Genomic DNA, 55,737 nt, shown 5'->3' on the forward strand with positions numbered 1-55,737 from the left:
CTTCTGCGAACTGCTGCCGCCTGAGCTTCTCTTCGTCGAAAACCCGAAGACGGGCGAAAAAATACCCGTTGTGCCTGGCGAGCTGCGGACGCGCTACGTTGAAGTTGGGCGGCACGTTGCCATCAGCCCTGGAGCGGTACCGCGATTTCTCGAACGTATGCACAAGGCTTACAACCTCCAAGGCAGGATCGAACCAATCCTAGCTGCGGCTTGCGCGCATCACCGGCTTCTCTGGGTGCACCCTTTCCTCGACGGTAACGGGCGTGTTGCCCGCCTCATGTCTTACGCCATGCTGCGCAGAACGCTCGATACACGCGGCCTCTGGTCTGTGGCGCGCGGGCTTGCACGTGAAGAGGCCGCCTACAAGGAGCACCTGGCCTCCTGCGACGGTCCTCGCCGTGGAGATCGCGACGGGCGTGGGACGCTCAGCGAAGCCGCGCTTGCTTCCTTCGCCGGCTTCTTCCTGCGCACCTGCATTGACCAGGTAGAGTTCATGGAAAGTCTTATGCGGCCTGATCGGCTGCGTGACCGTATCCTGATCTGGGCTGAAGAAGAAATCCGCGCCGGGGGGTTGCCTCCAAAATCCGATACCGTGCTGAAAGCCGTCCTCTATCAGGGACAGATTGAACGTGGAGAGGTCGAGTCCATCCTTGGCACGAGTGATCGCACCGCGCGGCGGGTGACATCTGCGCTACTTGAAGCGGGGGCTTTGTCATCGACCTCGACCCGCGCGCCGCTCAAGCTGGCGTTCCCGGCCAAGTATGCAGGTCGGTGGATGCCTGGGCTATTTCCCGAAAAAGGTGAGTGAGCATTTGCGCATCAGACGGAATGCAGCAATGACAGCTTGAGGTCAAAGCACTTGCCTTATGTCTTCTTATACATACATAAAGGTAATAACAAGACCGAGGATAGAAGCATTGCCTGCGTCATACCTTCCGCCCCCCGCAGCCAAGCGGGCGATCCGCAAGCTCGGATCCGATATCCGTGACGCACGTTTGCGCCGCGGCTTGCCGGCGTCTGTTGTCGCCGAGCGGGCGGGTATTGCGCGATCAACCTACCACAAGATCGAAAAAGGTGATGCTGGCGTGTCCATCGGCATCTATGCGGCTGTGCTGCAAGCATTGAACCTGATGGATGGATTTGCAGATCTCGCTGATGCCAGGAACGATCCCCAAGGTGCACATGCAGCTCTTGAGCGCTTGCCGAAACGCGCGGTTCTTGCGCGCAAGAAGCCTGGCTCCAAGGAGAGCAGCTAGGCCATGGCAGAACGGGTCGTCGAAATCGACATTGAGCTCGATGGAGCGATGGTGCCTGTCGGCACCATGCGTTGTGTGCCATCCCGGGCGCGCGAAACCGTCGTTTTCGAATACTCGGACGACTGGCTGAACCGGCCAGAGCGGTTTGCTATTGATCAGGGCGTGCCTCTCTCGCCCGGACCGTTTGTGCCTTCAGGCAACGGAGAGATGTTTCCAGCCCTTGGCGACAGTGCCCCAGACAACTGGGGTCGTGCCTTGATGCGGCGTCGGGAACGGCGCCGCTCTGTGCGGGAGGAACGTCCGGTTCGAACCTTGTTCGAGACGGATTATCTTATGGGTGTCTCCGATGTCAGCCGCATCGGAGCCTTGCGGCTGCGATGGCGTGGCGATGCCGCCTATGCAGCACCCATCCAAGATGGCGTTCCGGGGTATATCGCGCTCCAGCGTCTTCTCGACGCAGTAGGGCGTTTCGAAGCTGGCGAGGAACGAGACGAGGACCTCGATCTCATTTTTGCGCCCGGAGCATCGCTTGGCGGCGCACGCCCGAAGTGCTCGGTCTATGATGTGCAGGGCAAGCTCTCGATCGCCAAGTTTCCCAAGGCTGACGATGATTACAGCAAGGAACGCTGGGAGGAAGTCGCCGCGCGATTGGCAGATCGGGCCGGCCTGACCATGGCTGACCACTCTCTGGCAAACATCGGTGACCAGCCGGTCTATCTGAGCGCCCGGTTTGACCGACGCGCAGCAGGCGAACGCATCCCGTATATGTCAGCCATGACCATGACCCAGAACCGGGATGGCGTATCTGGCAGCTATCTCGAGATCGTAGACGCGATCACAAGGACGGGCAGCCAGGCTGCCAGGGATCGTGAAGAACTCTATCGCCGCCTTGTCTTCACTGTTCTGGTGTCGAATACGGACGACCATATGCGCAATCACGGGTTTCTATGGGATGGGCCAGCTGGATGGCGGCTGTCGCCGGCGTTCGACATCAACCCGACGTCCCAGCTGGAAAAACCGCGTGTCCTGCAGACACGGATCGATTTCGACGACGGGACCTGTGACATTGACCTTGTGTTGGCCGTGGCACCTGAATTCGGCCTCCGCACTCAACACGCCCGGGAAATCGTCGCTGAAGTGGCAAAAGCGACAGCGACGTGGCGCGAAATTGCGCATCAGGTCGGGGCTCCGGCACGCGAGCTCGACTATCTGGAAAGTGCTTTCGAGCACGACGATCTGGAGAAGGCTTTGACGCTTTAATGTCTGCTTATGCAGACACTAAAATCATATAGTGTCTGCTTTCAAAGTCTCCAACATGGAAACGATGAAAAGTCATTCCAATATCTCGACCAGCCTTCCGTAGTCCCGGCTAACCTCCTGTGCCTCGTGAAAGGCGCGTTGGCGCTCGGCGTCCAAGCAGCGGAAGTATTCTTGTATGTCGGCGATGTAGCCCTCGAAATCAGAGCGGAGCAGATCGGCATATTCTCGAATGTCTTCGGACCGCTCAGGCAGGAAGGGCCGTTCCGGTGCGGTACATGCAATGGCGATTTGGCCAATCGACGCGAGTGGCACAACAAGACCAAGCAAACCGTATCGAAATGCACAAAACATGCGCAGGGCAAAACTCCTTTGCCACTTCAAATTCATGGTTTCGTGCGGTAGCTACCTATTGCAGCCAAAGACGGTTCGTCAACTCAGATAAATTGTCTTGCAGTCAATTATGTTGTCTTGTATCGCCCGTGTGGAAATGTCCCCGCGGGCCGATACTCACGATGAGGAGGGCCCAGGGGAGGTCATGATAGAAGAAGCACCGAATGTGGTCACCGAAGACGGACTGCGCGGCTTGCTCGCCGAGGGCTACCTCATTGAGGTGGTCTGCAAGGAGCGAGCGGAGAAGCGCCATAACAGCTGGTACGGCTCGTGGGTCATCCGCGCCGTCGCCACTGATGGGCGTGACGATAAAATGCTCGTCACCAGCCGAAGCGTCCTCAAGCTCCGCGACTTCAAAACCATCGTTGGCCTTGTCAGTTTCCTGGCCGACATGGGCTGTACGACCGCTAGCATCCCACTTGAAGAAGGTGGCCGCGAACGCCACGCCGCGCCTCCGGTCAAAGGCAGCTGACCGCGCGACTGCGCTCATCGTTGCTTTGGGTACAGGCGTTTGTTCCGCGCCCCCGGCCCTGGCCGACGGTTTCATCTTTTCGGTTGGCCCAGACGGCCAATTGATTTCCTCTTCTCAAGAGGCAAACGGGCGCCTTTTTCTCTTCGCAGAACCTCGCGTTCCTGACGCAACGAGCGAGACAGCGATCCCGGCTCGATCCGCCGCCCGCGCCACCCCAGAAATCCTCCATGCGATCGAGACCACGGCTCTACGGTATGCCGGGCATGGTGCGCTGCGTCGCGCCGGGCTTTCAGTAACTGATTGGGCGCTCCTTTACCGGGCCAACATCGAAGTCGAGAGCGCATACAATCCGGCTGCACGCAGCCCTGTCGGTGCCATAGGCCTCGGGCAGCTTATGCCGGATACCGCCCGCGATCTCGGCGTGGACCCACATGACATTGCGCAGAACCTCGACGGATCAGCCCGCTACTTGCTGATGATGCTCGACCAGTTCGGCGAGGGCTCTCTGGCCCTTGCGGCGTACAACGCTGGCCCTGAGGCGGTCACACGCCACGGCGGCATTCCCCCTTTTCGCGAAACCCAAGGGCATGTGGCCCGTGTGACTGCCGTGTTTGAGCGGCTCAGAGGAGATCTTTCATGACATCGAGGAAACGTCAAAGCGTGCTCCGCACGCGGGCGATCACCGCGTCCGGCGCGATGGCCCTTATCTTGCTGGCGGGTCCAGCGCTTGCACAGAGCATCGACCTCTCGCCGGTACAGACCCTGCTTCAAGGCATTGTCGATGCGATCACCGGTCCCTTGGGGATCGTGATTGGCACGCTCGCACTGATCGGGGTGTTCCTTTCCTGGCTCTTTGGCATCCTCGACTTCCGTCAGGCGCTCTGGGTCGTGGTTGCAATCGCGGCATCGCCGCAGCACCCACCATCGTCGCCGCCATCTGGACCACCTGAGCTCCGTCCATGGCTGACCAGTCCCGCGTGTTCATCGGCCTTCTCAGGCCACCCAAGCTGATGGGCTTGCCGATCATGTACGCCATGGTCTGGCTCTTCGGCTCGACGCTCCTGTTCCTCTGGGTGCAGAGCTGGGTGGTGACCGTGTTCGCGGGGCTGGCCTGGCCGGCGCTTTGGAAAGCCGCAGACTGGGATCCGAACTTCCTCGACGTCCTGGTGATCACCCTGCAGGAAACCCCGCCGACCACGAACCGCAAGCTGCACGGAGGCGACAGCTATGCCCCGTGATGGACTTGCCAATGACGTCGCAGAGGCGCTCGATCCGCTGACTGCGCTGCCCGCATGGGTCAAGGGCGAGAAGCGGCTCTCGTCGATGCTGCCCTACGTGAGCCTCGTGACCGACCGGACGATCCGGACACGCGGCAACGAACTGATGCAGTGCATCAGGCTCGAGGGGGTGAACAGCACCACGAGCGAGGACGGGCATCTCGACCGGATCGGAGGGTTGCTGGCTGGCATCGTGGCGCAGGTCGGGACCGAGTTCTCATTCTACCTGCACAAGGTCTCGAAAGCGGTCGATGTGACCCTGCCGCCCATACCGGGCGAGGGGTTTGCTGCCGCCGTCGACAAACGATGGCACGCGCATCTCGGCCGCGCGGGCTTGCGCGACAAGACGCTGACCCTGACCGTGCTGAAGCGCCCCGAGGCGACCAGCCGTCTGCCCTTCGGTCTGGGGGCGTCTCGCTCGCGACATGCGGCGGACACGACCCGCCGCTTGCGCAAGCTCGACGAGGTTGTGGGGTTTCTGCTGTCGTCCTTCGATGAGCTGAAGCCCCGCCTGCTGGCCGCAAGCACCGGCGAGCTTCTGGGCTTCCTCGGTTCACTCAACACAGGCGAGGAGCACCCGCTCTTCCCCCGGTCGCGCCTCGGTGTGATCGCCGAGGACGTAGCCAATACCCGCGTCACCTTCCGCGGCACGACCATCGCCCTCTCTGACGGCGCTGTCGGCAACAAGCTCGGCGCGATCTTTGCGGTGAAGAACTATCCCGCCAAAACTGACAGTCTGATGCTCGACGAGCTGAACCTGCCCGTCGACATGGTGGTCACCCACTCCTTTGTGCCGATCAACGCCAACATCATGGCGGGCCGGATCAAACGGCAGCTGCGCCTGATGCAAGCCGCCAATGACGGGGCCGTCAGCCTCGCTCAGGAACTGGAACTCGCCCAGGACGATCTGGAATCGAAACGCCTGATCTTCGGCGAGCACCACATGACGGTGGCGGTCTATGCGCGCAGCCAAGCCGCGCTCGACGATATCGCGGCCGAGATCCGCAACATCTCCGCGACTTCCGGCATCAACCTGATCTCCGAAGCCTTCGGGGCGCGGGCGCATTTTATGGCGCAGCATCCCGGGAACACTGGGGCGCGCAGCCGCAAGGCTGCGATCACGAACCACAACTTCGCCGATCTCGCTACCTTCCACCGCACCCCGCTCGGAAAGACTGGTAGGGAAGTGCCGTGGGGCGTGCCGATCACACTCTTCCCGACGCCCGAGCGCAGCGGTTTTCGCTTCAACTTCCACGAACAGGGCGCGCCGGATCGCGAACCCACAGGAGGCCACACGCTGATCCTGGGCCGTCCCGGCTCCGGCAAATCCGTCCTGGCGGCTTTCCTGATGACCATGGCACGGCGGGCAGGTGCGCGGGTCTTCGTATTCGACTATCGCGCGGGCATGGAGATGGCCGTCCGCGCGCTCGGCGGCAGCTATTCGACCGTGCGGGCGGGGCGCCCAACGGGCCTCAATCCGCTCCAGACCGAGATCGACGTGCGGGGCCAGGCATGGCTTGCTGATTGGCTCGCGAGCCTCTTGGAGCGGCGCGATCGACCGCTAACCCCGGTTCAGACCAACCGACTGCAGGAAGTCGTGCGCCAGAACGCGAGCGCAGGACATGCGGGCCTACGGAACTGGTCGGATTTCGCCTCGCTGCTGGTCTCGACCGATGACGAGGGCGATCTCTTCGAGCGGATGCAGGAATGGACCGCCGAGGGCCGCTACGGCTGGATCTTCGGGGCGAATGCCGAGGACAGTTTCAGCATCGATGGAGACGTCGCGGGCTTTGACCTCACCGGCATCCTCGATTCCGAGAGCGAGCGGGAACGCATGGCGGTCCTGTCCTACCTCTTCCGCCGGGTCGAGCGGGTGATCGAGGACCGCAAGCCCACCATCATCGTCATTGACGAAGCATGGAAAGCCCTCGACAACGCCTACTTTGCGGAGCGACTCAGCAACTGGCTGGTGACCGCCCGCAAGCAGAACGCCGTCGTCGTGATGATGACGCAATATGCCAGCCAGCTCGAGCGCACGCGCACCGGCAAGACCATCGTGGAAGCGGTGCCGACGCAGGTGCTCTTGCCCAACATTCGTGCTTCCGCCGCTGACTACGCGATGCTCGGCCTGACCGAGAAAGAGCTCGACGTGCTTCTGGGCGTCGGCTCGGCCTCGCGGCTCGCGCTTGTACGCGACGACCGTGGTTCCGCCGTGATCGATGCCGATCTCAGCGCGCTCGGCCCGCTCGTGACCATCCTTGGCGGAATGGAGAAGGGCGAAGCGCTTGTCGGCGCCGATTATCGCGACCGTCCTGATTTCTGGAGAGTGACATGACCCGTACCATCAGTCGCAGCGTCGTGCTGCTTGGCCTTGGCCTGACCCTGACAGCCTGTGCACAGCATAACCCCCCGCAAGCCAACTGCTTCAATTTTCGCGAGGCTCCTGCGCAGGCAGGAACCGCCACCGCCACGATCTCGACCATGGGGGCGGAGGTCACGCGCCGCGACACGGCCTGCGATTTCGTCCTCTTGGGGGCAGGCGGCTGAGCCAATGCGGACCTGGCTTCCTCTCTCGATGATCGGCTTTGCACTGGCAGGTCCCACGGCGGGGCCAGCGGTCGCCCAAGGCGTGCCGACCTTCGATCTGCGCCTCTTCGCAGAGCGGCAGGCCATCCTTGAGCAGACCAATCGGGACCTGGCACTACAGCAGGACCGGCTAAGCCGCGAGGAGGAACTGGCCGAAATCGAGCGCCAGCAACTCGCCTCCCTCGAAGGGCTGATGGATGCCATGTCGCTTGGCGCTGGAGACGTGGCCGGAACCGTGGCGGGGCTCGAGGCGGGGCAGGGGGCGGTTGACGACGTCGAAAGCGCGTCCGCCAGTCTTTATGCGCCCGAGGACACCAATCCAGCGGCTGCACGGATGTTCGGCGATGCCCGGGAGGGGATCGAGGAGCTGATCATCCGCGCAGCACGCGACACCCATAGTCTGTCCGGGGTCGGCCGCGCGGGTCTTTCGCTCGTGCAATGGCGCTGTCTCTTACAGGCGCTGATCTGGCAGGAAAGCCGTTTCCAGATTGGGGCACGCTCACCCGTGGGGGCCTTCGGACTTACCCAGATCATGCCCGGTACCGCGGGCGATCTCGGGATCTACCCGGCCTATTACGACGATCCCTATCTGCAGGTCACCGGCGGTGCGCGATACCTCGCACAAATGCTGAACATGTTCGATGGCAACATTATCCATGCGCTCGCCGCCTATAACGCCGGGCCGGGCAATGTGCAGGATTATGGCGGTGTGCCACCCTTCGCGGAAACCCAGCATTATGTCGTGGTGATCCCGCAGCAGTACAACAGCTACCTCGCGGCCGTAGGGGGCATCGACGCGCTCGGCACCATCGACCCTGTGCTGCTCGCCAACGCGAGTTTCAGCCTCTCGGCCCACGGCGCAGGGGTCTATGGCGACTATTCGCTGGTCTCGGTCCGCGCCGCCGCCCTGCGGGTTCAGGACATCATCACCCGCATTGGTGAGACCGAGGATCTCTACGAGGCCATCGCGCTCAACACCTATGCCCGGGCAGAACTTGCCCGACTGGTCGCAATCCGAACCCGGATCAAGGCCGCCCGAACCGAGCCACTCAGCGCCGAGCAGATCGCCTTGGCGGCGGCCCAGGCTGCCGAGCGGCAATTCATGGATTTCAGTCAGGAGGATTTGCGTTGAACCTGCGCCTGCCCCGCTCCCTTTTCGCCGGTAGCATCGCTCTCGCGCTTGCCCTCAATGTCACCGGACCTGTCGCGGCACAGGGTGTGCCCACGGTGGACACTCAGAACATTGCTCAGGAAATCCGCCAGCTTCAACAGATGCTGCAGGATTTCGGGATCCAGACGGATCTTCTGGACAATGCGTTGGAGCAACTGGACATGCTGCAAAGCCAACTCGATCAGCTGAACGAGATGTATGCCTCGCTCACCGGGCCGCGCAGCATCCTTGGACTTGCCATGGGCGGGGACCTCGACACCTTGCTTGAGGCCAACTTCGAAGACATCCCCGGCCTGGTCCGAGGCATCCAGGCGGGCGATTGGAGCGCTCTGATCGGGCCCAATGCCGGGCCCATGCGCACGCAGATGGAACAGGCGCTGGCAAGTGCGGGGTTCGACGAGGATTCACTCCGCGAGATCGCCACCAGCGGCAATCCGGGCGCCGAAGGCGTGGCCACGCGGGCAACCACAGGTGCTGTGATGTCGGCGGCGGCGCAGAACAGCCACGCAGAGGCGGAACAGTCTCTCGAACGGGTGGAACGTCTGGTCGAGATGATCCCGGACATGGAAGATCTCAAAGCCTCAATGGATCATAACACACGCGTCACGGCGGAACTCGCCATCGCCATGACCCGGATGTGGGAGCTGGAAGCGATCCAAACCCTAGGCGCTGGCAATGCAGGCGTGGTTGACGCCGCCACCGTTGCTGAAGAACGCCGCTACATGGACTTCACCTTGCCGGATCTTGAGCCGTGAGTGGGGTAGGAGTGATGACTGCGCGCGAGCTCGTGGAAGAGGAACTTGTCTACGGTGCCCTGCGCCGGGAACAGCTTTGGCGGATGATCGGCATTTCCGGGGCAGGCTTTGGCGTATTCGGCTGTTTGACGGCCGCGGCTGTCGCGCTGATGGTCGAGACGCCGCCTCCCGTGGTTGTGCCCTACGATCCCGCGACCGGGATGGCGCTCCCCAATGCCACGGTTGAAACCGTATCGCTCGCCGAACGGCCTGCCGTGATCGAAGCGCAAATCTACCGCTACATTCTCGACCGCGAGACCTACAACCAGCTCGACAACGATCTTCGTGTCCGCCGTGTCCTCGCACAGTCTTCCGGATCGGCCGAGGCCAACATGCGCGCGATGTGGACATCGGGGCAGGAGAGCTATCCGCCGACGCGTTACGGGGCTGCGGCCGAGATGGCCGTTGAGATCGCATCGATCACCCTTATTGGCGATAACCGCGCCCAGGTGCGGCTCAGAAAGCGCCTGACAAGCCCGCAGGGGGTACAGGATGGATCGTTCACTGCCACGTTGATGTTCGAATTCCGGCCAGAGCGGACCCGCGCGATCGACGATGTCTGGCAAAACCCTTTCGGATTCACCGTCACCCAATATGCCATCCGATCGGACCGTTCCGAATGACCCGCACTCCAATCTCTGCGCTGCTGGCCGCCAGTATTCTCGCGTTCGCGGGAACGACTGCCTTGGCCGAAACTACGCCCCGCCCAGGTTCTCATGACAATCGCGTGCGCGTCGCGACCTGGACTGAAGGCCAGGTTTACCGTGTCGTCACGACTCTGACCCGCGTCACCACAGTCGAATTCGGTGAGGGTGAAACCATCCGCTCGATCATCGCCGGCGATACGGTCGGGTTTCAATTCGACGGTGTCCCGGGTGGCCGTGCCTTCGCCATCAAGCCGACAGCATCTGGCGTCGCCACCAACATCACCGTCTACACCAACCGCCGCTCCTACTACTTCCATGTCGTCGAAGCCCGGGAGACGCCGCATTATGTCGTGCAGTTCCGCTATCCTGAAAACCGCGTACAACCCACCAGGGCGGTTGCGGCCGATGCGCCGAACGCGAACTATGCGGTCAGTGCCCGAGAAGAGTTCACGCCGACGGCCATCTGGGATGATGGTACCTTCACGTATTTCCGGTTTGCACGGAACGCGCCGGTGCCTGCCATCTTCCGATATTCGAACGGAAGGGAACGCGCGGTGAACAGCCACACCTCAAGTGACGGCGTCATCCGCGTGTCTGGCGTCAACCGACAATGGGTCCTTCGCCTTGGCGAAGATGTGGTTTGCGTCCAGGACGCAGGGCAGGCCACATCATGACCGAAGGTACGGAAGACCTCGCCGCGCGCCTCGCGGCTCTCGAAGGTTCGACAGGCAAAGCGAAGGCAAACAAGCGGCATGCACCACTTGCCGCGATCCTTGGAGTCGTCGGCATCGCGGCAGCAGGTGGTCTGGCGTGGGCTGCCCTACAGCCGTCGGCAGAAGCACCAATGGCGACCGCCGCGCCGGAAGAGTTCCAGAGCAGCGGCCCCGGATTCGGAGATCTGGCGCCGATTTCTGCCCCGGAGCCTAGCCAAGCCCCGCCTGCGGACACAGGTCCGAGCGAGTCGGAACTCGCGCTGATGGAAAGCCTTGCGACATTGAGAGCGGAACTCGAGGACCTACGCGCACGGCCAGCCGAGGTCGCGGACAGCGGGGCGGAGCAGGCGATTGCGGACCTGTCGGCGCAAATTGCCACCTTACAGGAAGCATCCGCCGAGGCTCAGCGTGCCCTCGAGCGGCAGCTGACCGAGCGGGATCGCGAATTGAATCAGCTCCGCATGGACTTGGAGCTAGCACGGCTTGTACCACCAGAGCCGACCTCATTGGGACCAAGTGAAGAAGAATTGCGGCTGGCCGAACTCGAAAGGCGGCGCGCAGCCGAAGCCGAGGCCCGCGCAGAGCGTATCGCGTCTCCTATGATCGCGTTCTCCGGGATGGGCGCGGGTGCGGATAGGGAGAACACGCTGGAAGCCGCACGTCTGAATGCAGATGAAGCCTTTGTTCGTTCGGGCGCACAACCTGCGCAGGTGACACGTGCCGAAGTGATCGCGAACCCATCGAACACGGTTGTTCAGGGCACCATGATTCAGGCTGTGACAGAGACGGCCCTCGACAGCACACTGCCCGGCGCGATCCGCGCCATCGTCTCGGAAGACGTCCATTCTTTCGATGGAACGCGTATCCTGATCCCGCGCGGCGCGCGGCTGATCGGGCGCTACCGCTCCGATGTCGCACTTGCCCAATCGCGCGTCATGGTGGCATGGGACCGGATCATCTTGCCCGATAATCAGACCGTGCAGATCAGCGCCTTCGGTGGAGACGAACTCGGCCGTACTGGCACCACCGGGTTTGTCGATACCCGTTTCGCGCAACGCTTCGGCTCCGCCGCGCTGATCTCCTTGATCGGCGCCCTGCCTGCGGCTGCAGCGGGTCAAATCGACAGCGAGGCGGCGGCCGATGTTGCGAGTGATGTCGGCACGGATCTGCGCGATAGCACGCAAAGCGTGATGCAGGACTATCTGGCGATCCGGCCAGTGATACATGTCGATCAGGGTACACGGATCACGGTCATGGTCGATCGTGATCTCGAGATTTTCTGACATGGCTGCAAGTTATCTGGAAGCGTCGCTCGACCGTTTCGGCCCCGAGGTCCTGCGCGACAACACGATCGAGATCTGCATCAATCCCGACGGACAAGTCTGGGGCGAATTCCAGGGCGATCACTTCATGCGAGGTCTCGGCAGCCCGCTGAGCCAGACCGAGATCAAGGACCTCGGCAACCAGATCGCCTCAGCAGCCTCGACCACGCTCAGCACCAAGAAGCCCATCGTCTCTGTCTCGATCCTGTATCGAGATCGCCCGATCCGTGCGCAGGTGATCCAGCCGCCGGCAGTCGAGGGCGGTTTCTCGATTTCTCTTAGGTTCTTTTCCTCCCTGCCGCTTGAGAAGATCAAACTCGGATTCCTTTTCGGCAAGGAACGCAGCCTTGAGGGTCTGCGCCAGAAACGGAACGGCGCGCTGCGCGATGTGGTGAGGTCCGGCGACATCGACGCCGCGCTGCGGTTTTGCGTCGAGAACAAGCTCAACATGATCGTCTCGGGCGGTACATCGACCGGCAAGACGGTCGCGGCGCGCAAGATCCTTTCGCTGATCCCGCCCGAAGAGCGGATCATCACCATCGAGGAGGCGGCCGAGCTGCGCCCCGAGCAGCCCAATGCCGTGACGTTGATCGCGGACCGGGATACGGATGCCCGCAGTGCCGATGTGCTCTTGGCCTCAACACTTCGCATGCGACCCGACCGGATCGTCTTGGGCGAAGTCCGCGGGCGCGAGGCGATGACGTTTCTCGAGGCAATCAACACCGGCCACGGTGGATCGCTGACTACGCTCCATGCCGAGACCCCACAACTTGCTGTTCGCCGCCTCGCCATCGCTGCCCTGAAAACCGATGTGCCGATGACCTATGCCGACATGATCGATTATATTGAGGGCTCGATCGACGTGATCATTCAGGCAGGCCGCCATGAAGGCGCGCGCGGAATCACCGAGTTCTTTCTCCCGGGCCAAACCACAGATTTGAACCTCGACACGGTCGACGGCAGAGGCAACAAGAGCCCCTCCGTTGCCGCACAGTAAAAAAAGGAACCCCCCAGATGCGAAAACCAATTCTCGCAGTCATGCTTGCCGCCTTGGCGGGCCCCGTTGTGGCGCAGACTTCGCCGCAGGTCTCAAACGATCTCACAGTCGATATGTCGCCGCAACAATACCGGATCTGCAACAAACGTCCGGAGCGCCCGACCTGGATGGACGAAATCGACCCGCGGGACGCCTACAAGGCTCGAACCATGATGCGGCTCTATGAATTGCGTTCTTGGCAGGCGATCAAGTCATCAGGCGATTGTGGCTGTGAAATCCGCTTCCCACCATGGGATGCTGCCTCGGCGGAATATGAAGAACGTTTTGCGACAAGTACTCAGGCGGAACATACTCAAGCTCGGTTAGCCCTCAGGGACCAACAAAACCAGATCGCCCGTGAAGTGCAGGATATCTGCGAAGCGCAAGGGACCTGGTAGTGGGTGTCGTCAGTTGGATGGTTGGAACCGCAGACGCGTTCCTTGTCGATGCGGCCGAGTCCCAGTTCGGGGCTGTGGCAAGCAATGTCGGCGCGATCGTCCTGCTGATGGCCACTCTTTCGCTGATCGGCGTCTGCATTAATATGGCCTTCCAATTCCGCAGCATGGATGGGGCCAGCTTCTTTTGGTACCTGATCAAGCTGATGTTGATAGGGCTCTTCGCCTTCAACTGGGCCAACTTCAACGCGGTCGCGAATGCCATCATCGGCGGGCTCGACTATGTCGCTGGAGCCCTGATTTCCTCGGTCGGCGGCGGAGGGGCGGGGGCCACATACTTCGCGGCCGAGTTCGATGATCTCATTACAGAGTTCAGCCAATACTTGAACGCCATCGGCAGCAACCTGAACTGGATGACAGGTGCGATCTTGGGCGGCATAGGGCTCGTTCTGTTGAGCCTTCTTGGCTTCATGACCGGCATCGTACTCATTTTCGCCAAGATGATGCTGACACTCATGCTTGGCCTCGCTCCGATCATGATCGCTCTGTCGCTCTTCGATGCGACCAAAGACTTTTTCCATAGGTGGGTCTCGACGACGGTCAGCTATGCCTTCTACCCCATTGTCATCGCAGCCATGTTCTCGACCGTCGTCGGCATGGCGAATTCGCTTCTCGCCCAGATCGGCGATCCGAATTCGGCAACCAACATCGGATCGCTCGTGCCGTTCTTCGTCATGGTTTTTCTGGCCAAAGGATTTGTAGCAGCAACACCCCTGATCGTTCGCGGCATCTCGGGAAACCTAATGGTGGCGGCGGCACCGGCGATTGTCAGCGGGTCCGCAGGGGTACTGCGAGGGCTGGCTAACACATCTGGTGTCCAGGGCAGGGCGCGGATAGGGGCGCTCACGACGGGTGAGGCGATTGGACGTGGAACTGTACACGCTCCGGCTGCGGTAAAGAGCGCCGCGGCGACGGCGAGCGCGCAGGTGGTCAGAATGGCGGAACGGGCAAGACGTTTGCGAGAGTAGAAAGGAGAAAGCAGCCTTTCGCCGCACTGTGCATGAACTCACACAATGCGGACAAAGTGAGCTTTCGCTGCACGCGCTCCAATGGCCGCTTTGCAACAGCTGTTCGTCAGGCATTCGCAACTCGGGTAGAGACCTTCAACAGCTTTCGGAAACGGGAACACTCAAAATGGTCTACGACGGGACAGTTCGCGACATGACGCAGCATTTTGGCGAGATTGACCAATCGCTCGGCCTGCTCTTCTAGATCGCCTGCTTTGTCGACCAGCGCGTTGCGCGGAATCACTCGTGTCCCGGGTCGGCCCAATACCGACCCTATCTCGTCAAGTGTGAACCCTGCTGACTTGGCGAGACAGATCAGCGCCAGTTCCTCTAGGACTGCCGGCTCGTATTGGCGCCGTAGCCCGTTGCGGGCTACAGCCCCGATCAGCTTCTTTTTTTCGTAGTACCGCAGGCCGGACGCACTGACGCCGGACCGATCCGACACCTCGGCAATGTCCAGAAGTCTTTCCATTCAGACACCTATTGACTTAAACTTGACTTCAAGTTGTAGAGTGCCTGCTCCGCTTTTCAATGGAGTTGCTCGGATGAATGAAGTTTCCATTTCCGATAATAGAAACAAGCCGTTGGTGGTCCTGTCTGGTCCAGGTCTTTCAATTGTTGTGGCATCGCTCGGCACGAGCATGGTTGCCGTGACACTGCCGGAACTGTCGGAATACTTTCAAGGTCAGGACCTTAGCCCGACACTGGTGGTATCGGTCTACATCCTGGCAACCACCGCGCTCATCATCCCGGTGGGGCGGGCAGGCGATCTCTTCGGCAAGCGCACCGTGCTTTTCTGCAGCCTGTGCCTCTACATCCTAGGCGCATTCCTTGCCTTTGAAGCCCCAACATTGCCCATGCTGATAGCCGGCCGCTTCATTCAGGGCACAGGCGCTGCCGGAATGATGGCTATGCCCTTGGCAATGGTCCGCGATCTTGTGCCATCGGGACAGGTCGGAAGATGGATGGGAGCGATAGGAACGATGTCTGCCATCGGTACCGCCGCAGGCCCCGCAGTCGGTGGGGCTATCGTAGCCGCATTCGGCTGGCGCGCCGTTTACCTGATGCAGATACCGTTGGCCTTGGCCGCGCTGGCCCTCTGCCTGCTCTTTATTCAGAACCAGAAACCTGAGACCCGGCGCCAAGGCATCGACTTTCCCGGTGCAGGCGCCCTTGTCCTTTTCCTTATGGCCGTGACCTTTCTAGTATCTCATATGGCCAATGGCCTTGATGGCGCCACCGTACTGCTGGCAGCTATTGCATGTGGCGCTATCGTCGCGTTTTTCCTGATCGAGAAGCGGACCACCTCTCCAATCATCCCACTCGATCTTCTGCGCTCGGGGCACTTGCAGGTCAGCCTCGCCATGAATGGCATCGTCTCCCTCGTCATGATGGGTATACTGGTGGTGGGACCGTTCTTCCTGACCGGAGGGCTAGGGCTGACGACGGCCCAGATGGGTCTGACCATGTCAGTGGGCCCGATCTCATCGGCGCTCAGCGGCATTCCGGCCGGGCGACTGACAGAACGGATCGGAGCAGGTCGCGCGGTGCTTGTCGGCGCGTCGGCGATGGTCATAGCAACGGCAATGATGGCTGGCCTCCCCTACGTATTCGGGCTTGGCGGATTCATCCTCGCCTTCATGCTGCTTGCTCCAGGCTACCAGGTTTTCCTGGCCGCACTGAATACGTCGGTGATGGAACGGGCTTCGGAGCAGAACCGGGGCGTCACCTCGGGTGTCCTCAGCCTGAGCCGCAACTTTGGTTTCATCCTGGGCGCGGGTGCTGTCAGTGCCATCTTCTGGTCCTTTGTGCGGGCCGACATCGGTACCGTTGAAGGTGGCCAACAGACGGCCCTTGCCATGGCCGGAACATTTGCGTTCTGCTGCGCCCTGACCCTTGGGGTGGCGGTTCTGGCAAGCCGCTTGCACCGAGACCGAAACAACATTCCTCAATATGAAAACGGACATTCGTAGAGGTCGCAGCATCGGTCACAACGGGCTCGCAGTCAGATTTCGCGGCGCGCGGCGTCAACACAGGCTATTGATGTGGGGATGTCGGCACATCCGAAAAACCACCTATATCTCAGCTGCGTAGTCCGCTGGTCAAACGGCCGGTTCGAGAACGCCTCCATCGCCGGTGATGCTGCATTGGTATCGGGCGGCAGTGAGCCCAACCCGGTCATTGTGATTTTGTGCTGCGCGCGCTCGCAGCGTGAAAAATGCGGCGGGAGCGAAAACTGCCGTGCCGTCGCGCGGCGAGAGAACCGGTCATTGGTGCGGTCCGCAGCATGGTTCAAGTGTCGAATTTACGGGTCGCGGGACTCTTTGGACTTTCACCACAGCCGTACCAAAGTCCGCATTCCCAGATACTCTGCGCTCCATTTATCTCGGTATTGGCATTGCAACACGGAAAGCTTTGGAAAAAAACTCTCGCCTAATAGCCACGCCGATCATCAACGCGAGGCAGGGAAACAGTAGCCAGGCGGAGAACAGCCAAGGCAAAGAAGCAAACCCAAAATAATAGGCCCGAACGCCCCCTTGGAAATGACCGGACGCCAACGCACTCATCTCGGCAAGATGCGTACTTACGTATTCTGCTTCGATACTACCCCGTTCCGCTGGCTCCGGTGCAGCTCCGACCATCAGCAAGGTATTTGCGTGCAACCTCATGGCCCAACCAAACTTGAAGAACGCAACGACGGCCATGGCGAGGAGGGCACAGAGCTTCATGATGACAGTTTCCTCTGTGACGGTCTCGACATGGGGAAGTGCATTCAGCTTTTGAACAATGGTGCTGCTGGACCCAATAAGGGCGAGCAGACCACTGATCACAAAGACGGTTGTTGTGGCAAAGAAAGAAACATTTGCTATCAGCCCCCTTACGAGGCTGACATCGGTAATTCGTTCATCACGCCACATCATTTGGCGCGCCCAGATCTTTCGCCATTCCAACATCCGCGAGGAAATATTGGCGCCTAGAATGAACGCACTGATGGGCCCGTAGAGCGTAAAGCTGAAGCCAAGCGTCGCCAAAGCAACCAGATCTAACCAACCGACCTCCGCCAGAAAACTGTTCATTGCATTAGGTTTCCGCCGATACGGTGTCTGCCCAGTGGGCCATTATCTCGGTCGTTCCAAAGTTTGTTGACTTGTTTCGCTCAACAACCGACGGACAGGCAAAGTTATAAGGATACGTGGTACGCGGTGCAGCGGTTACACTTGGAAGCTTCAGTTTCAGAGCATCAAGGATTGAGTCTGGGAGCGTGTTGTCCGCGATTGTCGTTTCGGCAAGGCTGACGTCAATTCTTGGTTCATGCATTGCCGTGTCGGCGTCCATTCCATAGTCCAACAAGTAGGACGTTAGCTGGGCAACAGCGGGCATGATCTTGCGCCCGCCAGCAGCACCCAAACCAAACCGGGCTCCGTCCGCGCGCTCAAGCAGTGTCGGACACATATTTGCGAGGCAGCGTTTGCTTGCGCCTATTGAGTTTGGCTTTCCGGGTTCTGGATCGAACCACATGATCCCGTTGTTCATAAGTATGCCGCTTCCCGGCAACGTCATGCGCGAACCAAAGATCGAAAGAAGAGTCTGTGTGACAGCCACCATTGTTCCGTCTTCGTCCACCACATTGAAATGGGTTGTGCAGCTTGGGACAAGTTCATTCGCAACGTCACCCATTGTCGCGAAGCGCTCCTGGTTGGCTTGTCGGATGGCTCGATCAAAGGTGACAAGGTCTTCCGCTGTTGGCTTCGAACCTCCCGGGGTCCAGCCTTCGAGCAATTGGAGCACCCGCACCAAGGTTGGGCCCGCAGTCATCTCAGGTGTTCCGAATACGCGATGGCCTTTATAGTCGAATTCTGAAGCTGGGACGATCGTTGCTTCATAGTTTTGGAAATCCTCCAGCAGGTGACGTCCGCCTGCAGATTGCAGATCTTTCACGATGTTCCGCGCAATGTCTCCCCGATAAAAGGCCGCTGCCCCATGCGAAGCGATGGAGGCCAAAGTTGTTGCGAGTGCACTTTGATCGCACCGTGTCTGTCCAAGCGCCGTCCATGCAGACGCTTTCGGAAAGCCATCGTCATCCAAATAGGTTTTGCGGGATGCTGGGAACTTGGCCAGCCCCTTGGCGGCACCTGCTAGGATCAGCTGAGCATACCAATCGACCAACAGACCCTCTTCCGCTTCGATGACCGCAGGCGCGACAAGGTCGGCCCATGGCATTGATCCAAAAGCCTCATGGGCTTTGGCCATACCAGCCACTTGTCCGGGGATAGCGACTGATCTCGCACCAAAGACGTTGGCATCGTCCTTGACGACTGGCCAAGGAAAGAGATCGCCCGCCGTGCCGTCCATAACCGGATAGTCCTCGACCTTCAGCCCTGACGGTGCCCGCATACCAAAGTCGACCACCTGCGCGCCTTTGTCATTAGCTCGGCGGATGATCATATAGCCCCCGCCGCCAATTCCGCTCATCCATGGTTCGACCACGCCGAGCGCGAAGGACGTGGCGATCGCAGCGTCGATGGCATTTCCACCTTTTCGCAGAATCTCCGCGCCGATTTCCGAGGCGATGCGGTTTTGCGATGCAACAAGACCCTTCTCAGTTTTGATCGCAGGTTTGCGTACTTGCAAAGACTGACTTGCTGCGCGGCTCATGCTTTCGCCTCCTTACGATCCTTCAAAGTTCTGCGTGCAATGAACGCGATCGAAAGGACCGTCAGAACGAGAAACAGAATAGAGATTGGGGTTGAAATAAAGACAGACCAGTCACCCGAAGAGATCGTTAGTGCCTGCCTGACAGATTGCTCACCAATAGGTTCCAGCACAAAGCCGATCATCATAGGGGCGAGCGGGAAGGCAAGCTTGCGCATGCCGTATCCGAGAAAGCCGAACCCCAACATGATCCAGAGGTCCGTCGGACTGGAATTGAAGCCGAAAACACCTAGCAAACAAAGTATCGCGATGATCGGGTACAAGACGTATCGCGGGATCACAACAATGCGCGAGAAGAGCCTGATCGCAGCCAAACCGATCACAGGAAGCATTAATGCAGCAAGCAAAAGCGCAATGAAGATCGCATAAACGAGGTCGAGGTTTTCGGCAAAGAGCTGTGGCCCAGGGGCCAACCCGTGGATCAGGAAGGCACCAAGCAGAACGGCAGTTACAACATCGCCAGGAACACCCAAGGCCATAAGGGGGATCAAAGCTCCGCCAGCGGTCGCATTGTTTGCTGATTCAGCGGCTGCGACGCCGTCGAGCGATCCCTTCCCAAATTTTTCAGGAGTTTTAGAGGCACGCTTTGCTTCCGAATAGGACAGAAATGCCGAGGGTGTCGCACCAAGGCCCGGAATAGACCCCAGCACGATGCCGATAGCCGAACCACGCAGGATCGTAGGGAGTTTTTCGCGTATCTTTGCCCAACTCACTTTGGCTTTGGGCACGATGACCTTTGAGATCGAGGAGGCTGACGCTTCGGCTTGAATGAACAACTCTGAAACTGCGAAGAGGCCAATCAACATCGCCATGAGCGATATGCCGTTCAACATGGTGAGCTCGCCAAAGGTAAAGCGCGGTGTCGCCATCATCGGATCAAGACCAACTGTTCCAAAGATGAAGCCGACAGCAGCGGCGATTAGCCCTTTGATCATCGAGTCGCCTGAGACACCGGCAACAATCGTCAGCGAGAACAAGACCAGCATGGCGAATTCCGGTGGGCCAAACTTGGTGGCAAGCTGAGCGAGAAGAATAGCACCGAAGATGAGAGCTACAGTCGAGATCACATCGCCGATAACTGATGACCATAAGGCCATCCCCATGGCTTCGCCGCCACGGCCCTGTTTGGTCAAGGGATAACCGTCAAGGACCGTGGCGGCAGCCGCGGGAGTACCTGGTGTGTTGATGAGAATTGCGGGAATGCACCCGCTGAAAAGTGCGCCCTTATACGTTCCGAGGAGAAGCGCAAAGGCGGTGATAGGCTCAAATGCGTAGGTCAGCGGGATGATCAATGCGATGCCCATTGTCCCGGTCAGACCGGGAACTGCACCCATGAAGACGCCAAAGGCTACTCCGGCAAAGATTGCCACGAAGTTTTGGACCGACAGCAGCATGTCCAGGGCGGAGAAAAGTTCTGTTAGCATCGATGCACCTCAGACAAGTGGAAGGTTCAAACCGAGGCTGAACACGGCGTACAATGCGCCGGTAGCAACAGCTGCGGTAAGGATAATCATGAGCGGGTTCCGCGCGCCGAACAGGAACATCAGAACGGCGATGAGTGGCGGTGCAGCGTAGAAGTATCCGACCCACTGAAAGAGTAGAATAAACCCAGCCATTGCGGCAGCGATCAGCAGCGCGACGAATGTTGTTCCCGATGGGTCGGTTTGATCTTCCGCGTCGCTAGCGGTTTCTTCCGAGGCGCGTGTCACCACTGTGATAAAAATCAACGCCGCCCCACCAATCCCTATGAGAATTGTGCCAAGCCTCGGAAAGAACTGGGGCGACATAGCGCCGCTTTCGTTTCCTTCTACGAAATTCGGTATCAGGTAAAAATAGAGGACTGCTGATGCGCCAACCAGCACTAGTCCTGAGATTATGTCTGAAGTTGTTCGAGCCATGTCCCACCTCCCATGGAAAAAGAAGACCCGCCGCCAAATGCAGCGGGTCCTCAGACTGTCACGTTGCTATTTGCCAAGTCCGGCGGCGCGAATGATCTCGCCCTGGATCTCGTAGTTTTCGCGGACATTCTGCTCGAAATCGGCGCTGTTCCGATAGGTCATCTTCATCGCCAGTTTGTCGATGATGGCTTGCAGTTCCTCGCTCTGAGTTGCTTTTTGAATTGCCGCATCGAGTTTAGCGACCACATCTTCCGGCACGCCATCTGCAGCCGCGATTCCCAGGATTGATGGTGCTGCGATATCATAACCAAGGTCTTTCAAAGTTGGCACGTCCGGAAACTGGTCCATGCGCGAATCTGTGATGATGGCAAGCAATTTGAAATCGCCAGATTGTACTTGGGGGAGCCATTCGGTTGCCCCGGCCATCACGTCGACGTGATTTCCAAGCAACGCTGTCACTGACGCCGCTCCGCCTTTGAAAGGAACTGCCTTCCAGTCCAGCCCTTCTTCCGAAGCGAGGCGCTCCATTGTCAGGTGCTGAGGAGTGCCGGTGCCCGCGATCGCATAGCTGATTTCGCCAGGATTTTCCTTCGCGAAGGCAACCAATTCTTCAAAGGTCTGATACGGCGCATCCGCAGGCACCACGATACCGAGGTTCCAAGCCCCATACTGTGCGATGAAGGTGAAGTCCGAAAGAGTATCGTAGGGCAGATCCTGACGGTGCGGGGAAAGAACAGCCGCCCCTGTCGTGAAGGTAAACACGTTGTAGCCGTCCGGACGCTGCGCGGCTGCAAGGCCTGCTGCAACTGAACCGCCGCCACCGGGCTTGTTGATCACTGTCACCGAAGTGCCGAGTTCTTCTTCGAGCAAGGTTGCCAGAACGCGCGCTGTAGAGTCGGTCGTCCCCCCTGCACCATAGCCAACTGTTAGATTGATATTCTTCGATGGCCAATCATCTGCAAACGCTGGCGCAGACAGCGCAAGCAAGCCCAGGGCCGCGGATTTCAACAAGTTCTTCATAGGGTCCTCCTATTTTATCGAATATCGATTTTTATGTTCGATATAAAATTTAAAAAACATTTTTACCTACAGTCAACCGAATTTTCCGAATGCATGATTGCGAAAACCGACTGTTCCATGATCTACTCGAGCGTAAGTTAGGAGATCATACCCAATGAGTTCGAACGCGCTGCAGAAAGCCCTCGAAGTTCTTGAAGCATTCCAGAAATCCCCGGATTCTCTGTCAGTTAAGGACGTCGCGGCACTCAATCACGAAACGCAGAGTTCGGTGCAGAGAAGTATCTATACCCTTGAAACATTAGGGTATCTTGAACGAGAAGAAGCCGGAAAGAGGTACGTTCCGGGGCGCGCCTGTCTGCGACCAGTCTATGGATACCTACGCAACAACCGATTTCTTGAGACAGCTACGCCATATCTGATTGATCTGTCCGAACGGTTCGCCACGAGAGCGGACTTGACCGTCCTGGATGGCACAGAAATCGTCTACCTTTCGCGCATTCCAAGCCGAGACGAATTGCTGAACCTCTCTCCCCTCGGCCGACGATGGCCCGCAATTCAAACCGCGTCGGGGAGAGCGATTCTTGCCGCTATGGACGACGAAGAGCGGGAGAAGGTGATCGCTTGCTCCAAGATCCGCCAGATCACCCCACGCTCGTTGACCACCAAGGAACAAATTTACACAGCCATCAATAAAACCCGTGAAGTCGGATACGCTTATCAGAGCGAAGAAGTCCTAATGGGGGCTGCATCCGTAGGTGCCGCCGTTGTTGGGTCGAAGGGCAAAGTGCAGGGTGCAATCATTGTTGGGGGACCAACAGAAACCTTCAACGACCCGGACAAAAGGCACGCCCTCGGAAACGCGGTCAAACAAGCAGCGCAAGCTATTGGAGCCTATGTTTGATGCAAAAGCAGCAGATGAAACCAAACCCAAAGGAAGATCCTAGGTTTCTTAGTTCGGTCGAACGCGGATTTCAGGTATTGGACGCCTTGTCAGAGAGCACGGGACCAATGTCTCTTACCGAAATCTCTAAGAATACTGGCCTCACAGTTCCTACTCTGCAGCGACTGACTGCTACACTTGTCAAAGCAGGATACCTTGAGAAAGAAGCGAACTCCAAACGGTACGGAACGACGGTCAAGACAGTGGATCTGCTCTTCAGCTATCTTTCTCGAAACCAATTCGCCAAACGGGCATGGCCACATTTGGTGAAGCTGCGGGAAGACCTTGGACTGGACGTTTCGCTTTCCGTTCCAGCCGGTGACACAATGATTTACGTTCATCGCCTTCCTGGATACTCGGGTAACTTTGAAAACACCCTTCCTGGGCGGAAAGTCCCCATTCATCTGTCGGCTAGCGGCCGTTGCATAATGTCTTTGCAAGATGATGAACAAGTACGCCTGCTCTTGAACGTGACGAACCTGACTGCGGTTACTCCCTGGTCAAAGACCAACCCCGAAGAAATCTTGGTAGAGATTTCCAAGTGCCGGGAATTGGGTTTTGCGGTTGTGAAGCAAGAAACGTCAGCGGGAACAATTACGTTGGCAAGTCCGGTAACTAAAGGGTCGGATGCAATCGCTGGTGTTTCCGTACATTCACCTATCGCTGGCCAGGATGAGAGTGAATTCATCGCCAAAACGCTGCAGTCAGTCGTGGCTGTGTCGAGAGCGCTCAGCATGTAGCTGGCATAGAATAGCCGGGATGTGCAGGAAGGGCGGGCGGGGTCCGGCCCTCAGACCTCTTGCCGCAAGATGGGCCACCTAGGCTTGACCGCTTTTCAAAATCAAAGCTAGGCCGACATTCGTCCAGTCCGCAGCATTAGTCAGATAGGGCTCTTCGCTGCCGAATGCCCATGCAGAAAATCCCAACTTGCTGCCGGAACGAAACCAGCCACCCACAAATTCCAGCAAGTCGTTGATCCTGTGTCGTTTCATACAATGCGCGGTCATTGGCATTTCAAGAGCAGTGGTTCGCGCCGAAAGCCGCGAATTCGGGCAGCGAGCCCGACCCGGCCATTTTGTTTTTATGCTGCGTGCGCTCGCAGCGGGAGAAATGCGGCATGAGTGAAAAACTTCATGCTGTCGCGCAGCAGAACAAACGGCCATTCGTGCAGGTGGCAGCATCGATCAAGCGGCGAACTTACAGGTCGCGGGACTGGGCCGACATTGCCCATCCGAGTGTTTGCTGACGCAGCATATGCTCGCGGGTGCGGCACGCTCATCGTTGTGTTACAGCCTATGCCGCCACACCGGACATTCAAAGCAAGCCTGCGGCGTGAAATTCAAACCATCCCTGCGCTACATCCGGTTTCGCCGATCGAGGTGCGCAACTGGCGGTCTAACCGAGGCGAATAAGGTCCGCGGCCTTTTCGGCGATCATGATCGTCGGAGAGTTAGTGTTACCTGACGTGATAGCGGGCATCACGGAAGCATCGACCACGCGAAGCCCCTCAACACCATTCACACGCAATTCGGGGTCTACAACAGCTTCTTCCCCTGGACCCATGTGGCAGGTGCTCACCGGATGGAAAATGGTTGTGCCGATATCCCCCGCTACTTTGGCCAGATCAATATCGGATTGATAGGCACTTCCCGGCTTGATTTCGGATGGGGAATACTTGTTCATGGCGGTCTGCCCGGCTATTTCGCGCGCCAGACGAATGGCGCGAACCGCCACCTGGCGGTCCCCTTCGGTGCTGAGGTAATTGGGGTCGATCGTAGGATGGCTTTTGGGATCACGGGATGAGATGTGAACAGAGCCACGACTTTGCGGCCTCAACGGCACAACGCTGGCGGTAAATGCCGGGAACGGATGCAGCGGGTCGCCGAATTTCTCAAGCGACAGGGGCTGAACGTGGAATTCAAGATCGGCGGTTTCAACCTCGGGGCCGGACTTGGCGAAGATACCAAGCTGGCTGGGCGCCATGGACATCGGACCCGAGCGCTTGAGGGCATACTCCAGCGCAATCCCCATACGGCCCAGCAGCGACCCCGCGCGCTGGTTCAGCGTCTTTACGCCTTCAACACGGAATGCGGTGCGCAATTGCAGGTGATCCTGCAGGTTTTCCCCAACAGCATCGCAGTGATGAAGAACATCTATGCCGTGTTCGCGCATATGACCCGGGTTGCCGATACCGGACAGTTCCAACAATTGCGGAGACCCGATAGCACCCGCTGACAGGATCACTTCGCCTTTGGTCTGATAGAGAACGCGCTTTCCTTTCGCGTCCGCCTCGACACCGCAGGCGCGCTTGCCGTCGAACAGGACCCGATGCACCTGGGCGTTGGTCACGATCTTCAGATTGGCCCGGCTTTTCACAGGCCGCAGGAACCCTTTCGAGGTATTCCAGCGCCAGCCTTTCTTCTGGTTCACGCGGAAATAGGCAGAGCCCGCGTTGTCGCCGCGATTGAAGTCCTCCACTTTTGCGATGCCTGCCTGCTCGGCCGCATCCCGGTAAGCGTCGAGAATTTCCCAGGTCAGGCGCTGTTCCTCGACCCGCCATTCGCCGCCCGCGCCATGCATGTCATCAGCACCCGCGTAGTAGTCTTCGGACTTTTTGAAATAGGGCAGAACATCATCCCAACCCCAGCCGGTATTCCCCATCTGGCGCCAGTTGTCGTAGTCCTGAGACTGACCGCGCATATAGATCATGCCGTTGATCGAAGAGCACCCGCCCAGAACGCGGCCACGCGGATAACTCAGGGCGCGTCCATTCAGACCGGCCTGCTCATTCGTCTGGAAACCCCAATCCGTTCTGGGATTGCCCATGCAGTAAAGATACCCAACGGGGATATGGATCCAGATGTAATTGTCCTTGCCGCCCGCTTCTAGCAGGAGCACGCGGGTTTTTGGGTTTTCTGACAACCGATTGGCCAACACGCATCCGGCAGAACCACCCCCAACGATGATATAGTCAAAATCTCCGGTTTCCTGGGTCATTGCATCGCCTTTCATGCGGCAGGTTGCCGGCGTAAAGAGTTGTTGAGGATGGTTTCGGCAGTGTTGTTCGTCCATCGCGGCATATGGTCCTTATCGACAAGAACCGCACGCACACCCTCTGCCAGATCGGGGTGCCGTATTGCCCGGCGCATCGCCTCGTATTCCTGGGTCAGGCACCACTTCAGAGACTGTTCGGCTCCGTTTTTCAGCAGTGTCATCGTCTCAAGAAGGCTTCGCGCGGATGCCTTTCCGAGCGCTTTCAAAGCGGCTTTTGTTTCGGCCCCCTGATACCGCTTGAGACATTCGGTTATGCTGCACAGGGTCGGCTGATCAAAACACGATGTGGCACCTGCCAGCATCAGAATGCTGGGTTGATACCCAAGTGATGCGCAGTGAAAAGATAACAAGTTTTCGACGGGACGATCCGAATGGCACAATTCATCGAACAATACCGGTAGCGATTCGCACACAGTCATATGGGTCGAAATCCCCAACCCATGCGCATCGAAGCCACGCACCCTGGCACCGGTCAGCCCCATCCAGTACCCCGCGTGGTGTGGCATGCGCGGCAGAAAATAGCTGCCACCGACATCAGGGAAAAAGCCAATTGCTGTTTCGGGCATTGCGAATGTCGCGCGTTCGGTTGCGATACGGTGGCTGCCTTGCATCGCCAATCCCATTCCACCACCCATACAGACCCCATCAATCAATGGGATGAATGGTTTGGAAGTGCCGGCAATCCGCTCGATCAGCGCGTATTCCTCTTTGAAGAACTGTTCGGCCTCTTCGAAGTTTTCCGCAACACTCAAGTCACGAATGCGCCGCATATCTCCGCCAGCGCAAAAGGCCTGTTCGTTGTCGGACCGCAACACCACAAGCCTGACGCTATCGTCTGCCTCAAACACGTCCAGAGCATCCGAGATGCCGCGGATCATCTCCAGGTTCAACGCATTCATTGCTTTGGGTCGATCAAGACCGATGATGCCTGCGCGACCACGTTTTTCCGTCGTGACGAAAGTCATATCATTCTCCGCCAAAATCAGCGATTGCGGAAAACCGGGGCGCGTTTGGCGATGAAGGCTGCCATGCCCTCTTTCTGCCCTTCGGTCGCAAAGGCGGCCTGAAACAGGCGACGTTCATGCAGGACGCCTTCGGACAGGGCGGTTTCAAAGGCCCGGTTCACGGCTTCCTTTGCCATGGCGACCGCCGGAGCGTTCAGCCCGGCAATCTGATGTGCCGCCTCCAGCGCGGTCTGCAACAGCTCTTCGGTCGGAACAACGCGCGCGACGACGCCGGCGCTTTTCGCCTCTTGCGCATCAATGGTGCGGCCGGTCAGGATCAGGTCCATGGCCAGCGATTTGCCGATGGATTTCGTCAGCCGCTGCGAGCCGCCGATGCCGGGGAGAATCCCCAGTTTGATTTCGGGCATGCCGAATTGCGCGTCCTCAGAGGCAATGATCGTGTCGCATAGCAGTGCCAGTTCGAACCCGCCCCCCAGGGCGAATCCGCTGACCGCAGCAATGACAGGCTTTTTGATGAACCGCATCTGATCCCACTCGGCAAAGATGTCATCGCCCAGCAGATCAACCAGCGTCTTTTCGGCCATCTCTTCGATATCCGCACCGGCGGCAAAGGCGCGCGGGCTTCCGGTAATGACAACCGCGCCAATCCGGTCATCTGCATCAAATTCCTTGAGCGTTGCCATGACTTCAGATGCCAGTTTGAGGTTCAGCGCATTCAACGACTTGGGGCGATTGAGGGTGATCAGCCCGACACGTTCGCGGCGCTCGACGATGATCTCTTCGAGAATGGTGCGCGCTGGTTTATCCTTCGCCGCGTCTTTGGATTTCACCGGCGCGGCAGTGTTCTTTTCTTTGGCTGTCATGAAAACTCTCCCAAAATTTGTCTTCAGCGCATAAGGCCGAAATCAGTCCAGCTAGTCGCCTTGATATCGGCCTCACCGTCAGGGGACGTCCGGGCTGAGATGGTGTGGTCATAGGCTTCCGCACCGGCCATGACCTCGGCCAGGATGGCCTCGCGGTGCTGGTTCAGCGCCGGGGCAACCTGCGAGGATTGCGGGTCAATGTCGTGATAGGCAGACAGCTTGACCGGGTTGCCCGCCGTGCGGAACGGTTTGCCGCCCCGCCCCTCGACCTGAACGATCATGTTGCGCGACAGAAGCTGCGGATGATCCAGCAGGCGGTCAATCGTGTTGATCGGCCCGCAGGGAACGCCGGCCTCGTTCAGCAGGTCAAGCCAGTGTTGAACCGGCATCGTGCTGGTGACCGCATCAATCGCTGCAACCATCCTGGGCCGGTTCTGCACCCGCAGGTCATTGGTGGAAAAGGCCGGGTCCAGCGCCAGTTCGGGGGCGCCCAATGCGTCCGCCATCAGCAAAAACAGCTGGTCATTTCCCGCCGCGATGACAAAGCGTTCGTCCTTGGCCTGAAACGTCTCGAACGGCGCCAGAGACGGGTGGCAATCCCCGGTGCGGGTCGGAACCTTGCCCTCGACATCATAGCGCGCCAGCGCCGTTTCCATCAGCGCCGCCTGACAGTCGAGCATGCCGATATCAACGCGCTCGCCCTGAGCATTCTTGGTGCGTTTATACAGCGCCGCAAGAATGCCGATCACCCCGAACAGCGCCGCGCCCAGATCCCCAAAACTGGTGCCGACGCGGGCGGGCTGTTCACCGGGCCAGCCGGTCAGGCTCATCACGCCGCCCATGGCCTGCACCACCATGTCATAGCCCGGCAAATCCGACATCGGCCCGGAATGGCCAAAGCCCGAGATCGAGGCGTAGATCAGATGGGGGTGGGTCTTGGCCAAACGCTCAGGCCCATAGCCCAGCCTGTCCATCACGCCGGGGCGGAAATTCTCAACCAACACATCCGACGTGTCCAGCAACCGTTCCAGCAAATCTCGGTCGCGGGGCGATTTTATATCCAGAACGATGCTTTCCTTGCCGCGGTTAAAGCACATGAAATAGGCACTTTCCGCATCCACAAAAGGCGGGAAGGCCCGCGTGTCATCGCCGGTGCCGAATTTTTCAACCTTGATCACCCGCGCGCCCAGATCGGCCAGCACCATGGTGCAATAGGGTCCCGCCAGAACGCGCGAGAAATCAAGAACGGTGATGCCTGAAAGCGGCCCCCCTTCCAGTTTTTCAGCTTGAGCGTTTTGCATGATACCCCCGCTTCCCTGCAATCAACGCGCCACAGGCATGGCAAATTCTGCACCCTTCGAGATGCTTTCCGGCCAGCGCTGCATGATAGATTTCTGTTTGGTGTAGAAGCGCACGCCTTCCTCGCCATAGGCGTGCATGTCGCCAAAGAGGCTTTTCTTCCAGCCGCCGAATCCGTGCCAGGCCATCGGCACCGGGATCGGAACATTGACCCCGACCATACCCACTTGGACCTTACGGCCGAACTCGCGCGCGACATTGCCGTCGCGGGTGAACAGGCTGACGCCATTGCCGAACTCGTGATCGTTGATCAGCTGAACGCCCTCGGCAAAATCCCTGACCCGGACACAGGCCAGAACCGGCCCGAAAATCTCTTCTCGGTAGATCGTCATGTCGGGGGTGACATTGTCGAACAGCGTGCCGCCCAGCCAATAGCCTCCCTCGTGCCCTTCGACGGTATAGCCGCGCCCGTCGACAACCAGATCGGCCCCCTCTGCGGCCCCCTTGGCGATATATTGCGAAATGCGCTCATGCGCGGCCTTCGTCACGACCGGCCCCATTTCGGCGTCAAGCTCGACCCCGTTCTTGACCTTGAGGGTGCTCAGCCGCTCCTTGAGCATTGGCACGATCTTGTCGGCAACATCCCCCACCAGTGTCGCCACGGATATGGCCATGCAGCGTTCCCCGGCTGATCCATAGGCCGCGCCCATCAGGGCATCGACGGCCTTGTCCAGATCGGCATCGGGCATGACCAGCATGTGGTTCTTCGCCCCGCCCAGGGCCTGTACCCGTTTGCCGTGCCGCGCGCCGGTCTCGTAGATATAATTGGCGATGGGGGTAGAGCCGACAAAAGACACAGCCTTGACGTCCGGATGCTCCAACAGGGCATCAACGGCCACCTTGTCGCCCTGCACCACGTTGAAGACCCCATCGGGGAAACCGGCCTCTTTCATTAATTTTGCGTATAGCAGAGACGGCGTCGGATCGGTGGGCGAGGGTTTTAGAACAAACGTGTTGCCCGCAGCAATCGCCACCGGAAACATCCACATCGGCACCATGACCGGAAAATTGAATGGCGTCACACCTGCCACAACGCCCAGCGGCTGACGCAGGGTCCAGTTGTCTATACCGGTCGACACCTGATCGGTGAAATCGCCCTTCAGCAACTGCGGGATGCCGCAGGCAAACTCGACGATGTCAATGCCGCGCTCAACCTCACCACGCGCATCGGTAAAGACCTTGCCATGCTCGGCAGTGATCGCATGTGCAAGCTTGTCCTTGTTTTCCTGAACCAGATTGAGGAACCGGTTCATCAGCCGCGCTCGGCGAATGGCGGGCATTTCTGACCAGGCCGGAAAGGCTGCCTGCGCAGCGGCCACAGCGGTGTCCACGTCCTGAACGCTTGCCAAATCGACCCGTCCAGTTAGCGCGCCAGTCGCAGGATTGAACACGTCCTGTACGTTTTTACGCGTACCCGCAAAAGTTTTACCATTCATGTAATGGCCGATTTCAGTGGGTGTCATTTCAAGCTCCTGAACACTTTCGGCTTGTTTACAAAGGGAGACAGGAAAAAATCCAATGACTAATGACGCAAAGTATTATAATTGAAATTAATATGAGGCCGATCAACGATATCCGAATCCTCAATGCCTTTGTCGCCGTCGCACGGGAAGGCAACGTTTCGCGCGCGGCAGAAAAACTGCACCTCACGCAACCCGCGGTCAGCCTGCAGCTCAAACGCCTTGCCGAAGATACCGGACTGACACTGTTCAACCGCACCGCAAAAGGGGTCGAGTTGACACGGGATGGTGCCGCGCTTGTCGCAAAGGCCGAGAAGGTCCAGTCGGCACTAGGCGAATTCGGGCAAACAGCGCGCAGGATCAACGGTGACGTGCGCGGCACGTTGCGGCTTGGTACGATCGTTGACCCCGATTTTATCCGTCTGGGTCAATTCCTTGCCGCGCTGGTCGGTGGCTTTCCGGAACTTCAGACCAAACTTGTGCATGGCATGAGCGGCGAGGTCATCACGCGTATACTGAACAACGAGGCCGACGTCGGGTTCTTCCTTGGTGATCTGGAAGAATACGAGCCGGTCGACCACGGCAGCAGAACCGGCTTTTTCCATCAAAAAGAACTGACCCAATTCACCTACCGCATCATCGCGCCTGCCGGTTGGGGGAATCGGGTTTTGGGCAAGGACTGGCGCGCGCTGGCGGCGCTTCCCTGGATCGGAACGCCACCTGAGTCGGTCCATTGCCGGTTGCTAAAGAAGGTTTTTGCCGACAAAATCGTTGAACCCAATCAAGTGTGTCTCGTAGATCAGGAACCGTCGATGCTCGCAATGGTGCGGTCCGGTGTTGGGCTTAGCCTATGCCGCGAGTCGATCGCGCTGGAGGAAATGCAGTCACGGGCCATCGTTGTTTCTGACCAGGTCGCAATCAAGACATCCCTGCGCTTTGTGTCACTTGGGTCGCGCCGGGAGGACCCCAACGTCATGGCGGCTTTCGACGCGCTGGATGCGGTCTGGGGCACCAGCTGAACCCATGCGGGCCACGCCGAACCTGTCAGCGCGGCCCAATTGGTTATTCTGCGACTTCAAAATCAAAGCCGTCAGAGGCGAACATGAAGAACTCGCATGGCTCTTCAGACACGCAGGCCGTGGCATGTTTGGCCCCGGCGGCAACGGACCAGAATGACCCCGGGCCCATGACCGGCGGGTTTTCTTCGCCGTCAAAGGGGTTGGTCATCCTGCCCGAAATCACAATCGCCTCATAGGCGTGACTGTGCGTATGCATCGGAGTGATGAAATCGCCTGGAAAGCGGCCAAACGTACCTTGCGGCCCCTTTTGCAGGTCCCCCGTCACAACCGCAAACTGGATCGGGTCGGAGACGGTGAAAAACGCGCGCTGATCCTCTGGGACAATTTTATTTTCAACAGCACCTTCAGCCTGCGCGATACTGGCTAGTGACACAATGCAGAACAGGGCAGCCAGGGGAGTTCGGATCATATTTGGGCTCCTTTCAAGAGCATCGTTAGTTTCAGTGCGGCCAAGTTGCAGCGCAGTACCTGGATTGAGAATTGCAATAGGTCCAAATCTATATGCGCAAAATCCAGGCTTCTGGATTTCGCGCGTATTCAGTGGCAGACTTCCCGCATGGAAGATGCAATCAGCCCCGTTCTGCGCCTCGTTGGCGTCCAAAGCGCCGTGTATTTTCAGCGCGAATTCAGTGCGCCCTGGGGCATGGATGTCCGCGACACGGGATATGCCCAGTTTCATCTGATCGTCCAGGGCAAAGCCGTTCTGATTGATGACGACAACAATTTGCTCGAGCTCGGCACCGGTGACATCGTGGTCTACCCGACCGGTGCCGCACACCGGATTGCCAATTGTGCCGACACCCCGGCTGAGCCCGGGCAAAAGGTCGTGCAGGCGATCATGACCGGCAAACAGGTCTTTTCCGGTGACGGCACTGCAACCCGCCTGATCTGCGGTCATTTTGACTTTGACCTGGCCACGCGCCACCCGCTTTTGTCAGAGCTTCCCGAGTGCATCCTGCTTAAGGCAAGCGATGTATTCGGCCAGCAGCCGCTTGGCACTCTGCTTTCGGCGCTGATCTCGGAAAGCAAAAGTTCCGAGCTTGGGTCTTCCGTGGTCGCCGAAAAGCTGGCGGATACGATCTTTGTGGCGATCCTGCGCGCCTATGCCGTGCAATCCAAAAACGCGACCCGGTTTCTAGCCGCCTTGAAAGACCCAAGGCTCGCCCGATGCGTCGCTTTGATCCACCAGTCTTTCCCAAATGTGCCGTCCTTGTACGAACTGGCGCAAGTCGCGGGTATGTCACGGTCCAGCATCGCGTTTCATTTCCGCCGGGCCTTTGGTTTTGCACCCGGCGCCTACGCTACCAAATGGCGCTTGCTGCAAGCCGCAAAACGCCTGCGAAACAGCGACGACAACATCGAAACCGTGGCATCCTATTGCGGCTATGAATCGCCAGCGTCCTTTTCTCGCGCTTTCCGGAACCTGCACGGACAATCCGCCAGCAACTACAGGAAAGCAGCACGCTGAGATTTTTCGAGGTAGTTGCGTTCCAAAAATGTATACCCAGTTCAGCCTTGCAGGCATGCCTGATTTCTGAAAGCAATGTGTTCGCTTGGAGTGCAGCGACGAAATCTGTCTCCTAACGTTAATCCGCTGCGCGAACTGGCTATTGCCGGTATCAACTTTGCCTCAGGAATTCTCGACGGCCGCTCTCTCAACGCTTGCGCGAAGGAAGCCATTCTGCGCTGCCGAAAAACTGTCTCTGCATGCGCTTGCAGCGCGAATTCCAAAGGGCTGAAATGGGCTCGAAATCAAATTTCGCCGCTTGCAGTACGAACGGCGTCTGCCAAATGCGCGAATGTCTCGGGATTGGCCGACACGCTTACAAATCAAGCGCTTGGCCTTTTTGGAGAATAGCCGCTTTTATGCGACCCGGTGCCAGGGCCTTGCTGCATCGGCATCAGGCGGCTGTGAGCCCTCATTGTATATTTTCTGTACCGCGGCCAACGGCGGCTTTGGCCGTCGGCTCTTCGAGTGCACGTCACAGCACCCTTTCGAACACGTAGGCAAATGGCGATTTGGTATAGGCAATGCCTCGCCCTGATTTCATCAAGCTTTCGCGTGTAATCGTTTGCTCTTTCTTCGGCACCATGTAGCCGTCGAGGTTCTGATCAGTCACCCGGTAGCGTCCGTTTGCAGACGTGACGACCGCATTCAGCTTGAACCGTGGGTCGAGCGCTGCAAGCGCTGCGTCGCCATGGCTTGAATTCACCAGCAAATGCCCACCGATGCGCAGAAAGTGGCCGCAGGGTTCTGAGATGAACCCCGCATAGAGCGAGATCAGCAAATCAAAGCTTCCCGGCTCCAAATCCAAGGACCGATAGTCCCCATGCACGAACATGAACCGCCCACCGACGTTGCCGCCATGATCGCAAATGATCTGCCGCACTCCCTCGTTATCGGCAAAGAACGCTGCCGCCCGCTTGTCCATGTCCGCATAGGTGACGTCGTCGTAAACGAATGAGGGCGCAACATCGACGTAGTTGCCCGGATAAAGCACATGGCGAGCGGGCAGCGCGGCGTTCACCGCCTGAAACAGCCGCCAACGGTCGCCCTTGTGCTGATCATGCTTTTCCCACAGCGTCTTTGTCTTATCCTTCATTTTGAGTCCTGCGGCAGTGCCGCCCAACGTTCCATCGCAACCTCGTGGGCCATCATCTCCACGCAGAACCCGCCCTCCGAGACCGCCGCCGCTATGCCTGCAAAGCCCATCCGGGCATCCCCAACAACGTAGAGACCTGGGATATTGGTGGTGCCTGACGCAGCTGCAAGTTCAGACATGCCCCAATCATTTTCTTCTTGTGCGATAACCCCCAAACGTTCGGCAAAATCGGTCGCGGGCGACGAGAACTCCTCAACGACAAACCCGCTTTGACGCGCAATTTCGCGCCCGTCGTCCAAGACGACATGGGTGAGCGAGCCGCCTGTCGACCGCAGGTTCGCAACCTTGCCCTCTTCGATCGGAACACTCTTGGTTTGCAATTCTGCCTTTACCTTGGCGTCGAGCGAATTGCCGTTAGTGAACACGATCATATCGCGCGACCAAATCCGCATCATCGGAATAAAATGCTCGATCGCACCGTGGCCGAAAATGGCGAGCGCCTCGTCCGCATGCTCGAATCCATCGCAGAACGGGCATGGGTAAACCGATTTTCCGTAGACGTCCTCAATGCCAGGCAAGTCCAACTGGTCGAGGTTGTCCCGGTGACCCGTCGCAATCAACATGCGAGGTGCGGTCATTGTGGTGCCCTGCGCCGTCGTCGCGGAAAACCCTTCGGCTAAACGAGCGACGTCCGAAACACTGTCGGCGATGTAGTCCACGGTCGGGTATTTGCGCAGCTGATCTTTGGCCACCGCCAACAGCTCGCTCGGGTGTGCGCCATCGCGGGTTAAGAACCCATGCGAGGCAGTGGTCACAAGATTACGGGGGTTCTCGGCATTGATAAATGCGGTTTTCATGCGGGTGCGTCCGGCAATCAAAGCGGCGGATTGTCCGGCGGGCCCACCACCGATAATGATGAGGTCGTAGTGAAGGTTTGCCATGTCTCATTCCAGTCATATTGAAGGTTTCGTTGGCCTCAACATAGGCCCTCAGGCGGTGTTGCTTGAGAGCGTGGATTTGGGTACTATCGGCTGATCTTATGATTTTCGGAATTTCGTGTGACAGACTTTCAGCACCCCGAACCGCCGCATCCCTCTTGCTATGTGATCCATGAAAAGGGCGCCAGCACACACCCGACACCCGTCGCCGTGCATGCCGATCACGGGTTGATGTTTACCCGTGAGGGTTGGTTCACCATGGAGCAGAAATACGAAACGTTGTCCTTGGCAGGAAGCGTTACGATTGTTCCTGCCGGTGCGCCGCATCGGCCCCTGGCTGGCGAAAACCTTGACTATTGGCTCTTGGGATTTTCCGCAGGGGGCTTTGGGTTTGACGAGGCACAGGCCATCATGCGGCCATTTGCTGAGGTGCGCCTCGGGGCGTCCCCCGTTATCCATTTGGAAGAAGTGGCACAGACGCGTTTGCTGCGCTGGTTCGAAACCTTGGCGCAAGAAGCAGAAAACCAATCCGAGCTCACCGCAGAGGTGCAACGCAGCCTGATTACTCTCATCCTGTCAGAGGTCTCGCGGGCGATGCCAAAGGCAGATGAGGATAGGCAGCGCTCACCATTGGTCGCCACAGCACTGCGCTACATACAACGACACAGCCTTTCCCCTATCTCCCTCAGTGATGTGGCGTCGGCGGTTGGCCGCACCGCGGCTCATGTTGCGGCTGTCGTCAAATCCGAAACCGGTTTTACGGTCGGCACTTGGATCACGTCCGCCCGCGTCGCGAAGGCCGCGCAGCTTTTGCAACACTCGGACATGCCCGTGGATCAGATTGCCCCACACATCGGATGGCAGGACACGACCCATTTCATCCGTCAGTTTCGAAAAATCTATGGTATGACCCCTGCTGCTTGGCGCAAGAAGCAACGAGTGCGGGTGTAGTCGCTGGTGCTGAGTTCTCCTTTGTGGACATTGGCGCACCCGCAGCGAAAGTTCACTCTGTCCGCGACTTGTAAATTCGACGTTTGATCCTCGCTGCGGATTGCATGAATGACCGTTCCTTCCGCTGCACAGCGGCACCGTAATTTTCGCTCATGCGGCAATTTTCGCGCTGCGAGCGCGCGCAGCAAAAATTTGAGACTTCCGGTGTGGGCTCAGAGCCGTCCGATGCCACCGCAGCGCGGACCTGGCTCCGGACCGCATGAGACCGGCCTTTCAGGACAAAGGCCAAGCTCCTGATATCTTAGTGAGCCGGCCATTCCTCAGACATCCGTGCTTTGGCAGGAGACATTCGTGACGCAAGCGGCGAATTCTGACTGCGAGCCCACAGCAGAAGTCTTCAAAATATGCTGCGGGTGCACTCAGCACGAAAATCGCTGCAATCGCTCGGTCTGGTGCGCCGCGCGGCGGCAGAGGTCGCTGCCATTCGTTCATCGCGCAGCGACAAGTTCAACATCAATTAACGACTCGCGGACTAAGCTGCCTTTCGACGCGCATGCATAACCCAAGCAAAGTCAAATGGCCATTCTGTGCGTTGGACAGCAAGCGGTCGTTGGCCGCAGGACGTAAAGCAGTGAGCCCAAATGATTGCTCGCCAAATCTAAGAATAGGGATTTTTGAATTCCTCGCTTGGCATCGTGGACCATGTGATTTGATACTTGATACCAAGTTGTCCAATTAGGTAGTTTTTGCGAAGTCATCATCAGTTGATCGAGCGTGCAGCGTCACAGATTGAAAGCTGTGGCGAACGCCTCGGGCAGGGATGTTTTGAGGGACGATAGGTTTCTTTGCAAAGTGGACGCCTTGGCCGTGCCAATCAACACCGAAGCAGTCAGATCATAATGTTTGGCAAACAACAGTGCTGAGGTCGCCAAGGGCAGGCCCAGCCCCTCTGATGTGGTTTGCAAACCAGACACCTGCGCAAGGATTTCGGAACTGGCCGGCGCATAGTCGTAAGTTGCACCCTCCACTGCTCCCGTTGCCAAAATTCCGGAATTGAAGACACCTCCCAGTACAAGACTGGTTTCTGCCTCACGGCTTTTCTGTGTCAACTGTTCCTCGGCGGAGCGATCCAACAAGGTCAAACGACCCGCCAATAGGATCACGTCGAGTGGCCCGTGCTGCATCACCTCCAAGCAAACTTCATTTTCATTCACCCCAAGTCCAAAGGCGCGAATGCGCCCTTTTTCTTTCAGTTGCACAAGACGTTCGTAGCCGCTGTCCAGAAAGGCTTCTAAATGTGTGTCGTTGCGTACGCCGTGGGTGTAGCGGCCTAAGTCGTGCACAAAGGCAATATCGATCATCGTGGTGCCCAAACGTTCCAAGCTTGTTTCCAGTGAGGCTTCGATGCCGTCGCCGGAATAGTCATAACGGACGTCATTGGGCAGCGGATCGATGAAGCCATCGGCCTCAGTCATTGTGTGTCCGGGTGATAGCACGCGCCCAACTTTGGTGGAGAGAGTGTAACTGCCGCGCGGCTTGTGTCTCAGGAAATTTCCCAAACGCTGTTCTGACAGGCCCCGACCATAGTGCGGCGCAGTGTCAAAATAACGGATGCCTTCTTGCCATGCGGCGGCGATCACATCCTGCGCTTGGACATCGGATACCGCGTGATAAAGATTACCAATGCTGGCGCAGCCAAAGGAGACTTCGGTCACGGTTACGTCGGTTTTGCCGATGCGGTTGGTCTTCATGAGGAACCTATTGGTTTGATTTCGGAACAGCGTGTGCAGCTTACACCGCGGGATTGGACCACACCCGGAAAAATCCGGGTGTGGCAGGCGTTTATTCCGCCGCCATGGATGATTGAAAGCGATAGGTCACAATCGAATCTGGCTTCATTTCAATCGAAAACCCTGGATTGGTTGGAGCGCGATAAGCCCCATTTTCGACCACACAGGGGTCCACAAAATGCTCGTGCAGATGGTCAACAAACTCGATGCGCTTGCTGTCCTTCTCTCCGGTGATCGCAATATAATCGATCATTGAGAGATGTTGCACATATTCGCATAAACCCACGCCGCCAGCATGTGGCCAAACCGGCAAGCCGAACTTAGCGGCCATCAGTTGTACGGCTAGCACCTCGTTAAGCCCGCCCAAGCGGCAGCTGTCGATCTGAACAAAATCAATGGCCTCATGGGCAATAAACTGTTTGAACAGGATGCGGTTCTGGCACATTTCACCGGTTGCCACTTTGATCGGCGCGACCCCGTCGCGTATCTTGCGGTGGCCAAGCACGTCATCCGGGCTTGTGGGTTCTTCGATGAATAGCGGATTGGCGAATGCCAGTTCTTTGACCCAATCGATGGCCTGATCTACTTCCCAAACCTGATTGGCGTCGATCATGATGTTGATGTCATCGCCCAGCTCTTCGCGGGCAATGGTCAGACGACGGATGTCATCCTGAAGATCATGCCCCACTTTGAACTTGGTATGGGTAAAACCAGCCTGCCGTGCCTCTCGGCACAGGCGGCGGAGTTTTTCATCTGAATAGCCCAGCCAACCAGCCGATGTGGTATAACACGGGTAGCCTTCTGCTCTAAGCTTAGCGATGCGGTCCGCTTTGCCGGGTGCGGCTTTCCGCAGAATCTCCAGAGCTTCATCACGCGTAAGCACATCGCTGAGGTAACGGAAGTCGACCAAAGAAACGATTTCTTCCGGAGACATGTCGCCTACCAATTGCCACACAGGTTTGCCCGCTTCCTTTGCAAGCAAATCCCACACGGCATTAACCACTGCGCCAGTGGCAAGGTGGATCGCTCCCTTGTCAGGCCCGATCCAGCGTAATTGGCTGTCACCCGTCACGTGACGCCAGAACCGACCCATGTCTTCACGGATCCAGTCCAGTTCAACGCCAACCAGCAAATGCTCCATCGCCTGAATCGCGGCGACGCAGATGTCGTTGCCACGCCCAATGGTGAAGGTCAGCCCGTGACCTTCATGGGCACCATCCGTTTCCAAGACCACATAGGCGGCAGAATAATCGGGATCTGGGTTCATCGCGTCAGAACCGTCCAGCCCTTCCGATGTGGGGAAGCGCAAATCATGCGTGCGGATTGCAGTAACCTGAACCATTAACCCGCCACCACGTTTTGTATTTGCACGCCCAGACCTTCGATCCCCAGTTCGATTGTATCTCCGGGTTTGAGATAGGTTTCCGGGCTCTGCCCCATGCCCACACCCGGCGGCGTGCCGGTCGAGATCACGTCACCTGGCTGCAGGCTCATGAATTGTGAAAGATGGGAAATGACGGTTGCCACGTCAAAATGCATCGTCTTGGTGGAGCCATCCTGATAGCGGTGCCCGTTGACTTTCAGATACATTGCAAGGTTCTGCGGATCGGCAACGTCATCGCGTGTGACCAACCATGGCCCAATGGGCCCAAAAGTATCGCAGGACTTGCCTTTCACCCACTGACCAGAGCGGTGCAGCTGGAAGTCACGCTCCGACAGGTCGTTGACCACACAATAGCCGGCTACATGATCCAGCGCCTCTTCTTTGCTTACGTATTTGGTATCTTTGCCGATCACGACACCAAGCTCGACTTCCCAGTCTGACTTGACAGACGTACGCGGGATCTCAACGTCGTCGTAGGGACCGCTGATGGCGGATGTCGCCTTGAAAAAAATCACCGGTTCATCCGGTAAAGCCATGCCGGACTCCGCTGCGTGATCCGCGTAATTCAGACCGATGCAGATAAACTTGCCGACCTGACCGACACAGGCGCCGAGGCGTGGGTTGCCCTCAACCAAAGGCAGGCTCGTAGGATCGAGGTCACTTAGCTTGGTAATGCTCTCATCCTTCAGGGCGTCGCCTGCAACATCGCTGATCACTCCGGACAAATCTCGGATATTGCCATCTTGGTCCAGCAAACCCGGTTTTTCTGCGCCTCGCTCACCATATCGCAACAGTTTCATTTCTTGTTCTCCTAAAATTCTTATACGGACCAGCCGCCATCGATGGCGAAGGTCTGACCAGTGGTGAAGGCACTGTCATCGGATGCGAGATAAAGCGCCAAGGCGGCGATTTCCTCAGCGGTGCCGATGCGGCCCATGGGTTGGCGAGCGATGAAATCCTTCAGCGCCTGTTCATAGTTTCCGGTGGCGCGTAACCGACCGTGCATGGATGGACTGTCCACCGTTCCGGGGCAGATCGCGTTGCAGCGGAGGCCTTTGGTGACGTAGTCGGCAGCAACGGATTTCGTCAGGCCAATCACCGCACCCTTGGAGGCGCAATACGCGAACCGATTGGGCACACCTTTGATCGAAGAGGCGACCGATGACATGTTGATGATCGAGCCACCGCCATTTTCCAGCATCGCAGGCAGGGTCAGCTGGATGAGGCGGTACATCGCTTTCACATTCAGTTCGAAACTGAAGTCCCAGTCTTTCTCGTCACAATCCAGAATGGTGCCGTTGGCAACAAACCCCGCGCAATTGAACAACGCGTCCAATGCAGGCAGGTCGTTGGCGGCTTGCTTGACCGCGTCGCCGTCTGTCACGTCGAGCTTTAACGCGGTTACGCCGTCTATGGTCGCCAGTTCCGCCAAAGCATCGTCATTGATGTCACTTGCAATCACCTCTGCGCCCTCAGCGGCGAACAGCTCTGCAGTGGCTTGGCCAATGCCTTGGCCAGCAGCAGTGATCAATGTGGTTTTACCGGCCAAGCGGCCTTGTTTCATAGTCATCATCTCAATCCGTGTGAAAAACTTCTTCCATCATCGCCCATTGCTCTCCGTCTTTGCGGGTTGCGAGTGGCGACTGGCAGGGGTCGGTATGGGACCACCAATCCTGTGTGCGTGGGTCTTTGGCCATTTCCGCCATGTCGGCATCAAAGTCCGAGCCATGGTATTCCCAATAGCCAAACAGCAGGTTTTCCGGCTCACGCAGGAAAATTGTGTAGTTGCGAATGTTGCTGGTTTTGATCTGCGCCAGAACATCCGGCCAAACAGCGGCATGCAGCCGTTTGTAGGTCTCAATCATCTCTGGTTTGACGCCAATCACCATGCCCATACGTTGCATCATGCGCCCTCCTTGATTGTTTTTGGCTGTGCCATGCTATCAAGTCGCGCCCAGTCCCAATTGATGCCAAGGCCCGGATCATGGCTGACATGCGCCATGCCATTTTCAATCCGCAATCCCTCATGGGTGATCCTGTCCAGCTGAGGGATGTATTCCAGCCATTTCGCATTGGGCACCGCACAGACCAGTGGCAGATGCAGTTCCATCAAGAAATGTGGGCAGACCATGACGTTAAAGGCTTCGGCCAGATGCGCCACTTTCAGCCATGGGGTAATCCCGCCAATGCGGGCCACATCCACCTGAACAATGGAAGCTGCACCGAGCTGCAAATAGTCTTTGAATTGACTGAGAGAGTACATGCTCTCACCAACCGCAATGGGCACCGATGTTCGGTTGGCCAACTCGCGATGGGCGGCCACATCGTCGGCCTTCAGTGGCTCCTCGAACCAGCCGATGCCATAGTCCTCCAGCATCCGAGCCCGGCGAATAGCCTCTGAGAGGGTAAACCCCTGATTGCCGTCGGTCAGTATTTCATACCCCGGACCAACGGCGTCTCGTACCGCAGCAAGCCGCGCAGCATCTTCGGAGATATGCGGACGGCCGATTTTGATTTTGGAACCTTTGAATCCGCGCGCCTGCATGGCATGCGCATCCTCCACCAAAGCCTCCGAACTCAGGTGTAGCCAGCCTCCTTCCGTGGAATAAAGCGGGATGCTGTCCCGACTGCCGCCAGCCGCCTTCCACAATGGCAGGCCTTGCTTTCGACACCGAAGATCCCACAACGCAGTATCTATTGCCGCGAGTGCCAGAGAAGTGATCGCGCCAACAGATGTTGCGTGCGTTGCATAGAGCAGGTCACGCCAAATACCGTCGATCCGATCCGCATCCTGACCAATCAAACGGGGCAAAAGCGTATGCTCGAGCAGTGCCATCACCGATGGGCCACCAGTCCCGATGGTGTAGCTGTAGCCGGTACCGCTGGCGCCATCGCTGTCATAGATCGTCAGGATCGGTGTTTCCTGCGAGGCAAACGATTGGATTGCATCCACCCGTTCCACCTTGGGGGCAAGGTCCACCATGCGCAGCTCGATATGTGTGATGACTGCCATGGCTTACCCCCGCACAGCTTTGCCTGTTTCCGCGTCAAACACGTGGCATTTATCGAGCATCAGGCGGAAGCCTAGCTGATCACCCGGCGCGACAGGTCGCGGGTTGAACATTTTGGCCTGCACCTCAACGCCCGCCATATTGGCAAAGAGAAGAGTTTCGGTGCCCAGTGGTTCCGTCAGCGTGACCGACATATCGAGCTCATGAACTGCGCCTTCCTCTTCGACCGCATGACCGACCGGCATCAGGTTGTCAGCGCGGAAGCCAAATTTGACACTTTGGCCGTTCTCGAGTGGGCCAGCCGTGGCTGGAATTGGCACCGAAACTCCACCGTTCAGAATAATTTGACCTTTCTGCACGACGCCATCGACAAGGTTCATTGGAGGCGAGCCAATGAAGGTCGCGACGAAGGTATCCACTGGCGTGTTGAACAGATCCAGCGGGGTACCCACCTGCACGATGTGACCGTCACGCATCAGCACGATGCGATCAGCCAATGTCATGGCCTCCACCTGATCGTGGGTCACATAGATAATGGTGCTCTTGACCTTCTGGTGCAGCTTCTTGATCTCTACCCGCATTTGCGTGCGCAGCTTGGCATCCAAATTGGACAGCGGCTCATCAAACAAGAACACATCCGGGTGGCGCACAATGGCGCGGCCCATGGCAACCCGTTGACGTTGCCCGCCCGAGAGCGCTGCGGGTTTGCGGTCCATCAACTCGTTCAGACCAAGAATTGAGGCCGCTTCGTCGACAGCTTTGGCAATTTCCTGTTCTGGCCGTTTGGCAATCGTCAGACTAAAGCCAAGGTTCTCGCGCACGGTCATATGCGGATAGAGCGCGTAATTCTGAAACACCATGGAGATGTTGCGTTCGCGGGGGGGCAGATCGTTCACCACCCGTCCGCCGATGGCAACCTCGCCGCCGGAGATGTCTTCGAGCCCGGCAATCATGCGTAGGGTTGTGGACTTGCCGCAGCCGGACGGGCCGACAAGCACAACAAACTCGCCATCGTGAATGTCCAGATCGATGCCGTGCACGGCCTGATGCTGGCCGTATTTCTTGACGACTTGGGAAAGGGTTACTTCGGTCATTTCCGTTATCCTTTGACGCCGCCGAAAGTCAGGCCGGCGATCAAGTGTTTCTGAACTATGAAGGTGAGGATCAGGGCAGGGACGATCATCAGGACCGCCAAGGCGCACATGCCGCCCCAGTTGATGGTGAATTCCGCAGTGAAATCCAAAAGACCAACGGGCATGGTTTTGGAGCCCACCGAGCGGGTCAGTTGGGAGGCCAGGGCAAATTCATTCCACGAGGTGAGGAAAGCAAAGATTGCCGCGGATGCCACACCTGAGCGCGCCACCGGAAATTCCACTTTCCAAAATGCCTGCCAGCGGGTGCAGCCGTCGATTTCCGCCGCCTCATGCAATTCCTTGGGGATCTGGCGGAAGAATCCGTCTGTGAGCCAGATGGTGAAGGGGACGTTCATGGCCACATAGGCCAGGATCAGCCCAAAATGTGTGTCGATGATGCCCACTTTGGCGAAGACGATGAACAAGGGCAGCGAGAGTGCCACGCCGGGGACAGCGCGAAACAGCATCAGGCCGACAAAGTAGCCGTTTTTGCCTTTGAAACGGTACCGGGCAAAAGCGTAGCCGCCGGACATGCCAATCAGGATGGCAATCAGGGTCGAGGTGACGGACACGATCAAAGAGTTGCGGAAGTAGCTGAAGACAGGCACCCCGCCTTCGCCGGCGCCGGCAAACATGGCGCGGTAGTGATCCAGCGTGAAACTTGGCACCCAGATCGGCGGTTTGGCCATGATTTCCACCGTCGGGCGGAATGAGTTGAGCACGATCCATAGCCCGGGCACGCAGATAATCAGCATGGTCAGGAACAGGCCGGTGAAATGCAACGCTTTGAGAGCGCGGCGGCGGTTGCGATGAGATTGATTGCGGTCCATGTGCCTTACCCCGCCATGCCCAACTCAGCACGTGCGGCGCTCAGCTTGCGGAAGAAATAAATGGTGAAAAGGATCGACAGCAGGATGGAGACGTACCCCATTGCATTGGCCAGACCCATGCGGGCGTCGACGTAGCCTGTGCGGCTCATCAGCGTCCAAAGAAGCTCGGTGCGGCGCGCCGGGCCACCGCCGGTCATGATTTGCACGATGTCGTAGGCGCGAGCCACGTCGAGGCTGCGAATGGTCATCGCGATGTAAATGAACGGCATCAGGAACGGCAGAGTGATGTGGCGGAAGCTCTGCCATGGTGTGCAACCGTCCACTTTGGCTGCCTCCAGCGGATCACGCGGCATTGCAAACAATCCGGCCAGGATCAGGATCGCAAATACCGAGGTACTCATCCAGATCTCTGCGAACATGATTGAGAACATCGCCAGCTTGCCGTCCACCAGCCAGGGCAGGGCGGCGTCAAAGCCCATGGATTGCAGGACATTGTTCACGAGGCCGATATTGTCGTTGAAGATGAATTTGAACTGGAACCCCACAAGAATGGGAGAAAACATCATCGGGAACATAAGGATAGTGCGCAGTGTGCGCTGCCCCCAGGTGACTTTGTTCATCATCAGCGCGATGCCAAGGCCAAGCAGGAGTTCCAGGTTCAGAACGATGGTCAAAAACAAAACGGTGCGGCCAAAGGCAGCCCAGAATTTCGCGTCGCTCAGGATCTTTTCGTAGTTGTAGGTGCCGACCCATTTCCAAAGGGTCGACGGGCGGGTCAGCTTGTAGGGTGTAAAGCTGGAGTAGAGCGAGAATATAAGCGGGATCAGCACCACGGCGGCAATCACAATGATCGCAGGCAACAGCAGGACTAACCACTCGGGCAAGCGGCGACGGGTCATTTCGCACCTTTGTTTGAATTGGAGGTCGGTTCAAAGGCAGGTTGCCCCTGCCTTTGAACCTGGAAGGAGGCTTAGTAGTAGCCAGACTCGCGCATCAGCTCATCGACGGCTTCGGCCGCGTCGTCCAATGCTTCTTTTACAGTTTTATCACCGACAATCGCAGCCTGTAGCTCCGGGAAGACGATGTTGGTGCTTTCACCCCACTCTGGGATTGGCGGTACGGCAAAGGCATATTTTGCACCTTCCGCGAACGCAGCCAGCGCCTCGGCACGGAACGCATCATCGCCCGCCTGTGCGGCGGCGACATTGGCTTCCCAAACCGCTGTGCGGGTTGGCAGCGATCCACCGGCGCTTTCGGCCAGTTGGCTGTCTTCGCTGGTCAGGAAGTTGACCAAAGACGCCGCAGCCTCCTTGTTGGCACAATCATTGGTGACCGAAAAGCCGTGGTGGCCAGACCAGCCTGTGCGGGTGGCAGAACCCATTGGCTGTACAGCCACGCCAACATTGCCTGCGGCTTTGGAAGAGTCGGGATCATTGAAAAATCCGGCCCAGCCCGGCCAATCCAGATTCAATGCTACCGTGCCGGAGGCGAAGCCCTGACCAAGATCATCCCAGACATAGCTGGTGGTGCCAGCAGGCACGGCTTTGGCCTCGTACAGGTCGACAAACCATTGCAGGGCGCGTTGCCCGGCGTCAGAGTTGAATATCGGTTTCTTGTCTTCATCCAGATAGTTGCCGCCCTCGGCCACAACCATCTCATAGAAACGGCCTACGATGGCTTCGTCTTTGCCAGCGTATTGCGTGCCATAGAAGTTTGGCGGATCGGCGAAAAAGATGGATTGGTCTTTGACCTGCTCCCAGGTTTCCGGCACCGCGAGATCGTAGCCGTATTCGGCTTTGAAGGCGGCGGCTTTATCGGCGTCTTCATAGTTGGATTTCAGGTAGTAGAGCACGGAGACATCAAACTGCGCCCGCGGCAGCATCAGCAACTCTCCGTCAACAGTTGATGCACTGATGTTGCCGGGCACAAATCCGGAGACCACATCCGCAGAGACCAGATCGTTCAGGTCCGCGTAAAGCCCCTCGTATTGTGGCGCAAAGGACGAGTGGTTGGAGCCGACGCACCAGCTGGTGGTGCCCGCAGCCATGTCCGACTTGATCTCTTTGTCGATTTCAAAGTGGCTCTTCTTGGAGATGATATCCACCTTGGCGCCGGTTGCGGCCTCCCAATCCGCAATGCGGCCATACAGCCCTTCATACTGCTGACCGCCGATCAATTTTGCCTCGATGGTGACGCCATCAAAGCTGCCCCACTCACTTGCCAAGGCCGATTCGCTGACGGCCACCATGGCCGTACAGGCCATCAAGCCTCTAATAAAATTGGATTTTTGCATCTTATCCTCCCTTTGACGCAGGTCAGTTTGTCGCCAATTTCATGGCTAATATTTGCTTGTAAAACATGTATTCAAATACAAATCAATCTTGACTTGGGCTCGCTACGCAGCAAAACTTGCCTATAAGGACCGCGAGGCCTTCTTTGATTGGGCCAAAAAATTTGAATAGTGGGGCATGGCATGGCCGAAAAAGACGACAAATACCGCGCACCGGCGCTGGAGAAGGGCCTGGACATCATCGAATTGCTTGCCAGTCACGGTGAAGGCCTGACGCAAGGCGAAGTGGCCAAGGCGCTGGAACGCTCCCCAAATGAGATCTACCGGATGCTTTCCACGCTTGTACGGCGCGGCTACGTGATCCGATCTTTGTCGGGTGATCGTTATTCTCTGAGCCTTAAAGTGTTTTCGATCAGCCAGCGCCATCCGCCGATCGGGCGGGTGATTGAGGCCGCTCTGCCGCGCATGCGGGCGATCACGCGCAAGGCGTGGCAATCCTGCCATATGGGAATGGAAAGCAACGGTGATGTGGTGATTGTGGCCTCCGCAGAGTCGCCGGGCAATTGGGGGCTCGCACTTAAAACCGGCACGGTTGTCGGGCTGTGGAACACCGGTACTGGCCGGGTTTTGGCGGCATTTCGAGCGGATGAAGAACTGGAAAACCTGATAGAGCAACACCGCCCTGCAATCGGGGAACCGGCATTGAACCGTGCGGAGTTTGACGCGCACATCCAGCGCATTCGCACCCTAGGGTTTGAAAAAATGCCTTCCGCGACGGCCATTGGTGTGACCAACATCGCCTTCCCAATCTTTGGTCCCTCAGGTCACGCGGCGGCGGTGCTGTCTTGCCCCTATCTGGAAAGAGTGGATGACCTAGAAGTGCCGAGCCTAGACGACATTGTCGAAATGTACGGTGCCTTAGCGCGAGAGCTGACCGAGATTTATGGCGGCAAGCCAACTGAATTCACGAAGTCATCCTAGCTTGACCTCTACTCGTCCAACGGAGACACACAGATGAAAATCGACGCCCACCAGCATTTTTGGAAACTAGCGCGGGGCGACTACGACTGGCTCACGCCCGATCTAAAACCGCTGTATCGAGATTTTGGGCCAGATGATCTAAAGCCTCTTCTGGATGCGGCGGGTATCGGTGGCACAATCGCGGTGCAGGCTGCGGACACTGAGGCCGAGACCGAATATCTGTTGTCGCTGACCGACAGGCATGAATGGATTGTGGGTGTCGTAGGCTGGACTGATCTTGAGGCCAAAGACGCACCGGCCACGATTGAACGGATGGCCCAGCATTCCAAGCTGGTCGGTTTCCGCCCCATGATACAAGACATTGAAGATGACGCTTGGATGCTCAAAGACAGCCTTCGTCCAGCACTGGATACTATGGTGGCGCATAATTTAACCTTCGATGCATTGGTCATGCCACGCCACTTGGGTCATCTCTGTGAGTTTTTGAAGAAGTACCCCAACTTGAGGGTTGTGATCGATCACGGTGCGAAGCCTGAGATACACCAAGGCCACTTTGACGGCTGGGCGGCGGACATGACCCTTATTGCAAAGAGCAGTCAGGCCTTTTGCAAATTGTCGGGCCTGACAACCGAGGCGGGACCTGATTGGCGTCCAGATGATATCTCTGATTACATAGAGAAGATCCTGCAGGTCTTCACGCCCGCGCGCGTGCTGTTTGGCTCTGATTGGCCGGTTCTGAATTTAGCATCTGACTACGACGCGTGGTCATCCATTGTGCAATGCGCCGCGAAGGGTCACAGCCCGGACATTTTTGAGACCTCGGTGCAAAAAGCGTATCCACGTCTAAATGTAGCCAAAAAGCTTGAGTTTATGCGCCCCCCACCAAACACGCTGTCAACATGAGTAAAGTTAGCGCAACATTGATTTCGATGACTTGAGGCCCAAGTAGCCCAGAGAAGTTTCTGCAGTTGCAAGATACTGCAAGTGCATCCACGACAACTTTGGGCTCAGAGCCGCCGAGTGCGCATGCAGAGCCAACGCAGTTGAACGGCCTCTGACAGCTGCCATTGCCAAGGACGATACAATCTCATTGCCCGCATGGTGCTGGTGACTGGGTTGGAGGGAGGATCGGAGGGCAAAACATGCCAAGAGTCCAACTTCCTGCAACAACCCCGAAACGCAGAGCCTGGAACAAGGGGCGGATCATCGGTCAAAAACGGCCTTTGCTGCCAAAACAGGTCTGGGCGATCCGGGCGCGGCTCGAATTAGCGGGTTATCTACGCGATCTGGCGCTATTCAACGTCGCAATCGACAGCAAGCTGCGTGGCTGTGATCTGGTTAGGTTGGCCGTGTCCGACCTCGTCAAGGATGACCGCGTCCGGGAACGCGTATCGGTCATCCAAAGCAAGACCAAGCGCCCTGTCCAATTTGAACTAACGGAAAACACGCGTGAAACCGTCTTGGCCTGGGTCAAAGCACCTGAGATGTTCGCGTGTCGGTTCATGTTCCCAAGCAGGTTCCACGACCGCCCACACATCTCAACCCGCCAGTATGGAAGGCTTGTGCGCGACTGGGTAACGGCAATTGGCCTTGAACCGAGTGGGTATGGAACCCATTCACTTCGGCGAACAAAAGCAGCTGAGATTTATCGAAAGACCGGCAACCTCCGCGCGGTCCAATTGCTGCTCGGCCATACCAAGGTCGATAGCACTGTTCGTTATCTTGGAGTCGAACTTGAAGATGCCCTAAGCATCGCTGAGCGTATCGATATCTGAACTACCTTGGCGAACGGGCCCTGCCGTTCGCCATTCCAAAGCGGGTGTCTGTCCCCTTTGCGGCGTTGTTCGGTACTGAGCCCATAGCAGAAGTGTTGAAACTTGCTGCACGCGCTCGCAGCGCTGGAAATGCGGCATGTGCATGGTTTTCTTTGCTACCATGCAGCGGAGAATTCTGTCGTTCAGACGAAACGCCGCGAAAACGAGTTGGTTCGCTCACACGTCGCGGGCGATCCGCAATCAGCGCGCGCCCAGCATTGCGATGGACGTGCTGATGCATTTGCTTGCAAGAACTTGCGTCGGGTCAATGACGCGTGTTGAACGGGTCAGTTCTTCGCTGAGTTTTATCAAGGGGAGTTCCGTGCATCCAAGAATGATCGCTTCGGCGGACTGCGCCCTGAGCGATTGCACCACCGCAGTGATGTGTTCTGCACATAGGCCAAAGGTATGGCCTGCCTTGACCCCAAATGGGCCATAAATCGCGTCCATCACCCGGTCCTGTTCGCCCTTGTCGGGGACAACAGCCAGGATGCCTGCGGCCTTGAGCGCATCCTGGTACAGTCCACTGGCGATGGTGCCCGATGTGGCCAGAATACCAACGGTTCGCACCGCTGGGGAAATCTTCGCAATATGATCAACCGTTTCCGTGAGCATGTTCACGATTGGAATATCCAGATGCCTTTGCAATCGGTCAACATAGGCATGGGCAGTATTGCAGGGAATTGCGATGATATCTGCGCCACCGCGCTCCAGTTTTTTGGCCGTTGCATAAAGCGCGAGCGTCGGGTCGAGGCCGTCTCCGACAAGGTTGTCGGTACGGTCAGGAATCTGTGGGTTCTGCTCAACGATCACCTTGATATGGTCCTGATCTTTCGCAGCCTGGGTTGTGTTCACGATCTTGGTCATGAAGTCAGCGGTCGCGGCCGGGCCAACACCGCCCAACACACCAATCTTGAAGGGTTTCAGCGAGACCTGACCGGTTTCCTGGAGTGCGAAGCGGGCATAGATCTCGTTGATGGGCAGGATCGTGGGCGTGCGATCCGTCGGAATATCCGCCAGAATGAGAGGAATCTCGGTCATCCCGGGTACGATGACTTCGGCACCCTGATCCTCCAGACTTTCGATGGCGGTACGGATCACAGTTGCGATTGCCTCAACCGGCCCACCGGCCTTGAATCCCGCAGGGCCATAGATTGCCTTGATCATGGCATCTTCGGTGCCGGGCGAGGGAAAAATAGCAGTTCTGCTCGGCCCAAGCAGGCGGTCAAACAACCCGTCATTGCGTACAAAGGGCGTTGTCAGAACGCCCACCCGCTTTGCGGCGCCATGGTGCTGATCAAGATACGCCCAGATAGCGTCGGTCATGGAAATCAGCTTCAGACCCAATTCCGCGCGCAGTTCTTCCAGAAAGGTATGGGTGATAAAGCAGGGCAGCATCGCGGCGTCGCACCGGGACTTTTCCATCCGACTGAGCGCGTCAAAGACATAGAACTTGCGGTGCACCGGCGCATAGTCGGGGCTGGCTACGGAAAGGGCTTCAACAAGCGGCTTTTGTTCGAACGAAATTTCCCGGTGATCGCCCTCGGATTTCACCGGGGTCAGGCGCACCAGCTGGTTCAGAATATCGGCACCTGCGCGTGCGCCCAGGCCGCCAACGATTCCGAGTTTCAAACCGGGCCGTGCCATCAGGCGATCTCGTCAAACAGGGCGCTTGCCACGCCTTGAGCGGCACCAGCGTCCCGTAGGGTCAACCCCTCGGCCTGTGCATACTTCGCCAGCTTTGTCGCCGCTTCATACCCGATGAGCGGCACCAATGTGGTGGCCAGGACCAGACTGCCGTTCAATAGTTCAGCGCAGCGGGCCCGGTCCGCCTCGATACCTTTGACACAGCGCTCAGTGAGAACGTGCATGCCGTTGGTCAGTGTCGTCATGGTTTCCATGATCTTGTAAAAGATCACGGGCTCCATGGCGTTGAGCTGCAATTGGCCCGCTTCAGCGGCCATGGTGACCACCAGATCGTTGCCAATCGCCTGAAAGCAGATCTGATTGACAACTTCGGGGATCACCGGATTGACCTTGCCCGGCATGATCGACGACCCAGCCTGCACGGCGGGCAGGATGATCTCTCCAATTCCGGCCCTAGGCCCGCTTCCAAGCAGGCGCAGGTCATTGCTGATCTTGGACAGTTTGATCGCGACGCGTTTCAGCGCGCTGGAGAACATCACAAAGGCCCCAAGGTCGGACGACGCCTCGATCAAATCGGACGCGGGGATCAGATCGCGCCCTGAAATCTCGCTCAGATGCGCAACCGCGCGTTCCGCATAGCCTTCAGGCGCGTTGATCCGCGTGCCGATCGCGGTGCCGCCAAGATTGACCTCTGTCAGCAAGTTCGCCAAGTCCGCGATCCGGTCGATGTCTTCGGCAATGGTTGTGGCAAAACCGCGAAACTCGTCCCCAAGCGACATGGGGACCGCATCCTGCAATTGGGTTCGGCCAACCTTGACTACATCGCTGAATTCTCCAGCCTTGGCGCGGAAAGCTTGCACCAGTTCCGTCATGGCCGTGATGAGGGGTTCGGTTTTCGCCAGCGTGGCGAGCCGAATTGCGGTGGGATAGACGTCATTGGTGGATTGCGAGCGGTTGACGTCATCGTTTGGATGAAGTGCCGCGTAGTCGCCAAAGGGCCGCCCCATGCGCGCCAGTGCAATATTGGCGATGACCTCGTTGGCATTCATGTTGGTCGAGGTTCCCGCCCCGCCCTGCATCAGATCGACGGCAAAGTGTTCGTGATGCTGACCGTCGATTATCTCGCCACATAACTCAGCAATCGCTTGCGCCTTTTCAGATGGCAGAACACCCAACTCTGCATTGGTATATGCGCAGGCCGCCTTGACCTGCGCGAGGGCGACGACGACTTCCGGATAATGGTTGATAACGACCCCTGTGATGGGAAAATTCTCGATGGCGCGTTGGGTCTGGCTGCCCCAGGCCGCGCCCGCAGGGATTTGGACCGTGCCAAGACTATCGGTCTCGGTCCGGGGCAGGTCTGCCATTTTGGTCATTGAAGGCCTCTACAAAATTTGGCTGAGGAAAAGCTTGGTGCGTTCGTCCTGAGCATTGTCAAAGAAGGTTTCGGGCGATCCATGTTCCACAATCACACCGCGATCTGTGAAATAGATGTGGTCAGCCACTTCTCGCGCGAAACCCATTTCGTGAGTCACAAGAATGCAGGTCATGCCTTCGGCGGCGAGTTCCTTTATGGTCACGAGCACCTCTTTGACCGTTTCGGGGTCAAGGGCTGCGGTCACCTCATCAAAGAGCATCACATCCGGCTGCATGGCGAGAGAGCGCGCGATGGCGACGCGTTGCTGCTGTCCACCGGACAATTCACCGGGATAGGCGTTTTCCTTGCCCTCAAGGCGCACTTTCTTCAACAGGGCGCGGGCGCGTTCTTCGACCTCTGCCTTGTTTTCCTTCATCACCAGAACCGGGGCCATCATGATGTTTTCCAGCGCGGTCTTGTGCGGGAACAGGTTGTATTGCTGAAAGACCATCCCGATCTTCTTGCGCAGTTCCAGCTTGTCGAGGTCGGGGCGGTGCACTTCCATCCCTTCGACCTTGATCGACCCTTCCTGAATATCGTTCAACGCATTGATGCAGCGGATCAAGGTGGATTTACCCGATCCGGACGGGCCAATGATGCAGATCACTTCGCCTTTCATGATGTCCATGTCGATGCCCTTGAGCACCTCCAGCGCGCCAAAGGATTTGCGGACATTGCGGATGGAAACGATGGGTTGTTCGGTGGTCCATGTATCGGTTGCGGTCATTTTGATGTCCTCACAGCTTGACGGCGAATTTGCGTTCCAGCCGCAGCGTCAGCCGCGCAATCGGATAGCAATAGGCAAAGAATAAGATCAGCACGAAGCCATAGAACGGCATCAGCAGTTCAGGGCGGTTGTTCTCGGCGACGATGGCCTGGCGGGTCAGGTTCACAACCTCTTCCACCCCTAGGATTGACACTAGTGGTGTGGCCATGGTCAGGATCGCATACCAGTTCATCCAGGGCGGGATCATCCGCTTGAAACATTGCGGCAGTATGATCCGCCACAAGGTCTGCCCTCTGGTAAAGGCCAGGGACTCGGCCGCTTCCCACTGCGTGTTTGGCACTGATCCAATCGCGCCGCGCACGATTTCAGAGATGTTCGCCATGATCGGCAAGGACAGCCCGATCACGGCCTTGATCCAGCCCGGCACGAAATAGGGCGTTCCAAAGACCGTGATTTCAAAGGGCAGCGCTAGCATCACGATGAATAGGATCACCAACCATGGCGAGTTGCGAAACAGCTGAGTGATGAACCAGCATAGCGTGCGGACCGGGCGCAGCAGCGAGATTTGCCCCAGCCCCAGCAGGACACCGACGAAGGTGCCGATCAAAAGGCAAAGGAACGAGATCAGGATGTTGAAGAAGAAGCCCTTGGTGATCAGGAATGGCGCCCATCGCCACAATGCGCTGAATGGGCGCACGGCCTCGCCCGATTGCGCAGCGGCAATGGTAGGCCAGATCAGTGCCAGCGCAAAGAATGCGAACGGTATCCAAGCCGGAATTGCGCCAAGACAGCGCACTGGTGTCATCACGTCATATTGCATCGCATCGCGATGAGGCATCGGTTTGAGAACGGCGAATGGAGTGGATTGTGTCATCTTGGATATCCTTAGTTGCCATAGCCGGGAATGCGCAGCTTGCGTTCCCAACGGTTCATGCCAAAGACCATGATGCCAACAAGGCCGACATAGACGACAAACAGCAGCAACATTGCGGGGTATTGGGCCGACGGGTAGTCATTCCAGATGGTGACAGCCTGATATAGCAACTCCGGCACCGCGATGGCGAAGGCCTGCGTGGTGGTCTTGATCAGGTTTACGAGATTGTTGTTCAAGGCCGGCAGGCTGACGCGAAAAGCAAGTGGTAAGACCACATAGCGATAGATTTGCAGGCGCGACATGCCAAGAGAGTCGGCGGCTTCGATAGTCGATTCCGGCACGGCTTCGATGCCGGACCGGAAGATTTCAACGTTGAACGCCCCGGCGAAAAACGACAGCGAAATGATCGCCCAGCCCACGTTTGAGATGATCGGAACTTCCAGCCATCCGTCAGGCGAATAAGTTGGGGTCAGTTGCCCAAGGGCAAAGTAGAAAAACAACAGTTGCACGAAGGGCGGCGTATTGCGGAACAGCTGGATATAGCCTTGCACAACGGCGCGCAGCACTCGCAGCTTGGACCCCTGAAGCCATGCGCCGACGACGCCAATGACGACGCTGAAGATCAGGCAGGCAATCGACAGGAAGATTGTGTATTTGATCCCAAGCCAGATTTTTCCGGCCTGCACTTCCTGATAGAAGAAGATGAAGTTCCAACGCGGATAATCCGCCGCAAGCTGGCGGAAGAATTCTGTAAAGGCGTCAAGCATTTAAGCCACCTGCATGCAGACACCTCACGCCACGGGAGAATATGGCGTGAGGTGCGGGGTTAAGGTCTATTCAGCGAGCCAGTCAGCAAAATGCTCGTTTTGCTCCTGCAGATAGGCGGTTGACTGAATGCCCCATTTTTCCTCGAGCGCAATCAACTCGCCTGACTGATGCCAGTTGTACTGCATGCCCGACATGAAGCGGCCAAAGATGCCGTCACGCTCAGCGATTGGAACAGCGAGCGCCCATGGGTTGTTGTCCTCGGACACCAGCGGCATCTCGAAGTCGTCATATTGACCAGAGGCGAGATCAGCTGCGATGGAACTGTCGTCGTAAACCCAGGCAATGCACTTCTTGTTGCGCAGGGCCTGAAGCGCTTCGGCGTTGCTGCCAAATGCAATGACGTTGGCTCCGTGGCGTTCTTCGACGATCTGGTTGTAGAACGCCCCCTGCTTTCCGCAGACGGGTTTGTCGGCAAGGTCTGACCAAGCGGTCACGCCAAGCGCTTTGGGCGTCATGACGTTGGTACCGGAGGAGTAGTAATTCGGCCCCACAATGCCGACGATTTCCCGACGATCCGCCCGGTCGGACATGGTGGCGATCATCAGATCGATGCGGCCGCCTTCCAGGAACTGCATCCGGTTAGAGGATTCTACCGCGACCAGCTCCAGATCAACCCCCAGAGTGTCGGCAACTTGTTGTGCCATATCGGCTTCCATTCCGATGATGTTGCCATTCTCATCGCGAAAGCCCCAAGGACGTGTATCAGCCTTGACGCCTACAACAATGACGCCGCGCTCCATGATCTTGTTCCAGGTTGCGTTGGATTGTTCCTGCGCGAAGGC

General features: G+C 57.8%; 58 protein-coding genes and 1 pseudogene (1 of these 59 only partly in view). 27 read left to right on the forward strand and 32 right to left on the reverse strand.

Annotation, left to right across the window (positions count from 1 at the left end):
• From VWZ85_RS14100 to VWZ85_RS14110, 3 genes are all read left to right on the forward strand, one after another.
• Positions 1–808, forward strand: an 808-nt coding sequence (locus tag VWZ85_RS14100) for a Fic family protein (RefSeq protein ID WP_416535611.1), incomplete at its 5' end; no start/stop codon positions are given.
• Between the two features lie 109 nt (positions 809–917).
• A complete protein-coding gene (locus VWZ85_RS14105; protein ID WP_005859609.1) occupies positions 918–1,256 on the forward strand; it encodes a helix-turn-helix domain-containing protein in 339 nt (112 codons plus the stop codon).
• A 3-nt stretch (positions 1,257–1,259) separates the two neighbouring features.
• On the forward strand, positions 1,260–2,516 hold the full coding sequence (locus VWZ85_RS14110; protein ID WP_416535613.1) for a type II toxin-antitoxin system HipA family toxin: 1,257 nt from the start codon (positions 1,260–1,262) through the stop codon (positions 2,514–2,516).
• A 72-nt stretch (positions 2,517–2,588) separates the two neighbouring features.
• On the opposite strand, the gene VWZ85_RS14115 is transcribed toward VWZ85_RS14110, so the two are convergent.
• Positions 2,589–2,867 (reverse strand): hypothetical protein, encoded by a 279-nt coding sequence (locus tag VWZ85_RS14115; protein WP_416535614.1) that lies wholly within the window; start codon positions 2,865–2,867, stop codon positions 2,589–2,591.
• A 184-nt stretch (positions 2,868–3,051) separates the two neighbouring features.
• On the opposite strand from VWZ85_RS14115, the gene VWZ85_RS14120 reads away from it, so the two are divergent.
• The 14 genes and pseudogenes from VWZ85_RS14120 to VWZ85_RS14185 all read left to right on the forward strand — a co-directional run bounded on the left by VWZ85_RS14120 (position 3,052) and on the right by VWZ85_RS14185 (position 14,347).
• Positions 3,052–3,378 (forward strand): hypothetical protein, encoded by a 327-nt coding sequence (locus VWZ85_RS14120; RefSeq protein ID WP_010138156.1) that lies wholly within the window; start codon positions 3,052–3,054, stop codon positions 3,376–3,378.
• Complete coding sequence (locus VWZ85_RS14125; RefSeq protein ID WP_416535685.1) at positions 3,335–4,018, forward strand: lytic transglycosylase domain-containing protein; 684 nt, start codon at positions 3,335–3,337, stop codon at positions 4,016–4,018. The genes VWZ85_RS14120 and VWZ85_RS14125 overlap by 44 nt, the downstream gene beginning before the upstream one ends.
• 56 nt (positions 4,019–4,074) lie before the next feature.
• Positions 4,075–4,328 (forward strand): annotated as a pseudogene (locus VWZ85_RS14130) (TrbC/VirB2 family protein).
• A 9-nt stretch (positions 4,329–4,337) separates the two neighbouring features.
• Entirely contained in the window at positions 4,338–4,616 is a 279-nt protein-coding gene (locus VWZ85_RS14135; protein WP_416535615.1) for a type IV secretion system protein VirB3, read from the forward strand.
• Positions 4,606–6,990 carry a type IV secretion system protein B4 gene (locus VWZ85_RS14140; protein WP_416535616.1) on the forward strand — a complete coding sequence of 795 codons (2,385 nt, stop codon included), beginning with the start codon at positions 4,606–4,608 and terminating at the stop codon, positions 6,988–6,990. Before VWZ85_RS14135 ends, VWZ85_RS14140 begins: the two co-directional genes overlap by 11 nt.
• Positions 6,987–7,202: a hypothetical protein gene (locus VWZ85_RS14145; RefSeq protein ID WP_416535617.1), complete on the forward strand. Its 216-nt coding sequence runs from the start codon at positions 6,987–6,989 to the stop codon at positions 7,200–7,202. The genes VWZ85_RS14140 and VWZ85_RS14145 overlap by 4 nt, the downstream gene beginning before the upstream one ends.
• A gap of 4 nt (positions 7,203–7,206) precedes the next feature.
• Complete coding sequence (locus tag VWZ85_RS14150) at positions 7,207–8,373, forward strand: lytic transglycosylase domain-containing protein (RefSeq protein WP_416535618.1); 1,167 nt, start codon at positions 7,207–7,209, stop codon at positions 8,371–8,373.
• On the forward strand, positions 8,370–9,167 hold the full coding sequence (locus VWZ85_RS14155) for a type IV secretion system protein (RefSeq protein ID WP_416535619.1): 798 nt from the start codon (positions 8,370–8,372) through the stop codon (positions 9,165–9,167). Before VWZ85_RS14150 ends, VWZ85_RS14155 begins: the two co-directional genes overlap by 4 nt.
• Positions 9,168–9,181: 14 nt before the next feature.
• Positions 9,182–9,829 (forward strand): virB8 family protein, encoded by a 648-nt coding sequence (locus VWZ85_RS14160; protein WP_416535620.1) that lies wholly within the window; start codon positions 9,182–9,184, stop codon positions 9,827–9,829.
• Positions 9,826–10,527, forward strand: a complete 702-nt coding sequence (locus VWZ85_RS14165) for a TrbG/VirB9 family P-type conjugative transfer protein (RefSeq protein ID WP_416535621.1) — start codon at positions 9,826–9,828, stop codon at positions 10,525–10,527. The genes VWZ85_RS14160 and VWZ85_RS14165 overlap by 4 nt, the downstream gene beginning before the upstream one ends.
• The gene (locus VWZ85_RS14170; protein WP_416535622.1) at positions 10,524–11,849 is read left to right on the forward strand and encodes a TrbI/VirB10 family protein; all 1,326 of its coding nucleotides are present in this window, start codon (positions 10,524–10,526) and stop codon (positions 11,847–11,849) included. Before VWZ85_RS14165 ends, VWZ85_RS14170 begins: the two co-directional genes overlap by 4 nt.
• A gap of 1 nt (position 11,850) precedes the next feature.
• Positions 11,851–12,885, forward strand: coding sequence for an ATPase, T2SS/T4P/T4SS family (locus VWZ85_RS14175; protein ID WP_416535623.1), 1,035 nt, complete (start codon positions 11,851–11,853; stop codon positions 12,883–12,885).
• A gap of 17 nt (positions 12,886–12,902) precedes the next feature.
• Complete coding sequence (locus VWZ85_RS14180) at positions 12,903–13,322, forward strand: hypothetical protein (RefSeq protein ID WP_416535624.1); 420 nt, start codon at positions 12,903–12,905, stop codon at positions 13,320–13,322.
• A complete protein-coding gene (locus VWZ85_RS14185) occupies positions 13,322–14,347 on the forward strand; it encodes a type IV secretion system protein (RefSeq protein WP_416535625.1) in 1,026 nt (341 codons plus the stop codon). Before VWZ85_RS14180 ends, VWZ85_RS14185 begins: the two co-directional genes overlap by 1 nt.
• Positions 14,348–14,453: 106 nt before the next feature.
• Here the strand turns inward: VWZ85_RS14185 and VWZ85_RS14190 are convergent, their stop codons facing one another.
• On the reverse strand, positions 14,454–14,858 hold the full coding sequence (locus tag VWZ85_RS14190; protein WP_416534143.1) for a helix-turn-helix domain-containing protein: 405 nt from the start codon (positions 14,856–14,858) through the stop codon (positions 14,454–14,456).
• A gap of 40 nt (positions 14,859–14,898) precedes the next feature.
• Here VWZ85_RS14190 and VWZ85_RS14195 point away from each other — a divergent pair, with 40 nt between their 5' ends.
• Positions 14,899–16,359: an MFS transporter gene (locus tag VWZ85_RS14195; protein WP_416536904.1), complete on the forward strand. Its 1,461-nt coding sequence runs from the start codon at positions 14,899–14,901 to the stop codon at positions 16,357–16,359.
• Between the two features lie 408 nt (positions 16,360–16,767).
• Here VWZ85_RS14195 and VWZ85_RS14200 read toward each other — a convergent pair whose 3' ends face one another.
• The 5 genes from VWZ85_RS14200 to VWZ85_RS14220 form a co-directional block, all read right to left on the reverse strand.
• Positions 16,768–17,463, reverse strand: coding sequence for a DUF599 domain-containing protein (locus VWZ85_RS14200; RefSeq protein ID WP_416535627.1), 696 nt, complete (start codon positions 17,461–17,463; stop codon positions 16,768–16,770).
• 4 nt (positions 17,464–17,467) lie between these two features.
• On the reverse strand, positions 17,468–19,042 hold the full coding sequence (locus tag VWZ85_RS14205) for a gamma-glutamyltransferase (RefSeq protein WP_416535628.1): 1,575 nt from the start codon (positions 19,040–19,042) through the stop codon (positions 17,468–17,470).
• Positions 19,039–20,523 carry a tripartite tricarboxylate transporter permease gene (locus tag VWZ85_RS14210; protein ID WP_416535629.1) on the reverse strand — a complete coding sequence of 495 codons (1,485 nt, stop codon included), beginning with the start codon at positions 20,521–20,523 and terminating at the stop codon, positions 19,039–19,041. Before VWZ85_RS14210 ends, VWZ85_RS14205 begins: the two co-directional genes overlap by 4 nt.
• Positions 20,524–20,532: 9 nt before the next feature.
• Positions 20,533–20,997, reverse strand: a complete 465-nt coding sequence (locus VWZ85_RS14215; protein WP_416535630.1) for a tripartite tricarboxylate transporter TctB family protein — start codon at positions 20,995–20,997, stop codon at positions 20,533–20,535.
• 66 nt (positions 20,998–21,063) lie between these two features.
• Positions 21,064–22,017 carry a tripartite tricarboxylate transporter substrate binding protein gene (locus VWZ85_RS14220; RefSeq protein WP_416535631.1) on the reverse strand — a complete coding sequence of 318 codons (954 nt, stop codon included), beginning with the start codon at positions 22,015–22,017 and terminating at the stop codon, positions 21,064–21,066.
• 154 nt (positions 22,018–22,171) lie between these two features.
• Here VWZ85_RS14220 and VWZ85_RS14225 point away from each other — a divergent pair, with 154 nt between their 5' ends.
• Entirely contained in the window at positions 22,172–22,918 is a 747-nt protein-coding gene (locus tag VWZ85_RS14225; protein ID WP_416535632.1) for an IclR family transcriptional regulator, read from the forward strand.
• Positions 22,918–23,697, forward strand: coding sequence for an IclR family transcriptional regulator (locus tag VWZ85_RS14230; RefSeq protein WP_416535633.1), 780 nt, complete (start codon positions 22,918–22,920; stop codon positions 23,695–23,697). The genes VWZ85_RS14225 and VWZ85_RS14230 overlap by 1 nt, the downstream gene beginning before the upstream one ends.
• A gap of 78 nt (positions 23,698–23,775) precedes the next feature.
• Here the strand turns inward: VWZ85_RS14230 and VWZ85_RS14235 are convergent, their stop codons facing one another.
• A complete protein-coding gene (locus VWZ85_RS14235) occupies positions 23,776–23,925 on the reverse strand; it encodes a hypothetical protein (RefSeq protein ID WP_416535634.1) in 150 nt (49 codons plus the stop codon).
• Between the two features lie 38 nt (positions 23,926–23,963).
• On the opposite strand from VWZ85_RS14235, the gene VWZ85_RS14240 reads away from it, so the two are divergent.
• Positions 23,964–24,203: a hypothetical protein gene (locus VWZ85_RS14240; RefSeq protein WP_416535635.1), complete on the forward strand. Its 240-nt coding sequence runs from the start codon at positions 23,964–23,966 to the stop codon at positions 24,201–24,203.
• Between the two features lie 149 nt (positions 24,204–24,352).
• Here VWZ85_RS14240 and VWZ85_RS14245 read toward each other — a convergent pair whose 3' ends face one another.
• The 5 genes from VWZ85_RS14245 to VWZ85_RS14265 are packed head-to-tail and all read right to left on the reverse strand — an operon-like array spanning position 24,353 to position 30,661.
• Positions 24,353–25,954, reverse strand: a complete 1,602-nt coding sequence (locus tag VWZ85_RS14245; protein ID WP_416535686.1) for a GMC family oxidoreductase — start codon at positions 25,952–25,954, stop codon at positions 24,353–24,355.
• An 11-nt stretch (positions 25,955–25,965) separates the two neighbouring features.
• Positions 25,966–26,976, reverse strand: coding sequence for an enoyl-CoA hydratase/isomerase family protein (locus tag VWZ85_RS14250; RefSeq protein ID WP_416535636.1), 1,011 nt, complete (start codon positions 26,974–26,976; stop codon positions 25,966–25,968).
• A gap of 17 nt (positions 26,977–26,993) precedes the next feature.
• Positions 26,994–27,839, reverse strand: coding sequence for an enoyl-CoA hydratase-related protein (locus VWZ85_RS14255; protein ID WP_416535637.1), 846 nt, complete (start codon positions 27,837–27,839; stop codon positions 26,994–26,996).
• Between the two features lie 23 nt (positions 27,840–27,862).
• Positions 27,863–29,140: a CaiB/BaiF CoA transferase family protein gene (locus VWZ85_RS14260; protein ID WP_416535638.1), complete on the reverse strand. Its 1,278-nt coding sequence runs from the start codon at positions 29,138–29,140 to the stop codon at positions 27,863–27,865.
• A gap of 21 nt (positions 29,141–29,161) precedes the next feature.
• The gene (locus VWZ85_RS14265; protein WP_416535639.1) at positions 29,162–30,661 is read right to left on the reverse strand and encodes a CoA-acylating methylmalonate-semialdehyde dehydrogenase; all 1,500 of its coding nucleotides are present in this window, start codon (positions 30,659–30,661) and stop codon (positions 29,162–29,164) included.
• Between the two features lie 92 nt (positions 30,662–30,753).
• On the opposite strand from VWZ85_RS14265, the gene VWZ85_RS14270 reads away from it, so the two are divergent.
• On the forward strand, positions 30,754–31,677 hold the full coding sequence (locus VWZ85_RS14270; RefSeq protein WP_416535640.1) for a LysR family transcriptional regulator: 924 nt from the start codon (positions 30,754–30,756) through the stop codon (positions 31,675–31,677).
• A 43-nt stretch (positions 31,678–31,720) separates the two neighbouring features.
• On the opposite strand, the gene VWZ85_RS14275 is transcribed toward VWZ85_RS14270, so the two are convergent.
• Positions 31,721–32,416, reverse strand: coding sequence for a cupin domain-containing protein (locus tag VWZ85_RS14275; protein WP_416535641.1), 696 nt, complete (start codon positions 32,414–32,416; stop codon positions 31,721–31,723).
• Between VWZ85_RS14275 and VWZ85_RS14280 the strand changes: the two genes are divergently transcribed.
• Entirely contained in the window at positions 32,345–33,205 is an 861-nt protein-coding gene (locus tag VWZ85_RS14280; protein WP_416535642.1) for a cupin domain-containing protein, read from the forward strand. The genes VWZ85_RS14275 and VWZ85_RS14280 overlap by 72 nt on opposite strands.
• 514 nt (positions 33,206–33,719) lie before the next feature.
• On the opposite strand, the gene VWZ85_RS14285 is transcribed toward VWZ85_RS14280, so the two are convergent.
• Positions 33,720–34,340, reverse strand: coding sequence for a hypothetical protein (locus VWZ85_RS14285; RefSeq protein WP_416535643.1), 621 nt, complete (start codon positions 34,338–34,340; stop codon positions 33,720–33,722).
• The gene (locus VWZ85_RS14290; RefSeq protein ID WP_416535644.1) at positions 34,337–35,281 is read right to left on the reverse strand and encodes an NAD(P)/FAD-dependent oxidoreductase; all 945 of its coding nucleotides are present in this window, start codon (positions 35,279–35,281) and stop codon (positions 34,337–34,339) included. The genes VWZ85_RS14285 and VWZ85_RS14290 overlap by 4 nt, the downstream gene beginning before the upstream one ends.
• A 255-nt stretch (positions 35,282–35,536) precedes the next feature.
• On the opposite strand from VWZ85_RS14290, the gene VWZ85_RS14295 reads away from it, so the two are divergent.
• On the forward strand, positions 35,537–36,229 hold the full coding sequence (locus tag VWZ85_RS14295) for a helix-turn-helix domain-containing protein (RefSeq protein ID WP_416550220.1): 693 nt from the start codon (positions 35,537–35,539) through the stop codon (positions 36,227–36,229).
• A 782-nt stretch (positions 36,230–37,011) separates the two neighbouring features.
• On the opposite strand, the gene VWZ85_RS14300 is transcribed toward VWZ85_RS14295, so the two are convergent.
• The 10 genes from VWZ85_RS14300 to VWZ85_RS14345 form a co-directional block, all read right to left on the reverse strand.
• Positions 37,012–37,980, reverse strand: a complete 969-nt coding sequence (locus VWZ85_RS14300) for an aldo/keto reductase (protein ID WP_416535646.1) — start codon at positions 37,978–37,980, stop codon at positions 37,012–37,014.
• Positions 37,981–38,071: 91 nt separating this feature from the next.
• Complete coding sequence (locus VWZ85_RS14305; protein WP_416535647.1) at positions 38,072–39,361, reverse strand: L-fuconate dehydratase; 1,290 nt, start codon at positions 39,359–39,361, stop codon at positions 38,072–38,074.
• Complete coding sequence (locus tag VWZ85_RS14310; protein WP_416535648.1) at positions 39,361–40,203, reverse strand: fumarylacetoacetate hydrolase family protein; 843 nt, start codon at positions 40,201–40,203, stop codon at positions 39,361–39,363. The genes VWZ85_RS14305 and VWZ85_RS14310 overlap by 1 nt, the downstream gene beginning before the upstream one ends.
• A gap of 20 nt (positions 40,204–40,223) precedes the next feature.
• Positions 40,224–40,976 carry an SDR family oxidoreductase gene (locus VWZ85_RS14315; protein ID WP_416535649.1) on the reverse strand — a complete coding sequence of 251 codons (753 nt, stop codon included), beginning with the start codon at positions 40,974–40,976 and terminating at the stop codon, positions 40,224–40,226.
• Between the two features lies 1 nt (position 40,977).
• Complete coding sequence (locus VWZ85_RS14320) at positions 40,978–41,310, reverse strand: L-rhamnose mutarotase (RefSeq protein WP_416535650.1); 333 nt, start codon at positions 41,308–41,310, stop codon at positions 40,978–40,980.
• Complete coding sequence (locus tag VWZ85_RS14325; RefSeq protein WP_416535651.1) at positions 41,307–42,416, reverse strand: mandelate racemase/muconate lactonizing enzyme family protein; 1,110 nt, start codon at positions 42,414–42,416, stop codon at positions 41,307–41,309. Before VWZ85_RS14325 ends, VWZ85_RS14320 begins: the two co-directional genes overlap by 4 nt.
• 3 nt (positions 42,417–42,419) lie before the next feature.
• Positions 42,420–43,508 (reverse strand): ABC transporter ATP-binding protein, encoded by a 1,089-nt coding sequence (locus tag VWZ85_RS14330; RefSeq protein ID WP_416535652.1) that lies wholly within the window; start codon positions 43,506–43,508, stop codon positions 42,420–42,422.
• Positions 43,509–43,513: 5 nt separating this feature from the next.
• The gene (locus tag VWZ85_RS14335; protein ID WP_416535653.1) at positions 43,514–44,377 is read right to left on the reverse strand and encodes a carbohydrate ABC transporter permease; all 864 of its coding nucleotides are present in this window, start codon (positions 44,375–44,377) and stop codon (positions 43,514–43,516) included.
• 5 nt (positions 44,378–44,382) lie between these two features.
• Entirely contained in the window at positions 44,383–45,276 is an 894-nt protein-coding gene (locus tag VWZ85_RS14340; RefSeq protein WP_416535654.1) for a carbohydrate ABC transporter permease, read from the reverse strand.
• Between the two features lie 71 nt (positions 45,277–45,347).
• A complete protein-coding gene (locus VWZ85_RS14345; protein ID WP_416535655.1) occupies positions 45,348–46,670 on the reverse strand; it encodes an extracellular solute-binding protein in 1,323 nt (440 codons plus the stop codon).
• Positions 46,671–46,850: 180 nt separating this feature from the next.
• Here VWZ85_RS14345 and VWZ85_RS14350 point away from each other — a divergent pair, with 180 nt between their 5' ends.
• The 3 genes from VWZ85_RS14350 (at position 46,851) to VWZ85_RS14360 (ending at position 49,423) form a co-directional block, all read left to right on the forward strand.
• Positions 46,851–47,648: an IclR family transcriptional regulator gene (locus VWZ85_RS14350; protein WP_416535656.1), complete on the forward strand. Its 798-nt coding sequence runs from the start codon at positions 46,851–46,853 to the stop codon at positions 47,646–47,648.
• Positions 47,649–47,681: 33 nt separating this feature from the next.
• Positions 47,682–48,551 (forward strand): amidohydrolase family protein, encoded by an 870-nt coding sequence (locus tag VWZ85_RS14355; protein WP_416535657.1) that lies wholly within the window; start codon positions 47,682–47,684, stop codon positions 48,549–48,551.
• Positions 48,552–48,790: 239 nt separating this feature from the next.
• Complete coding sequence (locus tag VWZ85_RS14360) at positions 48,791–49,423, forward strand: tyrosine-type recombinase/integrase (protein ID WP_416535658.1); 633 nt, start codon at positions 48,791–48,793, stop codon at positions 49,421–49,423.
• A 240-nt stretch (positions 49,424–49,663) separates the two neighbouring features.
• On the opposite strand, the gene VWZ85_RS14365 is transcribed toward VWZ85_RS14360, so the two are convergent.
• From VWZ85_RS14365 to VWZ85_RS14390, 6 genes are all read right to left on the reverse strand, one after another.
• Complete coding sequence (locus VWZ85_RS14365) at positions 49,664–51,109, reverse strand: aspartate/glutamate racemase family protein (RefSeq protein WP_416535659.1); 1,446 nt, start codon at positions 51,107–51,109, stop codon at positions 49,664–49,666.
• Positions 51,109–52,485, reverse strand: a complete 1,377-nt coding sequence (locus tag VWZ85_RS14370; RefSeq protein WP_416535660.1) for an aspartate ammonia-lyase — start codon at positions 52,483–52,485, stop codon at positions 51,109–51,111. The genes VWZ85_RS14365 and VWZ85_RS14370 overlap by 1 nt, the downstream gene beginning before the upstream one ends.
• A gap of 9 nt (positions 52,486–52,494) precedes the next feature.
• Positions 52,495–53,253: an amino acid ABC transporter ATP-binding protein gene (locus VWZ85_RS14375; protein WP_416535661.1), complete on the reverse strand. Its 759-nt coding sequence runs from the start codon at positions 53,251–53,253 to the stop codon at positions 52,495–52,497.
• A 10-nt stretch (positions 53,254–53,263) separates the two neighbouring features.
• A complete protein-coding gene (locus VWZ85_RS14380; RefSeq protein ID WP_416535662.1) occupies positions 53,264–54,127 on the reverse strand; it encodes an amino acid ABC transporter permease in 864 nt (287 codons plus the stop codon).
• Positions 54,128–54,138: 11 nt separating this feature from the next.
• Entirely contained in the window at positions 54,139–54,894 is a 756-nt protein-coding gene (locus VWZ85_RS14385) for an amino acid ABC transporter permease (RefSeq protein WP_416535663.1), read from the reverse strand.
• Positions 54,895–54,960: 66 nt separating this feature from the next.
• On the reverse strand, positions 54,961–55,737 hold the 3' portion of the coding sequence (locus tag VWZ85_RS14390; protein WP_416558191.1) for a transporter substrate-binding domain-containing protein. 57 nt of this gene lie beyond the right edge of the window; the window shows 777 of its 834 coding nt (coding positions 58–834); its start codon lies off the right edge, out of view — the gene reads right to left on this strand; it ends in the stop codon at positions 54,961–54,963.

This window comes from Phaeobacter sp. JH20_29, assembly GCF_048056175.1.
Lineage (GTDB): Bacteria > Pseudomonadota > Alphaproteobacteria > Rhodobacterales > Rhodobacteraceae > Phaeobacter > Phaeobacter bryozoorum.

Excerpts from the sequence above, each read along its gene's own strand:
- VWZ85_RS14295 (WP_416550220.1), top strand. The coding sequence starts at position 35,537 with ATGGAGCAGAAATACGAAACGTTGTCCTTGGCAGGAAGCGTTACGATT.
- VWZ85_RS14200 (WP_416535627.1), bottom strand. The coding sequence starts at position 17,463 with ATGAACAGTTTTCTGGCGGAGGTCGGTTGGTTAGATCTGGTTGCTTTG.
- VWZ85_RS14180 (WP_416535624.1), top strand. The coding sequence starts at position 12,903 with ATGCGAAAACCAATTCTCGCAGTCATGCTTGCCGCCTTGGCGGGCCCC.
- VWZ85_RS14300 (WP_416535646.1), bottom strand. The coding sequence starts at position 37,980 with ATGAAGACCAACCGCATCGGCAAAACCGACGTAACCGTGACCGAAGTC.
- VWZ85_RS14210 (WP_416535629.1), bottom strand. The coding sequence starts at position 20,523 with ATGCTAACAGAACTTTTCTCCGCCCTGGACATGCTGCTGTCGGTCCAA.
- VWZ85_RS14165 (WP_416535621.1), top strand. The coding sequence starts at position 9,826 with ATGACCCGCACTCCAATCTCTGCGCTGCTGGCCGCCAGTATTCTCGCG.
- VWZ85_RS14290 (WP_416535644.1), bottom strand. The coding sequence starts at position 35,281 with ATGGCAAACCTTCACTACGACCTCATCATTATCGGTGGTGGGCCCGCC.
- VWZ85_RS14335 (WP_416535653.1), bottom strand. The coding sequence starts at position 44,377 with ATGGACCGCAATCAATCTCATCGCAACCGCCGCCGCGCTCTCAAAGCG.
- VWZ85_RS14255 (WP_416535637.1), bottom strand. The coding sequence starts at position 27,839 with ATGACAGCCAAAGAAAAGAACACTGCCGCGCCGGTGAAATCCAAAGAC.
- VWZ85_RS14220 (WP_416535631.1), bottom strand. The coding sequence starts at position 22,017 with ATGAAGAACTTGTTGAAATCCGCGGCCCTGGGCTTGCTTGCGCTGTCT.
- VWZ85_RS14250 (WP_416535636.1), bottom strand. The coding sequence starts at position 26,976 with ATGACTTTCGTCACGACGGAAAAACGTGGTCGCGCAGGCATCATCGGT.
- VWZ85_RS14385 (WP_416535663.1), bottom strand. The coding sequence starts at position 54,894 with ATGCTTGACGCCTTTACAGAATTCTTCCGCCAGCTTGCGGCGGATTAT.
- VWZ85_RS14215 (WP_416535630.1), bottom strand. The coding sequence starts at position 20,997 with ATGGCTCGAACAACTTCAGACATAATCTCAGGACTAGTGCTGGTTGGC.
- VWZ85_RS14150 (WP_416535618.1), top strand. The coding sequence starts at position 7,207 with ATGCGGACCTGGCTTCCTCTCTCGATGATCGGCTTTGCACTGGCAGGT.
- VWZ85_RS14160 (WP_416535620.1), top strand. The coding sequence starts at position 9,182 with ATGACTGCGCGCGAGCTCGTGGAAGAGGAACTTGTCTACGGTGCCCTG.
- VWZ85_RS14350 (WP_416535656.1), top strand. The coding sequence starts at position 46,851 with ATGGCCGAAAAAGACGACAAATACCGCGCACCGGCGCTGGAGAAGGGC.
- VWZ85_RS14320 (WP_416535650.1), bottom strand. The coding sequence starts at position 41,310 with ATGATGCAACGTATGGGCATGGTGATTGGCGTCAAACCAGAGATGATT.
- VWZ85_RS14285 (WP_416535643.1), bottom strand. The coding sequence starts at position 34,340 with ATGAAGGATAAGACAAAGACGCTGTGGGAAAAGCATGATCAGCACAAG.
- VWZ85_RS14120 (WP_010138156.1), top strand. The coding sequence starts at position 3,052 with ATGATAGAAGAAGCACCGAATGTGGTCACCGAAGACGGACTGCGCGGC.
- VWZ85_RS14365 (WP_416535659.1), bottom strand. The coding sequence starts at position 51,109 with ATGGCACGGCCCGGTTTGAAACTCGGAATCGTTGGCGGCCTGGGCGCA.
- VWZ85_RS14230 (WP_416535633.1), top strand. The coding sequence starts at position 22,918 with ATGCAAAAGCAGCAGATGAAACCAAACCCAAAGGAAGATCCTAGGTTT.
- VWZ85_RS14340 (WP_416535654.1), bottom strand. The coding sequence starts at position 45,276 with ATGACCCGTCGCCGCTTGCCCGAGTGGTTAGTCCTGCTGTTGCCTGCG.
- VWZ85_RS14115 (WP_416535614.1), bottom strand. The coding sequence starts at position 2,867 with ATGTTTTGTGCATTTCGATACGGTTTGCTTGGTCTTGTTGTGCCACTC.
- VWZ85_RS14265 (WP_416535639.1), bottom strand. The coding sequence starts at position 30,661 with ATGACACCCACTGAAATCGGCCATTACATGAATGGTAAAACTTTTGCG.
- VWZ85_RS14330 (WP_416535652.1), bottom strand. The coding sequence starts at position 43,508 with ATGACCGAAGTAACCCTTTCCCAAGTCGTCAAGAAATACGGCCAGCAT.
- VWZ85_RS14205 (WP_416535628.1), bottom strand. The coding sequence starts at position 19,042 with ATGAGCCGCGCAGCAAGTCAGTCTTTGCAAGTACGCAAACCTGCGATC.
- VWZ85_RS14315 (WP_416535649.1), bottom strand. The coding sequence starts at position 40,976 with ATGATGACTATGAAACAAGGCCGCTTGGCCGGTAAAACCACATTGATC.
- VWZ85_RS14175 (WP_416535623.1), top strand. The coding sequence starts at position 11,851 with ATGGCTGCAAGTTATCTGGAAGCGTCGCTCGACCGTTTCGGCCCCGAG.
- VWZ85_RS14260 (WP_416535638.1), bottom strand. The coding sequence starts at position 29,140 with ATGCAAAACGCTCAAGCTGAAAAACTGGAAGGGGGGCCGCTTTCAGGC.
- VWZ85_RS14355 (WP_416535657.1), top strand. The coding sequence starts at position 47,682 with ATGAAAATCGACGCCCACCAGCATTTTTGGAAACTAGCGCGGGGCGAC.
- VWZ85_RS14375 (WP_416535661.1), bottom strand. The coding sequence starts at position 53,253 with ATGACCGCAACCGATACATGGACCACCGAACAACCCATCGTTTCCATC.
- VWZ85_RS14345 (WP_416535655.1), bottom strand. The coding sequence starts at position 46,670 with ATGCAAAAATCCAATTTTATTAGAGGCTTGATGGCCTGTACGGCCATG.
- VWZ85_RS14275 (WP_416535641.1), bottom strand. The coding sequence starts at position 32,416 with ATGAAACTGGGCATATCCCGTGTCGCGGACATCCATGCCCCAGGGCGC.
- VWZ85_RS14305 (WP_416535647.1), bottom strand. The coding sequence starts at position 39,361 with ATGGTTCAGGTTACTGCAATCCGCACGCATGATTTGCGCTTCCCCACA.
- VWZ85_RS14135 (WP_416535615.1), top strand. The coding sequence starts at position 4,338 with ATGGCTGACCAGTCCCGCGTGTTCATCGGCCTTCTCAGGCCACCCAAG.
- VWZ85_RS14245 (WP_416535686.1), bottom strand. The coding sequence starts at position 25,954 with ATGACCCAGGAAACCGGAGATTTTGACTATATCATCGTTGGGGGTGGT.
- VWZ85_RS14170 (WP_416535622.1), top strand. The coding sequence starts at position 10,524 with ATGACCGAAGGTACGGAAGACCTCGCCGCGCGCCTCGCGGCTCTCGAA.
- VWZ85_RS14325 (WP_416535651.1), bottom strand. The coding sequence starts at position 42,416 with ATGGCAGTCATCACACATATCGAGCTGCGCATGGTGGACCTTGCCCCC.
- VWZ85_RS14190 (WP_416534143.1), bottom strand. The coding sequence starts at position 14,858 with ATGGAAAGACTTCTGGACATTGCCGAGGTGTCGGATCGGTCCGGCGTC.
- VWZ85_RS14370 (WP_416535660.1), bottom strand. The coding sequence starts at position 52,485 with ATGACCAAAATGGCAGACCTGCCCCGGACCGAGACCGATAGTCTTGGC.
- VWZ85_RS14145 (WP_416535617.1), top strand. The coding sequence starts at position 6,987 with ATGACCCGTACCATCAGTCGCAGCGTCGTGCTGCTTGGCCTTGGCCTG.
- VWZ85_RS14110 (WP_416535613.1), top strand. The coding sequence starts at position 1,260 with ATGGCAGAACGGGTCGTCGAAATCGACATTGAGCTCGATGGAGCGATG.
- VWZ85_RS14225 (WP_416535632.1), top strand. The coding sequence starts at position 22,172 with ATGAGTTCGAACGCGCTGCAGAAAGCCCTCGAAGTTCTTGAAGCATTC.
- VWZ85_RS14380 (WP_416535662.1), bottom strand. The coding sequence starts at position 54,127 with ATGACACAATCCACTCCATTCGCCGTTCTCAAACCGATGCCTCATCGC.
- VWZ85_RS14310 (WP_416535648.1), bottom strand. The coding sequence starts at position 40,203 with ATGAAACTGTTGCGATATGGTGAGCGAGGCGCAGAAAAACCGGGTTTG.
- VWZ85_RS14270 (WP_416535640.1), top strand. The coding sequence starts at position 30,754 with ATGAGGCCGATCAACGATATCCGAATCCTCAATGCCTTTGTCGCCGTC.
- VWZ85_RS14360 (WP_416535658.1), top strand. The coding sequence starts at position 48,791 with ATGCCAAGAGTCCAACTTCCTGCAACAACCCCGAAACGCAGAGCCTGG.
- VWZ85_RS14140 (WP_416535616.1), top strand. The coding sequence starts at position 4,606 with ATGCCCCGTGATGGACTTGCCAATGACGTCGCAGAGGCGCTCGATCCG.